This window comes from Arthrobacter sp. NQ4 (assembly GCF_029077345.1).
Classification (GTDB): Bacteria; Actinomycetota; Actinomycetes; order Actinomycetales; family Micrococcaceae; genus Arthrobacter.
This window is the reverse complement of the sequence record NZ_JARETC010000003.1, coordinates 401,150-457,546: the sequence shown is the minus strand read 5'-3', so window position 1 is coordinate 457,546 and position 56,397 is coordinate 401,150. Positions and strand designations below refer to the sequence as shown.

General features: G+C 66.9%; 52 protein-coding genes and 1 pseudogene (2 of these 53 only partly in view). 25 read left to right on the top strand and 28 right to left on the bottom strand.

Annotated elements, in window-relative coordinates:
• The 6 genes from PUN51_RS08470 to PUN51_RS08445 all read left to right on the top strand — a co-directional run.
• Positions 1–223, top strand: partial view of a hypothetical protein gene (locus PUN51_RS08470; RefSeq protein ID WP_275180472.1) — the final stretch only. 263 nt of this gene lie to the left of the window's left edge; 223 of the gene's 486 nt are visible here — the last part of the coding sequence; the start codon falls outside the window, past its left edge; its stop codon occupies positions 221–223.
• A 10-nt stretch (positions 224–233) separates the two neighbouring features.
• The gene (locus tag PUN51_RS08465) at positions 234–1,460 is read left to right on the top strand and encodes an NRAMP family divalent metal transporter (RefSeq protein ID WP_275180471.1); all 1,227 of its coding nucleotides are present in this window, start codon (positions 234–236) and stop codon (positions 1,458–1,460) included.
• On the top strand, positions 1,457–1,867 hold the full coding sequence (locus tag PUN51_RS08460) for a hypothetical protein (RefSeq protein ID WP_275180470.1): 411 nt from the start codon (positions 1,457–1,459) through the stop codon (positions 1,865–1,867). Before PUN51_RS08465 ends, PUN51_RS08460 begins: the two co-directional genes overlap by 4 nt.
• A complete protein-coding gene (locus PUN51_RS08455) occupies positions 1,854–2,201 on the top strand; it encodes a PRC-barrel domain-containing protein (protein WP_275180469.1) in 348 nt (115 codons plus the stop codon). Before PUN51_RS08460 ends, PUN51_RS08455 begins: the two co-directional genes overlap by 14 nt.
• A 203-nt stretch (positions 2,202–2,404) precedes the next feature.
• Positions 2,405–2,608 (top strand): cold-shock protein, encoded by a 204-nt coding sequence (locus PUN51_RS08450; protein WP_015936345.1) that lies wholly within the window; start codon positions 2,405–2,407, stop codon positions 2,606–2,608.
• A 408-nt stretch (positions 2,609–3,016) separates the two neighbouring features.
• A complete protein-coding gene (locus PUN51_RS08445) occupies positions 3,017–3,970 on the top strand; it encodes a plastocyanin/azurin family copper-binding protein (protein ID WP_275180468.1) in 954 nt (317 codons plus the stop codon).
• 66 nt (positions 3,971–4,036) lie between these two features.
• Here the strand turns inward: PUN51_RS08445 and PUN51_RS08440 are convergent, their stop codons facing one another.
• A complete protein-coding gene (locus PUN51_RS08440; RefSeq protein ID WP_159632624.1) occupies positions 4,037–4,771 on the bottom strand; it encodes a FadR/GntR family transcriptional regulator in 735 nt (244 codons plus the stop codon).
• Between the two features lie 190 nt (positions 4,772–4,961).
• Here PUN51_RS08440 and PUN51_RS08435 point away from each other — a divergent pair, with 190 nt between their 5' ends.
• The 3 genes from PUN51_RS08435 to PUN51_RS08425 all read left to right on the top strand — a co-directional run bounded on the left by PUN51_RS08435 (position 4,962) and on the right by PUN51_RS08425 (position 7,891).
• Positions 4,962–5,507, top strand: coding sequence for a gluconokinase (locus tag PUN51_RS08435; protein ID WP_275180467.1), 546 nt, complete (start codon positions 4,962–4,964; stop codon positions 5,505–5,507).
• A 36-nt stretch (positions 5,508–5,543) separates the two neighbouring features.
• The gene (locus PUN51_RS08430; RefSeq protein ID WP_275180466.1) at positions 5,544–6,947 is read left to right on the top strand and encodes a GntP family permease; all 1,404 of its coding nucleotides are present in this window, start codon (positions 5,544–5,546) and stop codon (positions 6,945–6,947) included.
• A 116-nt stretch (positions 6,948–7,063) separates the two neighbouring features.
• Entirely contained in the window at positions 7,064–7,891 is an 828-nt protein-coding gene (locus PUN51_RS08425) for an SDR family NAD(P)-dependent oxidoreductase (protein ID WP_275180465.1), read from the top strand.
• Positions 7,892–7,899: 8 nt separating this feature from the next.
• Here the strand turns inward: PUN51_RS08425 and PUN51_RS08420 are convergent, their stop codons facing one another.
• The 3 genes from PUN51_RS08420 to PUN51_RS08410 form a co-directional block, all read right to left on the bottom strand.
• A complete protein-coding gene (locus PUN51_RS08420) occupies positions 7,900–8,658 on the bottom strand; it encodes a hypothetical protein (RefSeq protein WP_275180464.1) in 759 nt (252 codons plus the stop codon).
• A gap of 189 nt (positions 8,659–8,847) precedes the next feature.
• On the bottom strand, positions 8,848–10,548 hold the full coding sequence (locus tag PUN51_RS08415; protein WP_275180463.1) for a phospholipase C: 1,701 nt from the start codon (positions 10,546–10,548) through the stop codon (positions 8,848–8,850).
• A gap of 72 nt (positions 10,549–10,620) precedes the next feature.
• Positions 10,621–11,640: a DUF6454 family protein gene (locus tag PUN51_RS08410; protein ID WP_275180462.1), complete on the bottom strand. Its 1,020-nt coding sequence runs from the start codon at positions 11,638–11,640 to the stop codon at positions 10,621–10,623.
• Positions 11,641–11,867: 227 nt separating this feature from the next.
• Here PUN51_RS08410 and PUN51_RS08405 point away from each other — a divergent pair.
• Positions 11,868–12,841 (top strand): annotated as a pseudogene (locus PUN51_RS08405) (IS481 family transposase).
• 6 nt (positions 12,842–12,847) lie between these two features.
• On the opposite strand, the gene PUN51_RS08400 reads toward PUN51_RS08405, so the two are convergent.
• Positions 12,848–14,260, bottom strand: coding sequence for an aminotransferase-like domain-containing protein (locus PUN51_RS08400; protein ID WP_275180461.1), 1,413 nt, complete (start codon positions 14,258–14,260; stop codon positions 12,848–12,850).
• Between PUN51_RS08400 and PUN51_RS08395 the strand changes: the two genes are divergently transcribed.
• Together PUN51_RS08395 and PUN51_RS08390 are read left to right on the top strand one after the other, a co-directional pair.
• Positions 14,259–15,182, top strand: a complete 924-nt coding sequence (locus PUN51_RS08395; protein WP_275180460.1) for a DMT family transporter — start codon at positions 14,259–14,261, stop codon at positions 15,180–15,182. The genes PUN51_RS08400 and PUN51_RS08395 overlap by 2 nt on opposite strands.
• Positions 15,183–15,200: 18 nt before the next feature.
• On the top strand, positions 15,201–15,821 hold the full coding sequence (locus PUN51_RS08390; RefSeq protein WP_159632616.1) for an FMN-binding negative transcriptional regulator: 621 nt from the start codon (positions 15,201–15,203) through the stop codon (positions 15,819–15,821).
• 21 nt (positions 15,822–15,842) lie between these two features.
• Here the strand turns inward: PUN51_RS08390 and rlmC are convergent, their stop codons facing one another.
• Entirely contained in the window at positions 15,843–16,970 is a 1,128-nt protein-coding gene (gene rlmC / locus PUN51_RS08385; RefSeq protein WP_275180459.1) for a 23S rRNA (uracil(747)-C(5))-methyltransferase RlmC, read from the bottom strand.
• A 209-nt stretch (positions 16,971–17,179) separates the two neighbouring features.
• Between rlmC and PUN51_RS08380 the strand changes: the two genes are divergently transcribed.
• Together PUN51_RS08380 and PUN51_RS08375 are read left to right on the top strand one after the other, a co-directional pair.
• A complete protein-coding gene (locus PUN51_RS08380; RefSeq protein WP_275180458.1) occupies positions 17,180–18,616 on the top strand; it encodes an amino acid permease in 1,437 nt (478 codons plus the stop codon).
• A gap of 95 nt (positions 18,617–18,711) precedes the next feature.
• Positions 18,712–19,473: an IclR family transcriptional regulator gene (locus tag PUN51_RS08375; RefSeq protein ID WP_275180457.1), complete on the top strand. Its 762-nt coding sequence runs from the start codon at positions 18,712–18,714 to the stop codon at positions 19,471–19,473.
• Positions 19,474–19,476: 3 nt separating this feature from the next.
• Here PUN51_RS08375 and PUN51_RS08370 read toward each other — a convergent pair whose 3' ends face one another.
• Complete coding sequence (locus tag PUN51_RS08370) at positions 19,477–20,238, bottom strand: IclR family transcriptional regulator (RefSeq protein ID WP_275180456.1); 762 nt, start codon at positions 20,236–20,238, stop codon at positions 19,477–19,479.
• A 101-nt stretch (positions 20,239–20,339) separates the two neighbouring features.
• Between PUN51_RS08370 and mmuM the strand changes: the two genes are divergently transcribed.
• Positions 20,340–21,296, top strand: a complete 957-nt coding sequence (gene mmuM / locus PUN51_RS08365) for a homocysteine S-methyltransferase (RefSeq protein WP_275180455.1) — start codon at positions 20,340–20,342, stop codon at positions 21,294–21,296.
• Positions 21,297–21,351: 55 nt separating this feature from the next.
• A complete protein-coding gene (locus tag PUN51_RS08360; RefSeq protein WP_159632610.1) occupies positions 21,352–21,699 on the top strand; it encodes a DUF3846 domain-containing protein in 348 nt (115 codons plus the stop codon).
• On the opposite strand, the gene PUN51_RS08355 is transcribed toward PUN51_RS08360, so the two are convergent.
• A complete protein-coding gene (locus PUN51_RS08355) occupies positions 21,696–22,250 on the bottom strand; it encodes a dihydrofolate reductase family protein (RefSeq protein WP_275180454.1) in 555 nt (184 codons plus the stop codon). The genes PUN51_RS08360 and PUN51_RS08355 overlap by 4 nt on opposite strands.
• Before the next feature lie 223 nt (positions 22,251–22,473).
• Between PUN51_RS08355 and PUN51_RS08350 the strand changes: the two genes are divergently transcribed.
• Positions 22,474–22,884: a hypothetical protein gene (locus PUN51_RS08350; RefSeq protein WP_275180453.1), complete on the top strand. Its 411-nt coding sequence runs from the start codon at positions 22,474–22,476 to the stop codon at positions 22,882–22,884.
• Positions 22,885–22,900: 16 nt separating this feature from the next.
• Here the strand turns inward: PUN51_RS08350 and PUN51_RS08345 are convergent, their stop codons facing one another.
• Together PUN51_RS08345 and PUN51_RS08340 are read right to left on the bottom strand one after the other, a co-directional pair.
• Complete coding sequence (locus PUN51_RS08345) at positions 22,901–25,015, bottom strand: putative bifunctional diguanylate cyclase/phosphodiesterase (RefSeq protein WP_275180452.1); 2,115 nt, start codon at positions 25,013–25,015, stop codon at positions 22,901–22,903.
• A 213-nt stretch (positions 25,016–25,228) separates the two neighbouring features.
• Complete coding sequence (locus PUN51_RS08340; RefSeq protein ID WP_043452229.1) at positions 25,229–25,498, bottom strand: GlsB/YeaQ/YmgE family stress response membrane protein; 270 nt, start codon at positions 25,496–25,498, stop codon at positions 25,229–25,231.
• Positions 25,499–25,697: 199 nt separating this feature from the next.
• Between PUN51_RS08340 and PUN51_RS08335 the strand changes: the two genes are divergently transcribed.
• The gene (locus PUN51_RS08335; RefSeq protein ID WP_275180451.1) at positions 25,698–26,561 is read left to right on the top strand and encodes an HAD family hydrolase; all 864 of its coding nucleotides are present in this window, start codon (positions 25,698–25,700) and stop codon (positions 26,559–26,561) included.
• Between the two features lie 3 nt (positions 26,562–26,564).
• Here the strand turns inward: PUN51_RS08335 and PUN51_RS08330 are convergent, their stop codons facing one another.
• Together PUN51_RS08330 and PUN51_RS08325 are read right to left on the bottom strand one after the other, a co-directional pair.
• Entirely contained in the window at positions 26,565–27,929 is a 1,365-nt protein-coding gene (locus tag PUN51_RS08330) for a UDP-glucose dehydrogenase family protein (protein WP_275180450.1), read from the bottom strand.
• Positions 27,926–29,083 (bottom strand): glycosyltransferase family 4 protein, encoded by a 1,158-nt coding sequence (locus PUN51_RS08325; RefSeq protein ID WP_275180449.1) that lies wholly within the window; start codon positions 29,081–29,083, stop codon positions 27,926–27,928. Before PUN51_RS08325 ends, PUN51_RS08330 begins: the two co-directional genes overlap by 4 nt.
• 261 nt (positions 29,084–29,344) lie before the next feature.
• Here PUN51_RS08325 and PUN51_RS08320 point away from each other — a divergent pair, with 261 nt between their 5' ends.
• Both PUN51_RS08320 and PUN51_RS08315 read left to right on the top strand, forming a co-directional pair.
• On the top strand, positions 29,345–30,202 hold the full coding sequence (locus tag PUN51_RS08320; RefSeq protein WP_159632604.1) for a DUF2382 domain-containing protein: 858 nt from the start codon (positions 29,345–29,347) through the stop codon (positions 30,200–30,202).
• Positions 30,203–30,640: 438 nt separating this feature from the next.
• Complete coding sequence (locus PUN51_RS08315; protein ID WP_159632603.1) at positions 30,641–31,957, top strand: cell division protein PerM; 1,317 nt, start codon at positions 30,641–30,643, stop codon at positions 31,955–31,957.
• Between the two features lie 13 nt (positions 31,958–31,970).
• On the opposite strand, the gene PUN51_RS08310 is transcribed toward PUN51_RS08315, so the two are convergent.
• Positions 31,971–32,402 carry a hypothetical protein gene (locus PUN51_RS08310; RefSeq protein ID WP_224025398.1) on the bottom strand — a complete coding sequence of 144 codons (432 nt, stop codon included), beginning with the start codon at positions 32,400–32,402 and terminating at the stop codon, positions 31,971–31,973.
• Positions 32,403–32,441: 39 nt separating this feature from the next.
• Between PUN51_RS08310 and purN the strand changes: the two genes are divergently transcribed.
• Together purN and PUN51_RS08300 are read left to right on the top strand one after the other, a co-directional pair.
• Positions 32,442–33,032, top strand: coding sequence for a phosphoribosylglycinamide formyltransferase (gene purN / locus PUN51_RS08305; protein WP_159632601.1), 591 nt, complete (start codon positions 32,442–32,444; stop codon positions 33,030–33,032).
• 121 nt (positions 33,033–33,153) lie between these two features.
• The gene (locus PUN51_RS08300; RefSeq protein WP_275180448.1) at positions 33,154–34,092 is read left to right on the top strand and encodes a hypothetical protein; all 939 of its coding nucleotides are present in this window, start codon (positions 33,154–33,156) and stop codon (positions 34,090–34,092) included.
• Positions 34,093–34,160: 68 nt separating this feature from the next.
• On the opposite strand, the gene PUN51_RS08295 is transcribed toward PUN51_RS08300, so the two are convergent.
• Positions 34,161–35,513: an MFS transporter gene (locus tag PUN51_RS08295; protein WP_275180447.1), complete on the bottom strand. Its 1,353-nt coding sequence runs from the start codon at positions 35,511–35,513 to the stop codon at positions 34,161–34,163.
• Between the two features lie 142 nt (positions 35,514–35,655).
• Here PUN51_RS08295 and purH point away from each other — a divergent pair, with 142 nt between their 5' ends.
• The gene (gene purH / locus PUN51_RS08290; protein ID WP_275180446.1) at positions 35,656–37,341 is read left to right on the top strand and encodes a bifunctional phosphoribosylaminoimidazolecarboxamide formyltransferase/IMP cyclohydrolase; all 1,686 of its coding nucleotides are present in this window, start codon (positions 35,656–35,658) and stop codon (positions 37,339–37,341) included.
• Between the two features lie 86 nt (positions 37,342–37,427).
• Here the strand turns inward: purH and PUN51_RS08285 are convergent, their stop codons facing one another.
• The gene (locus PUN51_RS08285; protein WP_275180445.1) at positions 37,428–37,601 is read right to left on the bottom strand and encodes a hypothetical protein; all 174 of its coding nucleotides are present in this window, start codon (positions 37,599–37,601) and stop codon (positions 37,428–37,430) included.
• On the bottom strand, positions 37,585–38,553 hold the full coding sequence (locus tag PUN51_RS08280) for a trypsin-like serine peptidase (protein ID WP_159632598.1): 969 nt from the start codon (positions 38,551–38,553) through the stop codon (positions 37,585–37,587). The genes PUN51_RS08285 and PUN51_RS08280 overlap by 17 nt, the downstream gene beginning before the upstream one ends.
• Positions 38,554–38,881: 328 nt before the next feature.
• Between PUN51_RS08280 and PUN51_RS08275 the strand changes: the two genes are divergently transcribed.
• Positions 38,882–41,101 (top strand): NADP-dependent isocitrate dehydrogenase, encoded by a 2,220-nt coding sequence (locus tag PUN51_RS08275; RefSeq protein ID WP_224025405.1) that lies wholly within the window; start codon positions 38,882–38,884, stop codon positions 41,099–41,101.
• Positions 41,102–41,188: 87 nt separating this feature from the next.
• Here the strand turns inward: PUN51_RS08275 and PUN51_RS08270 are convergent, their stop codons facing one another.
• The 11 genes from PUN51_RS08270 to PUN51_RS08220 form a co-directional block, all read right to left on the bottom strand.
• Positions 41,189–41,692: a hypothetical protein gene (locus PUN51_RS08270; protein WP_224025406.1), complete on the bottom strand. Its 504-nt coding sequence runs from the start codon at positions 41,690–41,692 to the stop codon at positions 41,189–41,191.
• A complete protein-coding gene (locus tag PUN51_RS08265) occupies positions 41,689–42,984 on the bottom strand; it encodes a serine/threonine-protein kinase (protein ID WP_275180444.1) in 1,296 nt (431 codons plus the stop codon). Before PUN51_RS08265 ends, PUN51_RS08270 begins: the two co-directional genes overlap by 4 nt.
• Positions 42,985–43,270: 286 nt before the next feature.
• Positions 43,271–44,473, bottom strand: coding sequence for a hypothetical protein (locus PUN51_RS08260; protein WP_275180443.1), 1,203 nt, complete (start codon positions 44,471–44,473; stop codon positions 43,271–43,273).
• Positions 44,474–44,563: 90 nt separating this feature from the next.
• Positions 44,564–45,523, bottom strand: coding sequence for a hypothetical protein (locus tag PUN51_RS08255; RefSeq protein ID WP_275180442.1), 960 nt, complete (start codon positions 45,521–45,523; stop codon positions 44,564–44,566).
• Positions 45,524–45,729: 206 nt separating this feature from the next.
• Complete coding sequence (locus PUN51_RS08250; protein WP_159632592.1) at positions 45,730–46,800, bottom strand: Gfo/Idh/MocA family protein; 1,071 nt, start codon at positions 46,798–46,800, stop codon at positions 45,730–45,732.
• Between the two features lie 159 nt (positions 46,801–46,959).
• Positions 46,960–47,667 carry an ABC transporter ATP-binding protein gene (locus PUN51_RS08245; protein ID WP_224025411.1) on the bottom strand — a complete coding sequence of 236 codons (708 nt, stop codon included), beginning with the start codon at positions 47,665–47,667 and terminating at the stop codon, positions 46,960–46,962.
• A gap of 2 nt (positions 47,668–47,669) precedes the next feature.
• The gene (locus tag PUN51_RS08240; RefSeq protein WP_224025412.1) at positions 47,670–49,103 is read right to left on the bottom strand and encodes an ABC transporter permease; all 1,434 of its coding nucleotides are present in this window, start codon (positions 49,101–49,103) and stop codon (positions 47,670–47,672) included.
• 199 nt (positions 49,104–49,302) lie between these two features.
• A complete protein-coding gene (locus PUN51_RS08235) occupies positions 49,303–50,397 on the bottom strand; it encodes a substrate-binding domain-containing protein (protein WP_224025413.1) in 1,095 nt (364 codons plus the stop codon).
• Between the two features lie 49 nt (positions 50,398–50,446).
• Positions 50,447–51,730, bottom strand: coding sequence for a multiple monosaccharide ABC transporter permease (mmsB, locus tag PUN51_RS08230; protein ID WP_159632588.1), 1,284 nt, complete (start codon positions 51,728–51,730; stop codon positions 50,447–50,449).
• A 44-nt stretch (positions 51,731–51,774) separates the two neighbouring features.
• Positions 51,775–53,334 carry a multiple monosaccharide ABC transporter ATP-binding protein gene (gene mmsA, locus PUN51_RS08225; protein ID WP_224025415.1) on the bottom strand — a complete coding sequence of 520 codons (1,560 nt, stop codon included), beginning with the start codon at positions 53,332–53,334 and terminating at the stop codon, positions 51,775–51,777.
• 131 nt (positions 53,335–53,465) lie between these two features.
• Positions 53,466–54,656: an ROK family transcriptional regulator gene (locus PUN51_RS08220; protein WP_159632586.1), complete on the bottom strand. Its 1,191-nt coding sequence runs from the start codon at positions 54,654–54,656 to the stop codon at positions 53,466–53,468.
• Positions 54,657–54,891: 235 nt separating this feature from the next.
• On the opposite strand from PUN51_RS08220, the gene PUN51_RS08215 reads away from it, so the two are divergent.
• Positions 54,892–55,752 carry a nitrilase-related carbon-nitrogen hydrolase gene (locus tag PUN51_RS08215; protein WP_224025416.1) on the top strand — a complete coding sequence of 287 codons (861 nt, stop codon included), beginning with the start codon at positions 54,892–54,894 and terminating at the stop codon, positions 55,750–55,752.
• Positions 55,753–55,787: 35 nt separating this feature from the next.
• Here the strand turns inward: PUN51_RS08215 and PUN51_RS08210 are convergent, their stop codons facing one another.
• Positions 55,788–56,397 carry the final stretch of a PucR family transcriptional regulator gene (locus PUN51_RS08210; protein WP_224025417.1) on the bottom strand. Its footprint extends 998 nt past the window's final position, so only the last 610 of its 1,608 coding nucleotides appear in the window; the start codon falls outside the window, past its right edge; its stop codon occupies positions 55,788–55,790.

The window sequence follows — 56,397 nt, the reverse complement described above, 5'->3', positions numbered from 1 at the left end:
CCGGAGCACCGTCCTGAAGCTCTCCCCGGCCACGCAGGAGGAGCGCGAAACCCAGAAGCAGGCGCTGGACGTGCTGGACCAGTGCGCCGCCGGCTTTGCCACGGCACGCGCCGCGTTGGCAGCGAACGACGGCGGCACCCCCTCCGTGTCCGACGGGGACAAGGCGCTCGCCGGCGCGCAGGACGCCCTCAAACAGCTCGAAGGCAAGGTGGGGTCCCCATGAAGGCTGAACCGTGAAGCGGCTCCTCGGCGTCGCGCTCGGGATCCTCACCGCCATCGGCGGGTTTGTGGACATCGGGGACCTGGTGACCAACGCCGTCGTCGGATCCCGCTTTGGCCTGTCCCTGGTGTGGGTAGTGGCTGTGGGCGTGGTGGGGATCTGCCTGTTCGCCAACATGTCCGGCCGGGTGGCCGCTGCTTCCGGCCGGGCTACCTTTGAGGTGATCCGCGAACGGCTGGGCGCGCGGGCCGGGCTGGCCAACCTCGCGGCCTCCTTCCTCATCAACCTGATGACCGTGACGGCCGAGATCGGCGGCGTTGCCCTGGCCCTGCAGCTGGCCAGCAGCGTGTACTACCTGCTGTGGATTCCCGTGGCGGCACTGGCCGTGTGGCTGGTGGTCTGGCGGGTCAGGTTCACCATCATGGAGAACGTCACGGGCCTGCTGGGGCTGACCCTGATCATCTTTGCGGTGGCACTGTTCCTGCTGAAGCCGGACTGGGGCATGCTGGCCGGGCAGCTGGCGCCCGCCGTGCCGGAACAGGAAACGGTGTGGACGTACAGCTATTACGCCATCGCCCTGTTCGGCGCGGCCATGACCCCGTATGAGGTGTTCTTCTTCTCCTCCGGTGCCGTGGAGGAGGGGTGGACGGTAAAGGACCTGCTCCAGGAGCGGATCAACGTCCTGGTGGGATTCCCGCTGGGCGGCCTGCTGTCCGTCGCCATCGCCGCGTGCGCCGCCGTCGTCCTGCTCCCGGCCGGAATCTCGGTGACCTCGCTGTCCCAGGTGGTCCTGCCCGTCGCGGAGGGCGCCGGGAAGATCGGGTTGGCGCTGGTCCTGGTGGGGATCGTGGCGGCGACGTTCGGTGCGGCGCTGGAAACCACGCTCTCCAGCGGCTACACGCTGGCCCAGTTCTTTGGCTGGTCCTGGGGCAAGTTCCGCCGGCCCGCGGAGGCCGCCCGCTTCCACCTGGCCATGATCGTGTGCCTGCTGGTGGGCATCGCGGTCCTGGCTACCGGCGTGGATCCGGTGCTGGTGACCGAATACTCGGTGGTGTTCTCGGCGATCGCCCTGCCCCTGACCTACCTGCCCATCCTCATCGTGGCCAACGACCCCCAGTACATGCGCGAGCATGTCAACGGGAGGGTGGTCAATGTCCTGGGCATGGTCTACCTGGTGATCATCCTGGTGGCCTCCATCGCCGCCATCCCCCTCATGATCGTGACAGGAGCCGGCTCATGACATCCTCGCCCGACCCGCTGCTTCCCGCCCCGCCGGTGGCCGGGCGCGTCCTGGACGCCCAGTTGCACCTGCTGGACCGGCAGGTTCTGGATCACGACGGCGTCCCGGTCACCACCGTCGACGACCTCGAGTTGAGCGGGCCCGCGGTGGACGTGGAGATTGAGCCGGGGACCGCGGCGCCGGTCGTCACTGCATTGCTGACGGGGCCGGTGCTGGGGACGCGCATCTTTGGCGGCAGGCCGCCGTCGTCCCGGCTGATCCGCATCCCGTGGAAGGACGTGGCCGAGGTGGGTGTGGTGCTGCGGCTTGGCATCAGTGGTGAGTCGCTGGACGCGGGCTGGGTGGAGCGGTGGGTCCGGGACAAGATCATTGCGCGCATTCCGGGAGGCCGCCATGATCCTCGGTGACCTGCTGGGCACCCCCGTCCATGATGCCGACGGCGGGAGGCTGGGCCGGGTGGCAGACGTCAGGTTCGTCCTGGACGGCACCCCGCAGCAGCTGATGGCGGAGCCGCGCCTGCTGGGGCTGGTCATCGGCCCGCACAGCACGGCCTCCTTCATGGGCTACGACCGGAACGGCCTCACGCGGCCCCGGCTGGTGGCCAGGATCCTCCGCTGGCGGCACCGCGGGTCCTTCCTGGTGCTGTGGGAGGACATCGCCATGGTGGGCCCGCGCTCGGTCCGGCTCCGGCCTGGGTTCACCCGCTACAGCGCGGCGCTGCAGAAGGCTGCGAACGGTTAGGGCGGAGTTGAAGAGACCCGCAATTAGGCGTGCGGCGGATCTCCTGTAGTGTTGACCCTGTTGTTGTGTTTATGCAGTTGGTAGTTCAGGCAGTACGCACGGTCGAAAGTCCGTGTTCTTCTGAAGTAGCGGTTTTTGAACACCCCACGCCGGAGGGCCCGAAAGTCGGGACGTTCCCTCCACCTTCACGAAGGACAAAAATAATGGCTACTGGTACCGTCAAATGGTTTAACGCTGAAAAGGGCTTCGGCTTCATCTCCCCGGACGACTCCTCGCAGGACGTTTTCGCGCACTACTCCGCGATCAACTCCTCCGGTTTCCGCTCCCTCGAAGAGAACCAGAAGGTTTCCTTCGACACCGAGCAGGGCCCCAAGGGTCCCCAGGCCACCAACATCCAGGCTCTCTAATTTCCTAGGGATCCGGGACCGTTAGGTTTCAAAAGCAGGGCTTGCCGTTTCACGGCAAGCCCTGCTTTGTTGTTAACCCGCGCCTTTCGTGGTCCGCTCCCAGGCCCTCGGTTTTTCCTCCTCGACAAAGTTCAGTTGAAGGAGCAATCTATTAGGTGCGTACGTACGCAGCGTGCCAACCCCACGCCCACGGCGGCGTTTGGAAAACTCCAACCAGCGCGGCACCAGTTGGGGTGGTGCATGTCCGGCACGATGCTCGGCCGGCCCGGCTGCCTGCGCTCCCCGGCATCGGCAGCCGGCACTTTCACTCCGATAATCAGTGGCCGGTTCGGCCCCATGAGCAGTGACTTGAATCGGCCATAGCTGTACACCGGCTGATGGCCGGTTGCCGTTCAAGGAAGCATTGCTATGAAGAGTAGTCGGGGAAGCAATTCCAGATTCAAGATACTGGCGTTTATCGTTGCCTTCGCTGTTTCGCTGCTGGCCTCAATGGCTGCAGCGGGTCCCGCCTCGGCGGGCCAGCCGGGCCACCGGACGTGGGAGGTCCAGGTGGGCTCTGAGTCCCGCAACCAGGCAATCCAGGGCATGCAGTTCCTCCCCTCCGAGATTTTCATCAACGAGCAGGACACCATCACGTGGGAGGCCAACTCCGCGGAGATCCACACAGTGACGTTCCTGGCATCGGGACAGCCGCTGCAGCCGTTCAATCCGTTCAACAACGATGAGCTGTTGAAGCGCGGAGGGGACAGCTACGACGGGCATTCGTATTACAACTCGGGCCTCCTGGCCAACGTTGACGTGCCCGGCTTCCCGGACGCCAGGAGTTACAGCCTGTCGTTCCCGCGCGAAGGCGATTTCACCTACTACTGCCTGGTTCACGGCGCCGTGATGAAGGGGACGGTGCACGTCCGCGAGCAGGGGACTGACTATCCGTACAGCCAGGCCGATTACGACAAGTCATCGCGGGCCGAGGAGCGGTCCATCCTGCGCGACGGACGCGAGCTCACCGCTGACCTGGCGGACCAGGCCAACAGTCACAGGGTGATCGCAGGCGGTGACGACGGCGTTGCGATGGTCATGCGCTTCGTCCGGCCCACCGTGACGGTGCATGTGGGCGATACCGTCGTGTTCGCCAATACCGGCATGGACGCTCCCCATACCGTCACGTTTGGTACCGAACCGGCGAACATTTTCGCCCCGTCCGGCGACCCGACGCATTTCACCGGGGGCAACCTCAACTCGGGAATCATGTGGCCCGGCGCGGAGTTCGCGGTGACCTTCCAGTCACAAGGTACGTTCGAGTACATCTGTGCACTCCATGACTACATGGGCATGGTGGGGAAGGTGAAGGTCGTCGACTGACGCCCGGTTTCCACGCGGTCCGGTTGGGGCGGTTGCCCCGGCCGGACCGTTTGCGTGTCGCCGGTGTCAGTGCAGCCCCATCGCCTCGCGCACTTCATCGAGGATGTGGTGCATGGCCCGTTCCGCCACGGCAGTGTCTCCGCCGGCCACGGCAGCTGCCACATCCTCGTGTGCCTGCAGCGCCTCGGCCCGCGGCTTGAACGGCATAAGCCCTTGCCGGGTGCGGCTGGTCAGGACCTCCGCCACCATGCCCTCCAGCGCCCGGAACATTTCGTTGCCGCAGCTGCGCAGCAGCAGTTGGTGGAAGGCGATGTCGGCGGCCAGGAAAGCCTGCAGGTCCCCGGCTTCCCCCAGCCGGCGGAGGTCCCCGGCCAGGGACACCAGCTGTGCGCGTTCGGCGGCGCTGGCCCGGCGTGCGGCGCCGGCGGCGGCAATGGGCTCGACGGCGATGCGGAGTTCGGTCAGGCTGCTGTACTGCAATTCCCGCCGGTCCGAGGCCAGCCGCCACCGCACCAGCTTCGGGTCAAAGACATTCCACAATGACGGGTCCTGCACCACGATGCCCACCCGGCGCCGGGAGTAGACCAAATTCATGGACTCCAGGACTTTCATGGTGTCCCGCGCGACGGTGCGCGAGATCCCGTAGTCCTGCTGCAGCCCTTCAAGGGTCAGCCTGCTTCCCGGCGCGAGGCGCCCGGAGGCGACAGCGACTCCCACCGCCTCAAGCACCCGTTCGTGCATGGCCGGGGAGGACCCGCCGTCGTGCATCTCATCGCCATCCTGGACTGTCGCCGTCGACATTCTCTCCCCGTTCGCTCACGCGCCGCTGCGCCCTCCAAGAATAGCGGGGATTGGGCCAAAGGTATGACTTGTGACACGCATAGATAGCATCTTTCAGCAGGAAAGGTGATACCTTATCGCTTGGCCCGTTGCAGGCGGGTCCACAGCGAGCTTCTTCGAAAGCCAAAGACGTCTTCTCCGGAGGTATGACATGCAGTATCCAGCCACGCACCTTGTGGTCATGGGCGTTGCCGGTTCCGGCAAATCAACCCTGGCCGCGGCACTTTCCCGCCAACTGGGCTGGGCATGCGCCGAAGCGGACGAATTCCACCCCGCCGCAAACATCGCCAGGATGAGCCAGGGCATCCCCCTCCAGGACGAAGACCGCTGGCCGTGGCTGGAGGAGATCCGTGACTGGATGACCGCCCAGGCTGCCGCAGGCAAGAGCACGGTCCTGACCTGCTCCGCGCTCAAGCGGGGATACCGGGAACTGCTGTCCGGCGCCCAGGGCCGCGTGGTCTTCCTCCACCTTGACGGCGGGGCGGACCTGATCAGCCAGCGCATGCAGGGCCGGGAAGGGCACTTCATGCCGCCCACGCTGCTGCCCAGCCAGCTGGCCACCCTGGAGCCTCTCACCCCGGAAGAGATCGCCGCCGGCAGCCTCCGCCTCGACATCTCGCGCTCACCCGAAGAGCTGGTCGCCGCCGTCGTACAGGCCCTCAACCTCCCCACCGGCCAGGCGCCCGGCGCGTCCTGACCCCCCAAATCCCCAACCCTGTTTCAAAGGAGAACCATGACCATCGAAGGATGGACCCAGACGATGGGCGCAGGTCCACTGCTGCTCATCGCCGCGGCGGCAATTCTCGTGCTGCTGTTCCTGATCATCCGGCTGCGGATGCACGCCCTGATCGCCCTGATCCTCATCAGCCTCGCCACGGCCTTCGCCACGGGGATCCCCGCCAACAAGGTGGTTCCCGTCCTGGTGGACGGCTTCGGCACCACCCTGGGAACCGTGGCCCTGCTCGTTGGCCTGGGCGCGATGCTCGGCCGGATCGTGGAAACCAGCGGCGGCGCCAAGGTCCTGGCCGATTACCTGATCGGCATCTTCGGTGAAAAACGCGCCCCGTTCGCACTGGGCCTGGCCTCACTGATCTTCGGCTTCCCCATCTTCTTCGACGCCGGCCTGGTGGTCATGCTGCCCGTGGTCTTCGCCGTCGCCCACCGCCTGGGCGGGGGAGTGCTCCGCTACGGCCTGCCCGCCGCCGGCGCCTTCTCGGTGATGCACATCTTCCTGCCGCCGCACCCGGGCCCGGTCTCCGCCGCCGCCTTCTTCGACGCGAACATCGGCCTGGTGCTCATCGCCGGCCTCATCACCGCCATCCCCACCTGGTACGTCACCGCCTACCTCTACGGCCTGTACACGGGCAAGAAGCTGGTCCTCCCCGTCCCCGAAATCCTGGGCCACGCCAGCGCCGAGGCCGAGGCGCACCCGCCCCGGTTCCGCACCATCATCGGGCTGCTGCTCCTGCCGCTGGTGCTGATCTTCCTCAACACCGGCCTGAACACCCTGGCGTCCTCCGGTGCGCTGGATGACTCCGTGAAGAAGGAACAGTGGTTCCAGGTCCTGCGCACCATCGGTGAAACCCCGGTGGCCCTGCTCATCGCAGTGCTCGCGGCGCTGTTCGTGCTGGGAATCCGACGGGGCCGCGACGCCGGCGCCCTGGAGAAGCTGCTCGAGTCCTCCCTGGGACCAGTCTGCTCCGTCATCCTGATCACCGGCGCCGGCGGCATGTTCGGCGGCGTCCTGCGCACCTCCGGCATCGGCAAGGCGCTGGCGGACGTGCTGGGCAACGTGGGCATCCCGCTGATCCTGGCCGGGTTCCTGATCTCCGCCATCCTGCGCATTGCCCAGGGCTCCGCTACCGTCGCGCTGACCACCACCGCCGGCCTGATTGCTCCCGCCGTGGCGGGTGGCGGCCTGAACGGCATGCAGATCGCCGCCATGGTCATCGCCGTGGCTGCCGGATCCGTGGTGGTATCCCACGTCAACGACTCAGGGTTCTGGCTGGTGGGCCGCTTCTTCGGTATGGACGTCAAGACCACCCTGAAGACCTGGACCGTCATGGAAACCCTCATCGGCGTGATGGGCTTCGCCGTCGCCGCCGTCATCTTCCTGGTGGCCGGCGCGGTGGGCTGACACCCTCCTGTCCGGGAGCACGGCGGGGCGGCTGGTGGGAACACCGGCCGCCCCGCCGTCGTTGTGCCCCTTGGTGTGCCATGCCGGTGCGCCACCCGCCGACCAAAGGACACCCCTTGACGACTCCCCGCACGATCGTGATCACCGGCGCCAGCGACGGCATTGGAGCGGCAGCCGCAAGGACGCTGGCCCAGGCAGGGGACCAGGTGGTCGTCGTCGGCCGTTCCGCCGGCAAGACCCGCGCCCTGGCCGGGGACATCGGCGCCGACCACTACCTGGCCGACTTCGCCGACCTCGCACAGGTCCGTGACCTCGCGGAGAAACTGAAGGCAAACTACCCGCGCATCGATGTCCTGGCCAACAACGCCGGCGGGATCATGGGCAAGCGGACGCTTACCGTGGACGGCAACGAGACGACGTTCCAGGTCAACCACCTGGCACCGTTCCTGCTCACCACCCTCCTGATGGACACGCTCACCGCCAGCGGCGCCAAGGTGATCAACACCTCCAGCGCCGCCAACAACTTCGGCAAGCTGGACCTCTTCGACCTCAACGCCGAGTACGGGTACAGCACCAACCGCGCCTACGGCACGGGCAAGCTCGCCAACATCCTGTTCACCTCCGAGCTGCACAGGCGCTTCCATGACCAGGGGATTACGACGGCGGCATTCCACCCGGGCGTGGTCCGCACCAACTTCGCGGCGGAGTCCGGAAGCCCGTGGCGGCATGCCTACACCACCCTGCTGAACCGCTTCATGCTCAGCCCGGACCAGGGCGCCGACACGATGCTTTGGCTCATCAACGGCACAGCGGGCATGGACTGGATTTCCGGGGCCTACTACGCCAAGCGCGCCCTGGCCAAGGCCAACGCCCAGGCCTACGACGCCGGACTGGCGCGCGGGCTGTGGGAGAAGAGCGAAGAGCTGGTCAAGGCCTTTGCCTGACCGCTGTGTCACTCACAGCCGACGCCGTCGTGGTCTGCATCGAGTCCGTAGATGTCGCGGCCGATGACCTGGACGGGGCCACGGACGTAAGCCGGTCCGTTGCCGCTTCCACCTGCGCAGTCAACGTCGGAGGCGATGGGAACGCAGCCTGAGTAGTTCGGGTCGCAGCCGGGGTTCGTTCCCGGCACGGGCTGGGGCGCAGGCGCGGGCGCTGGAGGTGCGGCGGCCCTGGCCGCGGCGTCTGCAGCGGCTTTGGCTGCAGCCGCGTCCTGGGCCGCCTTCGCCTCAGCCGCTTGCCGGGCTGCAGCCTCCGCCGCGGCCTTATCGGCGGCGTCCTTTTCTGCGGCCGCCTTTTCAGCAGCAGCCTTCTCAGCTGCAGCTTTCGCTGCAGCTGCCTGTTCGGCTGCGGCCTTGTCGGCGGCCGCTTTCGCGGCAGCGGCCGCAGCCACTTTGTCGGAGACGCGCTTGGACACGGAGGCCTCCAGCCACACCAGCCTGCCTGACTCGTCCTTGGTGCACACATAGCTGCTTCCGCCAAAGACCTGCCGGGCGTCGATGGCCGTGCACGGGGTGTCCGCGATGGGCTTCGCGGCAGGCGTTGCCGTGGCGGATTCGGTGGCGGGGCGGGCAGCAACGGACAGCGAAGCCTGTGTGGAGCAGCCGGTCAGCAGGAGGACCACGGCGGCCGCGGCCCCCGCGCGCAATTTCGGCTGCCGGGGCCCTGCCGCGGCAGGCGTCCCGTCCCCGCGGTACGGGCGAAAAGGCAAAGAAAAGTGTCGACTGGCAGGCATGTTTCCCCCAATGGCGTGCGCTGGATGCGGATGGCACGGCCAGCGTAGCTTCGTCCATCGGGGGGAAGACCGGTTAAGCGCAAATCTTGAGTGTTAAGCGGCAGGAGCGCTGCCGGGCTTATACCGGACAGCGCTCCTGCTGTTCTTGCTGTGCGGAGGGTGGGGTTACTGCCCCGCGGGGTGCCCGTTGTGGGTGATCGAGGCGACGGCTCCGGTCTGTTCGTTGAGCAGGACCTTGTCGTTGCGCTCATGATGGAAGTTGAACATTGCGTCCACTGACCCGGCCTTCGCATCAGCCGAGGAGTCGCCGATCTGGCCGGTGTGCCAGTTGTCCTCAATGAAGCGCAGGATCGAGGCCTGGTCGGTTTCGGTGTGATCAACGAAGTTCTTCTTCGCGAAGGGGGAGATGACCACCAGCGGCTGGCGGGGACCGGGTCCGCAGCGGTCGGCGTAGCCGCCGGCCACGGGGACGCCGTTGGCGGCGGCGTTCAGGCACCATGCGGCGTCGTCGGTGCCGGTGGAGGCGTTCTTCGGCTGCGCGGCGGCGTGGTCGTACCAGCCGTCGGAGTCGTCATAGGCGAGGACGACGGCGGTGTTGTCCCAGTTCCTGGACTGCTGGATCTGGTTGACGGTTTTGGCGATGAAGTTCTGTTCGTCGACCGGATCCGAGTAGGCGGCATGGCCGTCCTGGAACATGCCCGCTTTCAGGAAGGAGACGGCTGGCATGTTATCGCTGTCCACCACCTTGCTGAAGTCCGTCAGGTCGTACTGGTGGTTGGCCTGGCCGTCGTGCCCGATTTCCGCGTCCGATGCCGGTGCCAGGTGGTGCGGGTTGGCGGTGGACGCGTAGTACTGGAAGGGCTGGTGGTGCGGGGAGTAGTCCACCACGGAGGCGCCGGCGGCGTTGGTGTGGCTGGAGAGGCACGACGCCGGCGAGGTGGCCGTCGCGGGGGTGGTGGGCGCGAAGCCGCCCTGGAACCAGCCCCAGGACGTGCCCTGGGCGTTGAGCAGGTCGCCAATGTTCCTGCCGGTCATGCCGGCAAGGTTGTTGGTCTTGGCATGGCTGTTGTTGGAGCAGTCATCGTAGACCGGGTCGGGATCGTTGATCACCGTTCCGACGCCGTTTGCGTCGGGCTGCCGGACCGCGCTGCTTCCCGTGGCCGGCGTGGCGACGGGCTGGCCGGCGGCGGTGTATTCCTTGGCGCCGTGGGTCTGGCCCGAAATCAGGTTCAGCGCGCCGGGGGTGGACGGACCGAAGACGGTGCTGAAGTGGTTGTCGCTCATGGCGTAGTTCTGGGCGTAGTTCCAGATGCCGGTGACGGTGTTGCCGTCGTAGTAGTCCATGGTCAGGCCGGGGCGGCCGTACTGGTTGGTGCCGCAGGCGTCGCGGCTGGTGAACTGGACGAACTTGTCCATGAGGCCGCCGTTGTAGGCGTTCTGCTCGGCCTTGTAGCCGTGGTCCTGGTCGCAGGTGACGGCCTGCATCGGGGAGAGCCGCGCGGGCTGGACGGAGTTGGGGTTGTTCGGCGCCAGCAGGCCGGCGTTGGCCAGGGTATTGATGTCCTTGGGTGTGTCGTCCGCCGCCGTGAAGGAGCCGGCGGGGGAGCCTGATCCTTGAAGCGTCTCACCCGGGGTGTTTGCCGCCTTGGGGTAGGTGGCGAAGTAGTGGTCGAATGACACGTTTTCCTGGAAGAGGACCACGACGTGCTTGATGGGCGTCGCCGTGGCGTCCTGGGTGCCGGCGGCCGTGGCCGGGCCGGCGCTGACGCCGACCAGTCCGGCCGAAACTGCCGAAGCAGCCAGGACGGCCGCGCCGGTGGCCGCAGCAACTCTGTTTCTGGTGAATCTCGGTGCCGTAAAAGGCATGGGGTATCCAATCGTTCCTGCTCAGGGGCGCACCTGCCGCCGGACGGGGCAGGTGCAGGGAGGGTTCTGCTGCTACTTGGCGGGGGTGACGTCGGCCTCGTAGGTGAGGATCTCGGTGCCGTTGCCTTCGTCGCCGTTGTCGGGGGCCACCGTCATGCTCAGGTGGTTGGCGTCGGCGGTCATTTTGAACGGGTTGCGGGTGGCCACGTGCCCGGCAGTGGACCACTGCTGGAACGGGACATCGCGTGTCACCTGATGGGACTTCAGGTCGATCATTGCCATGCCGCCCAGTTCATAGGTGGCCGCTGTCCCGCCGGCGGACGGAGTCTGCGGAAGGTTGGTCACGCCGGCGCAGAGCATCCTGGCATTGGGGACGTACTGGCAGTCCTGGTAGTCGATGAAGTAGTTCGGGTTCTCCCAGGTGGACAGCTCCTTGCCCTGGAGGTCCCATTCGGCGAACCGCCGGGAACCCCAGGTGTTGCCCACGAGGTGGCCGGTCTGCTTGTCCAGGACGATGCCGCCAAAGTGGTCTTTGACTTCAAACTGCTTGTGCACGTCCAGGCTCTGTGCGTCCACCTTGTAGATGATGGCGCTGCTGTCCGGCCGGTACTGGGCTACCGGAACCCACACGTTGGTGCCGTCGAAGTCGATGCCGCCCGGGTGGTACATGTCGCCCTCGCCCAGGATGATGTCCTTTTGCAGGTTGCCGGCCTTGTCCATGACGAACAGGTGGCCGATGCCCTTGCCGGGCGTGCGGTCGTACCCGCCCTGGGGAGTGGGGTACTTGACGGTGGGTTCGAGGATCTGCACGGCCGAGAGGAAGATGTGGTCCTGGCTGTAGGCGATTCCCTCGGTGTGGTACGTGGGGAAGTTCAGCTTCAGCTGGGACGTTTGCTGCCAGGCGGTGTTGCGGGTGACGGAGTCGAACGCGGTGGCCAGGTCGGTGTCCGTGTCATGGTGGGTTCCGGCTGCGGGACTGGTGCCCTGCGCCGGGACGGTGGCCTGTGCTGCGACGGTTCCCCCGGCCGCGCAGGCGGCAACGATGAGGGAGGCGGCCAGTGTCAGGGCACGCCGGTTGGGTTTGGGGCTCATGGTGGGGGGCCTCTTAAGGTTGGGGTCTCAACAGGAGCTCTCAAGTTACTAATGGGTAATGAACCGGGAATGGCGGCCCGGTTAACGACTGCTGGCGCCCCGCTGACCTGTTGGCGCACGGGGCGGGTCCCTAGCTGTACTGAGTCAGGACGTTGGTTACATCGTGAATAGGTGAAGACCTCTTAGGTTGGTGGTTACCACACACAGCCAACGACTAAGAGGTCTTCATGTCCCACCGTAACGCCCGCCTGACTCCGAACGGTAGGCGGATCATTATCGAGCGCGTCCTTGCCGGCCAGCCAGTGGCCCATGTAGCCAAAGAGATGGGCATCTCAAGGACCTGTGCGCACCGCTGGATCAGCACGTACCGCGCGGATGGCTGGGCTGGTTTGGAAGACCGCAGCTCCCGTCCGAGGTCATGCCCGCACGCCACCTCCGCGGAAGTCGTAGCGGATGTTCTCACCCAGCGCGTCGAGCATCGCGAGGGACCAGCGGACCTGGCCGTGCGCTGCGGCACGAGCGCCCGGACGGTCTCCCGGATTCTGGTCCGCGCGGGCATGCCCAGGTTGTGGGACCTGGACCCAGTGACCGGGGCACGAATCCGCGCGTCCCGGGCCACCGACCGCCGCTACGAACGCGACGCCCCAGGCGACATGATCCACATCGACGTCAAGAAACTAGGCCGGATCCCGGACGGCGGCGGTTGGCGGACCGACCCGGCGCAAAGCCGCGCCAACCACCGCAAATCACCTCAGAAAGTCGGTTTTGACTACGTCCACGTGGCCGTCGATGATCATTCCCGCTTCGCCTATGCCGAGGTCCTGCCCGACGAGAAAGGCCCGACCTGCGCCGAATTCCTCACCCGGGCCGCCGCCGCCATGGCCGCCAACGGAGCACCGGTGAAACGGGTCATGACAGACAACGCCTTCGCCTACCGGCTCTCCCGCGACTTCCAGGACGCACTCGCTGCCCTGGGCGCCAAACACATCCTGATCAAACCCCGCCACCCCTGGCAAAACGGCAAAGCAGAACGCTTCAACCGCACATCCAAGAAGGCTGGGCCTACCGCCAACCCTTCACATCCAACCAAGCCCGGACAGACGCCCTGCAGCCCTGGCTAAACTTCTACAACAACCACCGGCCACACAGCAGCCTCGGAGGCAAACCACCCATCAGCAGGTGCAACCAACCTACTGGCTGAGTACACCTAGCGGCTGTTGCGGGCGAGCGCTTCTCCGATGATGCGGGCACCTTCCGGGTAGGCGCCGGGGTTCGGTCCTGAGTAGTTGAGGCGGATGAACGCGCCGGCGGGCTCGGCGGGAAACCACCCGGTGCCGGCGGCGATGATCACGCCGGCGTCCCCGCAGTCACGCACCAGCCGTGGAAGGTCCGTGGTGTCCGGCAGCCGCAGCCACAGGTTCAGTCCGCCCCTTGGCAGGTTGTCGAGGTGTGCCTGCGGAACGTGCTCCCGGATGCTGGTGGCCAGCAGGTCCCGGCGGGCCTGCAGTTGCTGGCGGAGGCTCCGCAGGTGGGTCTGCCATCCGGGTTGCGTCACCACGTCCAACGCCGCTGCCTGCAGGAGTCCGCTGACGTACATCGACTCAGCGGCGCGGTGGCCCAGGATGCGTTCCCGCGCCGGCCCGCGCACGATCACGGCGGCAATGCGGATGGCCGTGGACACGCTCTTGGTCAAGGACCTGATGTAGACCACATGGCCGGAATCATCCTGCGTGGCCAACGGGACGGGGTTCGAGGTGATGCCGAAATCGTGGGCCCAGTCGTCCTCCACCAGGAAGGCACCACGCCGGCGGGCTATGTCGAGGATCTCAGCGCCCCGGCCCGCCGCCCACTGGGCCCCGGTGGGATTCGCATAGTTGGGCTGCACGTAGAACGCCCGGGCCCCGGTCTCGGCAAAGGCGCGGTCCACGTCGGCGGGGTCCGGGCCTTCGGGCCCTGTGGGCACCGGGACCACCCGCACCCCGGTCTGGGCGGCGGCCAGGATGGCACCCCAATACGACGGCGATTCCATGAGCAGAGGCTGTCCCGCGCCCACCAGGGCCCGGAAGATGGAGCTGAGTCCGCTTTGGCTGCCGGGGAGGACGATGACGTCGTTTGGCGTTGGGGGCGTGATCCCCACGGGGGTTGCCGTGCCCAGTTCCTGGGCGAACCACTGCTGCAGTTCGGGCATGCCGGCGGCGGGCGGCCGGGACAGGGCCGCGTCGCCGCGGGCGGCGCGGGCCAGCGCGGACCGGACCAGCCGTTCCGGCAGCAGCTCGCGGTCCGGGTAGCCGGAGTGGAACCAGATGGCGTCGCCGGGGACGTTGCGCATGGTGTCCGACGACGGCGGCAGCGGAGATGACGGCGAACGCAGCGCTGCGGTCTGCCAGCCATAGTCCGACGGGCGTGCGGTGCGGACGGCACGGACAAACGTCCCGACGCCGGGCCGGCTTTCGATCAGGCCCTGCGAGGCCAGCGCCTGCAGGGCCTTCTGGACCGTCACGGGGCTCGCCTGGTACTCGGCCACCAGCGAACGGGTGGACGGCAGCTTGGCTCCGGGCGCCGCTCCCGCAACCCATTGCCGGAGTGCCGCCACGATTCGTGAACTGCTATCGTTATTCATGAAAGAACATAGTAGCGCTACTGTCCTGGACGGCCCAGTGATACTGTCCCGGCCGTCCACCGGGATCTGGTGGGGCCTGCTGGGCATTGCGGCCTTCTCCTTCACCGTTCCCTTCACCCGTTTGGCTGTCGCCGGGTTCCCGCCGTTGTTCATCGGTTCCGGCCGGGCCGTGGTGGCCGCTGTCCTTGCCGCCGCAGCGCTCGCCATCACCCGCCAGCGGCTGCCGCATCCAGGCACCTGGCTGCGCCTGGCGCTCGTGGCCGGTGGCGTCGTCGCAGGCTTTCCGCTGCTGACGTCCTACGCCCTCACCGCCGTGCCGGCCGCCCACGGCGCCGTGGTCATCGCCCTCCTGCCCGCCGCCACGGCCACGGTGGCCGTGCTGCGCACAGGCGAGCGTCCACCGGCCCTCTTCTGGACCGTGGCGGTGCTTGGCTCGCTGGCAGCCATAACCTTTGCCGTCCTGCAGTCCGGGGGAGCGGGACAGCTGCACTGGGCAGACCTCCTGCTGCTTGGCGCCGTTGCCTGTGCCGCGGTGGGGTATGCGGAGGGTGGCCTGCTGGCCCGCGAACTGGGCTCGTGGCAGACCATCGCCTGGGCGCTGGTCCTCGCCGCGCCGGCCATGCTGGTTCTGGCCGTTGTCTCCGTCCAGGGCCAGCCGCCGTCGGCCACCCCCACCCAATGGGCCGCGTTCGGCTATCTGGCCGTGGTCAGCATGTTCCTTGGCTTCTTCGCCTGGTACCGCGGGCTGGCCACCGGCCCCATGGCGCAGGTGAGCCAGATCCAGCTGCTGCAGCCGGTGATGAGCATCTGCTGGGCCGCGCTCCTTTTGGGCGAGGCGCTCACCTGGCCCACGGTGGCCGGCGCCCTCGCCGTCATCCTCTGCGCCGGTGCTGCGGTCCGCGTCCGGCTCAAGACCACCTGACCACCCGAAAGGACTCCCATGTACATTCCAGCCCACTTCGCCGCCCAGCCCGGCGCCATCCGGAACCTCCTGGCACACGCCGGTGCCGCCAATCTCGTCACCATGACCGACGGCGGCCTGCTGGCAACGCTGCTGCCCGTCGCGTTCAACCCTGCGGTGGGGGAGCATGGCGCACTGCAGGCGCACATGGCGCGGAACAACCCGCAATGGTCCAGCACCCCCACCGCGGAGGCGCTCGCCATCATCCAGGGCCCCGATGACTACATCTCGCCGTCGTGGTATCCCGCCAAAGCAGAGCATGGCCGCGTGGTTCCCACCTGGAACTACAGCACCGCGCACGTCTACGGCGAGCTGGTGGTCCATGACGACGCCGGCTGGCTGGCACGCCATGTCCGGCACCTGACCGGCCTGCACGAGGGCGGCCGGCCGGATCCGTGGGCAGTGGACGACGCCCCGGAGAAATTCATCGCCGGGCAGTTGCGCGCGATTGTGGGCGTGGAACTGGTGATCACCAGGATCGAGGCGAAGGAGAAACTCAGCCAGAACCGCTCCGATGCCGACGCCGCAGGGGTGGCGGCGGGACTCCGGGCCATCGGGCGGGAAGCCGGAGCGGCCGCCGTCGAACGCGTCCGCCCCTGACTCCCGGGAAGGCGGCGGGCGCTAGGCCGTCCGCTCCAGGAGCACCATCACCTCGTAGTGCGTGGTCTGCGGGAACATGTCCAGGACCCGTGCCCGCCGGGCAGTAAAGGACGGGAGCGCGGCCAGGTCGCGGGCCAGCGACTGGGCGTTGCAGCTGGAGTACACCACGTGCTGCACGTCAGAGGTTTCCAGCCAGCCGCACAGCTCCTTGCCGATGCCACGCCGGGGCGGGTTCACGATCACCAGCTCCGGCGACTGCTCCGCGGCGAGGGCAAACGCCGTGGCGTCGCCGGCGTGGAATTCCATGCCCGCCAGCCCTGCCTCGTCACTGCTGAGCCGCGCCGAGACGATGGCCTCGCTGCTGGCTTCAATGCCGGTGACCGTGCGGGACGGGGCAGCGCTGTGCAGGGCGAAGCCGCCCACGCCGCAGTACAGGTCCCACACCGAGGCCGGCGCCAGCTCGTTGACCCACTCGCGCCCCTGCCGGTACAGGGCCGCGGCCATGCCGGTGTTGGTCTGGAAGAAGCTCTGCGGCCTCAGGTGCAGGTTGATGTCATTGACCCGCATCTCCAGCGTGGACTGCTCCGTCAGCAGGATCTCGCGGTCGCCTTCGAGGACGGCCTTGTGCTCCGGGAGCAGGTTGACGGAGACCACCTTGACCTGTGGCAGGTCGGCCAGGAGCTCCGGAAGGTGCTTCCGGATCCGCGGCAGCACCTGTTCCGATCGAAGCACCAGGCGGAGCATCACCTCACCTGCCGGGGATTCGGTGATGATGACGTGCTTGAGTTCGCCGGTCCGGCGCGGAACGTCGTAGGGCGTCAGGCGGAGGCGGCGGATGTAGGTGGCCAGCACCGGGAAGACGGCCCGCAGGCCGGGGGAGCAGACGCCGCACTTGCGCAGGTCCACGCCATGGCCGTCGGCGTCAAGGATTCCGATGGTGGGGTTCTGCGCCGTCCCGCCGATCACCATCTTGGCCTTGTTGCGGAAGCCGGACTCCTGGCTCGCCACAGGCTCCAGCCACTCCAGCGAGGCATGGTCGGAGAGGAGGGTCTGGCAGTGCAGCTGCTTGCCCGCCAGCTGTTCGCTGTACGGCCTGCCCATCTGGGTGCAGGAGCGGCAGGTGCCGGCATCAAAGTAGGAACAGCGCATGACTGGTCAAGTTTACCCGGTCGCCTTCCCGGCCGGGACGGGAAGGTACGACGGCGGCACCCGGCCAGGTGCCGCCGTCGTACCTTCCAGCACGGCCGCAAACGTAACCCCGTGCAATATGCGCATGCTTCCATGCTTTTGATGCTGAGAAATTCGGCAGCCGTGCTACTTTCGGCACTGACACCGTGCATTTCTTCGTTTGGAGACCCGTGGAACCCACACCCCCGCTCACCCTCGATCCACGGCCTGCGGCACCGCAGCCCGTGGAGTCCGCCCTCCGCCGTTCCATGGGGCCTCGCCATCTGGTCATGATCGCCATGGGTGGGGTGATCGGCTCCGGCCTCTTCGTCAGCTCGGGCTACACCATCTCCCAGGCCGGCCCGCTTGGCGCCGTCATCGCGTACCTGGTGGGCGCCTTCGTGGTGTACCTGGTCATGGCATGCCTGGGCGAACTGGCCATCGCCTATCCCGTATCCGGCGCCTTCCACATCTACGCCGCCCGCTCCATCGGCCCGGCCACGGGGTTCGCCACCGCCTGGCTGTACTGGCTGTGCTGGGCCGTGGCCATCGGCTCCGAGTTCACCGCGTCCGGGCTCCTCATGCAGCGTTGGTTCCCGGACGTTGAGGTGTGGGTCTGGTGCCTGGTCTTTGCCGCCATCCTCTTTGGCTTCAACGCCGTCTCCTCCCGGTTCTTCGGCGAGGCCGAGTTCTGGTTCGCCATCGTGAAGGTGGCCGCCATCATCGGCCTGATCGTCCTGGGCGGGGCGGCGCTGTTCGGCTTCCACCCGCTCAACAGCGGCGGCAACCACCCGCTCCTGCTCCAGAACTTCGCCACGGAATCGGGCCTCTTCCCCAACGGATTCACCGGCATCCTGGTCACGGTGCTGGCCGTCTTCTATGCCTTCTCCGGGTCGGAACTGATCGGCGTCGCCGCCGGTGAGACCAAGGACCCCGCAACCGCCATTCCCAAGGCCATGCGCACCACCGTGATCCGGCTGCTGATCTTCTTCGTGGGTGCCATCACCGTAATCGCCGCCACCATCCCCTACACCGAAGTGGGGCTGGACGAAAGCCCATTCGTCACTGTCTTCTCCGCCATCGGTGTCCCGTTCGCCGCGGACATCATGAACTTCGTCATCATCACGGCCCTGCTGTCCGCCGGAAACAGCGGCCTCTACTCCTGCGCCCGGATGCTGTATTCGCTCGCCGATGAAGGGCATGCACCCCGCGCCCTGAAGAAGCTGAACCGCCGCGGCATTCCCATGGTGGCCCTCTCCGTGAGCATGGTGGGCGGCCTCGCATCCCTGCTCAGCAGCGTGGTGGCCCCGGAAACTGTCTACCTGGTCCTCGTCTCGGTGGCAGGCTTCGCCGTGGTGGGTGTGTGGATGTCCATCACCGCCTCGCACTACTTCCACCGCCGCGCCTTCGTCCGCGACGGCGGCGACGTCTCCATCCTTGCCTACCGGGCGCCCCTGTTCCCGCTGGTCCCCATCCTCGCGTTCTCCCTCTGCGTCATCTCCCTGGTCGGCATCGCGCTCGACCCCGCCCAGGCGGCCGCGCTCTACTTCGGCATCCCCTTTGTCGCCGCCTGCTACGCCTACTTCCACTTCCGGCACGGACGCAGCGCCGCGCGGGCCGGCCGGTAGCCAGGGCACGGACGACGACGGCAGCGCCCTGGGTGCAACAAGCAGCGCCCGTGGAACAATGGGGCCGTTGTCAGCAGCCAGGAGGGCAGGAAAGCGTGGAATCAACCGCCGAGGCGTCCTCGATGGCGCAGGGACTGCGGATCCTGCGGCACGTGGTGGAACGGGAAAAGCGGAGGCAGGCGCCGCTGGGCGTTTCGCAGCTCGCCGCGGAGCTTGGCATGGAACAAAGCCGGGTGTCGCGCCTGGCCCAGGAGCTGTGCGGCCTGGAACTGCTGGAGCGCTTTGACCGCGGGCCGTTCCGGACAGGCCCCCGCTTCTTCAGCCTTGCCGCCGCCTTGAACACGGGCTGGGTCCGGGAGGCGAAGCCGCTGCTCGAGGAGCTGGCCGCCGGGCTGGGGGTGCGGGCACGGCTTTCGGTCCGCGACGGGTACCGGGTCATCCTGCTCCGCGCCTCGAGCAACGAAGCCGTGCCCGGCAGTTTCGTGGTGCCCGGCATGGTCACGCCCGTCTGGTGCACCGGCGCCGGGAGGGCCCTGCTGTGGGACTTCGACCGGTCCGCCCTGGCCGAACTGCTCGCGGACGTGAATTACATCGGCATCGGCGGACCCGGCGCTGCCCACACCACCGACGGCATCTGGGATCTCATGGTGCGGGACCGCACTGCCGGTTTCATCGCCGCCGAGGAGGAGTTTGAACACGGCGTGGTGGAGCTTGCCGTGCCCGTGCGGGACGCCGGCGGTTCCATCCTGGGGGCGCTCAGCGTGCTGGGCAGCCGCGGAGAGTTCGGAGCTGATTCCGCCGCCGCGGCAGCTGTGCTTTGGGCCGCCGCCACGCGCTTCGGTGCACCCCGGACCTGAGGCTCAGCTCCGGTAGCCGAGCCTTGACTCAAGCCAGGACCCCTGGGCCGCCAGGGCGGCTGCGCATGATGCCCGCCGCGGTTCCAGCCGGTCCTTGATGCCCACGATCTGCAGGGCCGCCACCACGTCGCCCTTGAAGTCGCGGACCGGCACGGCCAGGGAGTACAGCCCGGGCTCGGCTTCTTCATCCACGATCGAGTATCCGCGGGCGCGCGCCGCCTCCCGCCGCGCCAGGAACTCATCTACGCTTGCGGGCGTATTGGGGCCGTGGCGCGTGAACAGGACCTGTGAAAACACGCTCCGGACCTCCTCTTCCGGCGCCTCCCACAGGACCGCCTGGCCGGCGTCACTGCAGTAGGCGGGATAAGGGCGGCCCAGCCAGGAACCCACCAGGTTGCTGCCGGCCGGGACACTCTCACCGATGGTCACCGTGCTGTCACCGCGCAGCACTCCAAGGAAGCACGCCTCGTTGGTCCCTGCGGCCAGGGCGTCCAGGGCGGTGGCGCCGTCGGCCTGGAGCCGGCGTTCGGTCAGCAGTTGCGCGTCCGTGAAGACCGACCAGTCCAGGACATAGGTGCGCGCCGCTGTGCGGGCCAGGAAGCCTTCCTGTCCGCCGGTCCGCAGGCTGCGGGACACCTGGCTCCGGTCCCTGTCCAGATCGGCGGCGACCTCGGCGGCGCTGCCGCCGGGAAACCCCCGTGCGTGGCGTTCCCCCACGGCAAGCACGGCCTGGATTCCGCGGCCCATGCTGGAGGTCTTCGACATAAAAGGGAGTCTAGCGATCCCCAAGGGGCCCTCCGGTGCGGCAGAGTTGCCGGCGCCGGTAACACTCAGTAAAAGCATGAGTCCATGCCTATAGTGAACTTATGCCTCCCCTTTCTTCCCTCTCCGCCGCACTGGAATCCGGCCGCACCCTGATTGCCGACGGCGCCCTGGCCACCGAACTGGAGGCGCGCGGCTGCAACCTGGACGACCCCCTGTGGTCGGCCAAAGTCCTGCTGGAGCAGCCCGGGCTTATCCGGGACGTGCACCGAGACTACTTCGCGGCGGGTGCGAACATCGCCACCACAGCCAGCTACCAGGCAACGCCCCGGGGGTTTGCGGCACGGGGCATGGCAGAGGAGGAAGCCCTGGACCTGGTGGAACTGTCCGTCCGGCTGGCGGATGAAGCACGGCGGGAGCACCTGATGGAGCATCCGGACGCCGGGCCGCTGCTGGTGGGGGGCTCCGTGGGCCCATACGGCGCCTATCTCGCGGACGGCTCGGAATACCGGGGGGACTACAGCCTCGCCCCCGGGGAGTTCGAGGAGTTCCATGCTCCCCGCGTAGCGGCACTGGTCAAGGCCGGCGTGGACTTCCTCGCCTTCGAGACGCTGCCCTCCTTCGCCGAGGCGGAGGCCCTGCTGGCACTCAGCCGGGAACACGGCGTCGACACCTGGTTCTCCTTTTCCCTTCGCGACGGCGGCCACATCAGCGACGGCACGCCCCTGGCCGCTGTGGCACAGCTTGTGGACGGGCAGCCGCGCGTCGCCGCGGTAGGAGTGAACTGCGTGCCCCTTGGCCTGGTACGGCCGGCGCTGGCCGCCCTGCGCCTGCACACGGACATACCCCTGGTGGCCTACCCGAATTCGGGGGAGACCTACGATTCCGCAACCAAGACGTGGAGCCAGGCAAGCGGAGACGAGGGCGGCGCGGCCGGGGGAGGGGCGCCTGCAAGCCTGGCCGCCGGCGCCGGGGAATGGCAGCAAGCGGGCGCGCGCATCCTGGGCGGCTGCTGCCGGACCACTCCCCGGGACATCGCCGCATTGGCCGCGCAGGCGTAGCCTTCCGGGAACACTGCCGCCTCCACGGGTGTTAAACCCAGTGGAGAAGCGAACAATGGACACCAGAACTTACACAGCACTTGTCATACCGGCCGGCAATGCCGAGCCCATCCGCCTGGAACAGGTTGACGCGGACCTGAAGGCCCTTGAAGCCCTGGTGGGCGGCCCGCTGGAATCCGTGATCCGCGGCGACTGGCATGTCTACCTCAACGCGGAAAGCGTCACGAGGCTCCTACCGGTCAACTTCCGCGCGGGGCAGCTGATGCACGAATGCGGCCTGGACCTTGACGGGATCCGCGGCACCGCAGTTTTCCTGGGCCGCGGCGAACACGGCACCGAGGCAGACATCCCCGAGCACCTGGAGCGGCTCGTGGAGGAGCTTTTCGGGGCGTTGGCCGCCTAGTCGCTGGCGCGTACCCCGTAGGTGCTCAGCACGTTGCCCTTGCTGGTTGCCGACTGGTCCTGCAGCACCAGGCGTGTCAGCGGGTCGCCGTCCTCGAACAGCCGGCGGCCGCTGCCGGCGATTACGGGGTGGGTCATCAGCTGCAGCGAGTCCAGCAGCCCGGCGAACAGCAGCTGGCGCACCACGGAGATGCTTCCGCACACGGCGATTTCCCCGCCGTCGCGTTCCTTTAGCGCACCCACGAATTCCGTCAGCGGCGCGTCCATCACCCGCGAGTTCTGCCATTCCAGCGGTCCCGTCAGCGTGCGCGACGCAACGAACTTTTCCACGGGGTTGATGAACGCGGCAAAGTCCTGGTCCTGCGGAGCGGTGGGCCAGTAATCCGCCCACTCCTGGTAGCTCACGCGGCCCAGGATGACGGTGTCCACGGTGTTGATCATCGTGGCCAGGCCCGCACCGAGTTCCTCATCGAAGCTGTCGAACTGGAACTTGAAAGGTTCGGACACCACCCCGTCCACGGAGTGGAACAGGCCGGCAGTGACTTTGCGCATGGGAGCCTCCAGATAATGTGCGGACAGGCCCTACGGTATTCGGCCAGGTCCCTTGCGGGAAGGGTTTTAGGGCGGCCGTTTCGGCCCCCGGATACGGACGACGCCGGAAGCCGCGTTAGCTTCATCACTCGCCGTGTTGTCTTGCGCGGTTTCGAACCCGCCGGGCCCCATACTGGTGAGTGAACGGCTTTCGCCGTCCCCCCGGCCAGGCAGGAGGAAGTGCATGGAAACCCTGAAAAAAGTCGTGACCAACCAGTATTTTCCTGCCGGCGCCGTGCTGACGGCCGTCCTGCTGTTCTGGGTCGTCGCCATGCTCGGCGGCCTGTCGCTGCTCAACAACAACCAGCCGCCGTTGACCACCCTGACCTGGATGCTGTTCGTCTACGCCGCAGCCGTGCTGACGCCACTCGCAGGACTGCTGGCCGCCGTCGACCTGGTGCGCCGCTGGCGCCGCGACCGCGCTGCCGTCCCGGCCGCCTCCACGCCCGCCGGCACGGCCGGCGTTCCTGCCGGTGCCGGAGAACCGGCCCAGCCCGCGCAGCCGCACAATTCCCAGCCGCAGGCTTCCCAGCCCCAGTCTTCCCAGCCCGCGCCGGGCAAGCCGCAGCGCCCGGGCCGCCAGGAAGCAGCCTGATCCCGGAGCCTTCCGGCTACCTGCCCTTCAGCGCGTTGAGGGCTTCTTCCGCGTGGTGCAAAGCCGGGTGCAGCCTGTCACCGGGTTCCGGCAGCGAGAAAAGGTACCCCTGGAGTGAATCGCACTCCAGCGCCGTCAGGTAGTCCGCCTGCGCTGCTGTCTCGATGCCCTCCGCCGTCACGGTCAGGCCCAGGCTGTGCGCCATGTTGATCATGGAGCTGAGGATGGGCAGGCGCTCATTGCCGGTCCGCACCATGGAGACGAAGGTCTTGTCGATCTTGACGGTATCCACGGGCAGGTCCTGCAGCCGGCCCAGCGAGGAATAGCCGGTGCCAAAGTCATCCAGCGCCACCCGGGCGCCCGCGTCCCGCAGCGCGCTGAGCTGCTGGATCAGGCTGCAGTCGGCGTCAAAGAACACGCTCTCGGTAACTTCCACGACCAGCTGGTAGGGCGCCACCCCGCTGGCTTCCGCCAGCCGCAGGACGTTTTCGGCGAAGTCGGGTGCCTGCAGCTGCACGCCGGAGACGTTCACCGCCAGGGACCGTGACGGATCCTCGCTGAGCCACTGGGACAGCTGCACCATTCCGGTGGCCATCACCTCGGCCCCGATCTCGCCGATCAGCCCGGTGCGCTCGGCGAGTGGGATGAAGATCGACGGCGGTATCCGCTCGCCGCCCCGGTCCCACCTGGCCAGCGCCTCCAGTTGGACCACCTGCCCCATGCGGTGCGAGACAATCGGCTGGAAGTCCACGGTGATTTCGCCGCGGGGCACGGCCAGCTGGAGGCCGCTTTCCATGTGCGTCCGCTGTACCAGGGCCTGCATCATGTCCGGGTGGAACCGCAGGAACCGGTTCTTGCCGGCGGCCTTGGCGGCGTACATCGCGATGTCCGCATGCCGCAGCAGTTCGGACGGGCCCACGCTGTCCTGGCCCAGGGAGGCGAGCCCCAGGCTCAGGCTGGGGCGCAGGACGGTGCCGCCGATGGTCACCGGGACGTGCAGGCAGCGCACGATGCACGCGGCGATTGCGTCGGCGTCGGGGCAGGCCGTCAGGAGCACCACAAACTCGTCGCCGCCCAGCCGGGCCACGACGTCGGCCGTGGGAACGCAGCCGCGGAGCCGGCGTGCCACCTCGATGAGCATGTCATCGCCCGCCTGGTGGCCAAGGATATCGTTGACTTCCTTGAAGTCGTCGAGGTCCAGGAGCAGGACATCCACGGTCTTCAGCCGCGGTTCCTGCAGGGATTCGGCCAGGGCATCGTTGAAGACGGCCCGGTTGGCCAGCCCGGTCAGGGGGTCCTGGAAGGCCATGGCGCGCAGCTTCTCAGCCTGCACGGCGAGGTCCATCAGGGCCTGCTGTGCCTGCTCCTGCGCTTTCCGCCGCGGCGTCACGTCGCGGAAGCTCCATACGCGGCCCACGATTTTCTCGCCGACGCGTTGCGGGCGGGAATAGCGTTCCAGGGTCCGGCCGTCGCGGAGTTCCACCACGTCGTGGCTTTCGGCTGCCGGGTCCTCCTGGACTTCGCCCAGCCGCGCGGCGAAGGGCACGGGATCTGCAATCTGCGCCATGACCAGCCTTAGCGCCGGCTCCTCGCTGTCGGCCTCCATCATCTCGGGAGGGATGCCCCACATGGTGAGGAACTGGTCGTTGAATCCGGCCACGCTGCCGTCGGTGGCGATGACCAGGATGCCGTCTGCAGTTGATTCAAGGGTGGCCGTCAACAGGGACATGGCCTCGCGGAGGTTGGCGTCGGCTGTCTTGCGGTGCGCAGTGCCGCGCGCAGAGAGCAGCAGCCGTGCGCCGGCGGGGCCGCTTATGCCGGCGCCGTTTGGTTGGGTGCCGTCCGGGTCCGGCCCGGGGAGGACGGCCACGGCCAGTTCGACGGCGGTCTCGGTGCCATCCCCGCGCAGGGCGCTGATTTCCAGCGGCGGGGGATGCTCTTCCGGGTGGGTGAGGAGCTGGTGCAGCAGATGGGCCACGTCGTCGCGGAAACCCTCGCCGATCAGCAGCCGGTGGTCCAGGCCGGTGAAGGCGTCCCGGTGCAGGGCAAACAGCCGTGCCGCTGCCGCGTTTACGGCCAGGACGGTGCCGTCCGCAGCCAGGGCCAAAAGGGCATCCGGACTTGCGTCCATGACCCCGCCAAAAGTTTGTAATGCCACATTGTTGTCACGGCCCGAAAAACCGGTCATCACACCACCCCTTCGCCATCATAAAGGCCGCAGGGGGAAATTGGGCCGGTACCCGTACTTTCATATTGGTCCAGCACGGACCTGGCCCCGGACGTAAAATGCGCCGGACCCCCCAATGGGGTCCGGCGCCTCTTACTGATGAATAGGGGAAAGCCGCTACACCCGGCGGCCGCTGCGGTTGGTGACGGCGCCGTAGATCAGCAGCACGATGATCGAGCCGAGGATGGCCAGCAGCCAGGTCCTGATGTCAAAGAATTCGGCCAGTCCGCCGCCGAAGATCAGTGATCCGATCCAGCCGCCCAGGATGGCCCCAACAACGCCGAGGACCATGGTGATCACCCAGCCGCCGCCTTGGCGTCCCGGCAGGATGGCCTTTGCAATGGCTCCAGCAATCAGGCCCAAAATGAGAAATCCGATAATGCCCATGTTGCCACTCCTTGTCAGTAAGTTGTGCCGGGCCCCCATTTCCGGTTCCCTCATTCAATCAGCAGGCTTACTACTCTGCAAGGCTTTCAATATCACAGGATGACTATCAGTTTGACCCGAATTCCGCGAACTTTTCTCCGGCGGTAAAGCGGCTGCCGGTAGGATTGGGTGTCCCTGCATCTGATGAAGGAGCTCCGGCATGTCCAGCCACCCCCAGCGGCCGCGTGCCATCTTCCTTGACATCGACGGCACCTACGCTGACCACGGGCTGGCTCCGGAGGCCCACGTGGATGCCGTCCGGACCGCACGGAAGCTGGGCCACCTGGTGTTCGTCTGCACCGGACGTCCCCTGTCCATGGTGCCCGGGCACATCCTTGAAGCAGGATTCGACGGCACCATTACCGGTGCCGGCGCCAGGGTGGAGGTCAGCGGTGAAGTCCTCAAGGACACCCGCTTTGAGCCGGAGCTGGCGGCACGCATCGTCGAAACGCTCGACGCGCACGGTGCGGCCTACATCCTGGAAGCGCCGGAGGCCCTGCACGGCCGGACGGGCGTGGACCGGCGGCTGCGGGAGGTCCTCGGGCCCATCTTTGCCGGCCGGCCGCAGCATGACGGCGTCCTCAGCACGGACGTTGATCCGCTCGAGGACATCCTGGGGCCCATGCAGTACAGCGACGACCTCCGCGCCACGTCCTACGCCAAAATCTCCTGCTTCGACTCGCCGGTGCCGCTGGGCCGCCTGATGGAGACCTTCGGCCCCGGGGTGGGGCTGATTCCCAGCTCGCTGTCGGCGCTGGGCGAGCGTGCCGGGGAGATCTACATGGCGGGCACCCATAAGGCCGTGGGTATCCAGGTGGTGGAGGCCCGGCTCGGCCTGGACCGGGCAGACATCGTGGCCATCGGCGACAGCGCCAACGACGTGGAGATGCTCGAGTACGCGGGCGTGGGCATCGCCGTGGAAGGTGGCCATCCCTCCGTTCTTGCCGTAGCGGACAGGGTTACCGCCGCGCCGGCCGGTGGCGGCGTTGCGCTGGCCTTCGCCGAGCTGGGGCTCCTGGGCTGAACCTCAGTGTGCGGCCGCCGCCAAGGCCCCCGCGGCGGTCCCAAGTCCTCGCACCACCCAGCCCTGTTCCTGCCAGGCGGCAGCATCCAGCACATTGCGCGCATCCAGGACCACCCGGCGTCGTACCTGCTGCCCGGTCGAGGCGGGGCACAGCTGCCGGTACTCGTCCCATTCGGTGAGGAGCAGCACCAGTTCGGCGTCCTGGAGCGCCCGCGCCGCGGAGGACTCGAACCGGAGGCGTGGGTAGCGGCGCCACGCAAGGTTCACCGCTTTGGGGTCCGTGACGGTCACATGGGCACCGGCGGCGGCCAGCCGGTCCGCGACATCCAGTGCCGGGGAGTCGCGGATGTCGTCGGTATCCGGTTTGAAGGATGCACCCAGCACGGTGATGGAACGCCCGGCGAGCGCCCCGCCGCACAGTTCCGCCGCCAGGCGCACCGTGCGTTCCCGCTGGCCCAGGTTCACTGCATCCACCAGCCGCATCCAGTCCTCCACCGCGGGCACGCCCAGGGTGGCTGCCTGGGTTCGGAAGCTGCGGATGTCCTTGGGCAGGCAGCCGCCGCCGAAACCAAGACCCGCGTGCAGGTACCGGCCACCGATCCGCGGATCCAGCCCCATCGCCTCGCTGAGTTCGGTGACATCAGCGCCCGCGGCATCGCACAATCCAGCGACGGCGTTGATGAAGCTGACCTTGGTTGCCAGGTAGGCGTTCGCTGCCGATTTGATGAGCTCTGCCGTGGCGAAATTGCAGACCAGCCGCGGGATGCCGGCAGCCAGCAGCGGCTCATAGACGCCGTCCAGGGCCGCCGTCACCCCCAGGGGTGCGCCGGTGGCGGGATGGAAGGCGGCGGCCCGGCCGCCGTCCACGCCGTAGACCAGCCGGTCCGGAACCAGGGAGTCCTTGACGGCGGTGCCCTGCCGGAGGAACTCGGGATTCCAGCCGAGCAGCACATCAGGCCGTGCGGCCAGGACATCCTGAAGCATGTCCACGGTGCCAACGGGCACCGTGGATTTACCGACGACGACGGCGCCCGCGGCCAGGTGCGGCAGCAAGGCCGCCGCGGCGGAGACCAGGAAGGTGAGGTCGGCGGCGTCGGACGTCTTGTCCTGCGGCGTCCCCACGCACAGAAAGTGCACCTGGGCGTCCCCCGCGTCGGCGGGATCGGTGGAGAAGTGCAGCCGTCCGGTGGCGCGGCCGTGCTCCAGGAGTTCATCCAGTCCAGGTTCGTGGAACGGTGCGGCTCCCCGCGCCAGTTGCGCCACCTTGCCGGGGTCGACGTCGATGCCCACCACGGTGTGGCCCATGGAGGCCAGGGTTGCTGCGTGGACCGCGCCCAGGTAGCCGCAGCCGATCACGGAAGTCTTCACGATGATACTCCTGCCTTTGAAACCTTTTGTGCCGGTGCGGGCGCCCCCGCGATGACGTCCGCGTAGTGCTGCACCAGTTCCGTGCAGAGCGCGGGCCACGTCCTGTCCTGGACCGAGGCGTGTGCTGCGGCCGCAAATGCCCGCCGTTTGGCGTCGTCGCCCACGAGGTCCTCCACCCTGGCCCGCATGGCGGACAGGTCGCCCGGTTCGTAGAGCCACCCGGTGCGCGAGTTCTCCACCAGGTCCAACGGGCCGCCCCGGCCTGTGGCCACCACCGGTACACCCGATGCCATGGCCTCCTGGATGGTCTGGCAGAAGGTTTCGAACTCGCCGGGATGGACGAACAGGTCGAACGATGCCACTGCCCGTGCCAGGTCATCACCGCCCAGGAATCCGGTGAACACCGCCCGGGGGAGTGCCGCCCCAAGGGCTGCCCGCTGCGGGCCGTCGCCCACAACCACCAGCCTGGTGTTGGGAATGCCGGCGAGGGCGGCAAGGTCTTCCACCTGCTTTTCGACCGCCAGCCTGCCCACGTAGCCGATGATCCGTTCCCCGCCCGGAGCCACCGAAGCCCGCCACCCGTCGTCGCGCTTTGCCGGCGAAAACCTCGCGGTGTCCACGCCGCGGCGCCACATGCGCACCCGCGGAATGCCCCGGCCGCGCAACTGGTTCAGCGCGAAGGTTGAGGGCACCAGGGTGCGTGAGGAGAGCAGGTGGATGTTCTCCACCCTGTTCCAGGCCCAGTTTTCCAGGAAGGGAACGCCGTACCGGGCGGCGTAGCTGGGAACTTCGGTCTGGTAGATGGCCACGGTGGGGATGCCCAGCTGGTGCGCAGCCTGTGCGGCACGCCAGCCCAGCACGAACGGCGAGGCAAGGTGGACAACGTCGGGCGCGTACTCGGCAAGGATTCGCTTGACCCGGTACACACCTCCCAGTGCCACCCGCACATTCGTGTAGCCGGCCAGCGGGACCGCGGGCAGCCTGTGCACCTCCGCCCCCTTGACCCGGCCCGCGGCCTCCCCGTCATGTCCGGAAGGCGCGATGACCAGCACCTCGTCGCCGCGCTCCTGGAGGTGGTCCAGGACCCGCAGGATGGAATGGGTGACGCCGTTCATCAGCGGCAAAAAAGATTCGGCAACGATTGCGATCCTCACCCCTCCACCGTGGTTGCCTTCCTTGAAATGACGGGGGAGGAAGCGTTACCTCGAGGAGAAGGCCGGGTGAACAACTGCAGCGGCCCGCCAAAAAAATTACTAAGTAGGCTTTGCATTTGATGCTAAGCATGCTTACGGTAGTGGGGCAGTCAGCGCAGAGCCTCAAGCAGCCGGGGCGGAAGCCGGATGACGGGAGAATGCCCCGGTCCGGAACATCCACTGCTGGCAGACCCAGTGCAAAGACCATCCAAAGGAGACGTCATGCTCAACAGGGAAAACCTTGAAAACCTGCTCACCAAGGGCGGCAACGTCGTCGGTTCCGACGGCACGAAAATCGGTTCGATCGGTCAGCTGTACGCAGACGATGACACGGGCGAGCCCACATGGGTCACCGTGAAGACGGGGCTCTTCGGTACCTCCGAGTCCTTCGTTCCGGTGGAGGGCGCGCACAACCAGGGCGAAGACCTGGTGGTTCCCTTCACCAAGGAGCACGTCAAGGACGCTCCCCGCGTGGATGCGGACGGCCACCTCACCCCGGAGGAAGAGGACCGGCTCTACACGTACTACGACCGCGGTGCCCGGACCTACACCGAGGCCCGTTCCGGCACCGCCGGGGACGTTGACCTGCAGGGCGACGCCGACCTGAACGCAGGCACCCCCACCGCGGGGATCGGTGCAGGCCGCGACACGTATGACCGCGACGAAACCACACGCGGAACCGTTGGCCACGACACCTCCGGCCCCACCACGGACGACGCCATGACGCGGTCCGAGGAGCAGCTGCACGTGGGCAAGGAACGTGAAGCCACCGGCCGGGCACGGCTGCGGAAGTACGTCACCACCGAAAACGTCACCAAGACCATCCCGGTGGAGCGTGAAGAAGTACGCATCGAGCGGGAGCCCATCACGGACGGCAACCGCGGTGCAGCCTTCGACGGGCCTGCCATCAGCGAAGAAGAGCACGAGGTGGTCCTGCATGAGGAACGCCCCGTCGTTGAGAAGGAAGCCGTTCCCGTGGAGCGGGTCCGCCTGGACAAGGAAGTTGTCCGTGACGATGTCACGGTCAATGAGGAAGTCCGCAAGGAAAACATCGAAACAGACGGCGACACCCGTCGCTGATCGGGACCCGGGGCTCCGGCCCCCAGTTCCGCGGGCAGCCCGGATGAATCAGCTGCCCTGACACGGTGAACGGCGCCGGGAGCCTCCAGGAGGCTCCCGGCGCCGCACTGTTTAAAACGCTGGTGCAGCCGCGCCGGAAGCGGTGGCTGCACCAGCCAGTAGGACGAATATCTTCAGAACTTACGGTTCATCTCTCATTCGCGGCTCCTGTTTTCCCGGTTGACGGTATCCGGGTACACGGCTGGCAGTGTCCACGTCCGGCAGCCAGCAGAAATCACACCATGCCCTCAGCGGGGCGGCGGGTTGTGGTTTCTACCAATTTTACGGCGGGGCAGGGCAAAAAGCGCCGCACGCCGGGGCATTTGATTGGTGATCAGTGGCTCCCCGGAGCCTGTCGTTCGCGGGTCCGGCACGCCCGGCGTGACACCATGGAACACGATGAAACTGCGCGCTGATCAGACCGGAGACCGTGGCCTACCCATGCCGTTGTGGCTGCAGGGTGCCCTTGAAGCGGCGCAGGCGGCCATCATTTCGGCCCTGGTGGTCGTGGCGCCCATCGTTGCCGTCTGGGCCACTGCCGGATTCCAGAACGGGCAGTTCGAAGTCCTGGCCCGCCTGGCCGGGCAGTCCTGGCTCCTGGTCCATGGGGTGCCGCTGGAACTTGCCGGCACAGGACCCGGGACTGCCACCCACGGCGGGTCCGGCATCCTGAGCCTGATTCCGCTGGGCCTGACCCTCATCCCTTTCCTTCTGGCCTGGCGGGCAGGCCGGCGGCTGGCCCGCGCCTCCTATACGGACCAGCTGTGGCAGGCGCTGCTTGGCTCGTGGGCAGTGTATGCAGCGTTCGGCGCCGCTACCGGGTTCGTCTGCCGCAGCGCCGACGTCGGCATCAACCTCTGGTTCGCCATGCTGGTTCCCCTTGTCCCGTTCGGGCTGGGAATGGTGGTTGGCGCCCGGAGGGAGGCCGGGTCCTGGAGCCGGCTCATCGGCGTTGACGCGGTGGACTGGATCTCGCGCACCAGCCAGCACTCACGCTGGGCCGGATCGTACTTCGCATCCGCGGCGAAAGCGGGGTCCGTCGCCGTGCTGTCCGCCCTCACCCTCGCCGCAGTCCTGCTGGCGGCAGACCTGTTCATCCACTGGAACCTGGTGGTTTCCGTTTATGAAGCGCTCGACGCCGGCCCGGTGGGAGGTGCCGCCCTCACCATCGCGCAGCTGGGTTTCCTGCCCAACCTTGTGGTGTTCGCCCTCGCCTGGACGTCGGGCGCCGGGTTTGCGATGGGGGCGGGCTCCCAGGCCGGGGCGCTGGGGACGGCCGTCGGGCCGCTTCCGTCCATACCGGTCCTGGCTGCCATCCCGTCGGGGTCCCTGGACTACGCCTTCGTGGCCCTGGTTGTTCCGGTGCTGGCAGGTGTCATGGCGGGATGGTGGTTCCTGCGGGAGGGCGAAAACCACTTCGACGAGTGGCTCGCCATCAAGGTGCATGCCCGCTGGTTCACCGCCACCGTCTCCACGCTGGTGCTCGGCGTGCTCGTGGGCGTGGCGGCGGGCCTGCTGACGGCCTGCCTGGCCTGGATCGCCAGGGGGTCAGCCGGCCTTGGCCGCCTGACGGCCATTGGGCCCGACCCCCTGTGGACCGGCCTGTGGGTGGCTGCCGAGGTAGGCATCGGCGTCGTTGTCGGTTACGCTGCCGGACCGTGGCTGGAGCGGGAGAACACCGGGGCGGCGGAACACGATGCGGAGCTGGTCCACTAGAACCGGGCCGCCTCTAGCGGACCTTGGTGGGCAGGACGTCCTGGAACTGGGCCATGCACGCATGGGTGGCCCGGTCCGTCAGCGCCCGGCCCAGGCACGCCTGGTACTCGCGCACCTGGTCAAACAGGACCATGGTGGTGACGATCAGCAGCACCATGACGGCGGCCACCACCAGTCCGGAAATGGTGCCGAGGAGAACCAGCCTGGATTCCTTGAGGCGGATTGACCGGACCAGCAGGACGACCCCCAGGACCAGGCCCGCGGCGGTCAGCACGGTCGCCAGCCACAGGTAGCCGACGTCCAGCTGGTACACGAAGAACGAACCGAGGACCGAGACCACGAACATCCGGAACAGGGTGCGGGTCTTGGCAAGGGAGGCTTTCGCCGCCTCGCTGAGCGGGGGCCTGACCTGCTGCTGCCCGCTCCGGCCCGGTTCGCTGTTCATGTTTTCCAGCGTACGCGAGCCTGCACCTAAGCTGGACCAATGCGTATCGTCGTCCTCGTTTCCGGAACCGGGTCCAATCTCCAGGCAGTTATCGACGCCGTCAAGGCGGGGGACCTCGACGTGGACATCGCAGCGGTGGGCGCGGACCGCGAGGGAACCTACGGCGTCGAGCGTTCCGCTGCCGCCGGGATCCCCACCTTCGTGGTGGACTTCAAGGCCTACCCGGACCGCGCGGACTGGAACGCAGCGCTGACCCGGGCTGTGGCCGCCTACAAGCCGGACGTGGTGGTTTCTTCCGGGTTCATGCGGATTGTCAGCCCGGAGTTCATCGACGCTTTCCACGGCAAATACCTCAACACGCACCCGGCACTGCTCCCCGCTTTCCCCGGTGCGCACGGCGTCCGGGATGCCATGGCGTACGGCGTGAAGGTCACCGGCTGCACCGTGCACTGGGCAGACGCCGGTGTGGACACCGGCCCCATCATTGCCCAGGAAGCCGTGGCCATCGAGGACACGGACACCGAGGAAACCCTGCACGAGCGCATCAAGGTGGTGGAGCGCCGGCTGCTGGTCTCCACCCTGGCCGCCCTGGCGGCAGACCCTTCATTCGCCGCGCCCCAGCCCAACTAGGTCGCGCCAAGTGTCGTTTTAACCCCCTCAAAACGACAGCTGGCGCTACCTACATTGTTTGAGTGGGCCGAGCCTGTGGATAACGTCCAGCAAGGACAGTTGCGGCTGCCACCATGGGCTGATGAAGGTTCCTCGTCCCAGGCCCGAACAATTTGAGTCGCTGCCGTTCACCTTCCGGGAGGCAGTCGACGCCGGCATCAGCCGCCGCCGGCTGCGTCACCGGGGCTTGCAGCGGCCCAGCAGGGGCGTCCGGGTGCCGGACTCCTGCGGCCGAACGGATTTGGCCGCTTGCCTCCGGCCCTACACCCTGGTGACGGAATTTGCCGCGGCTTCCCACGCATCCGCTTTTCTGTTGTGGCAGTTTCCAGGGTTCCTGCCAGGCTGCAACGAACCGCTGTTGCATGTCTCCCGTCCCGACACGGTGGCCATCATGCGCCGGCCCGGTGTGAGGGGCCACCGGGGACAGTTTTTCGACGACGAGATTGTCAGCCACCAGGGCCTGCTGGTCACGTCGCGGACCCGGACGTGGCTGGATTGCTCCCGCAAGATGGGCATTGAGGAATTGACCGTTGTTGCAGACCATCTGATCCGATACCCGCGCCCGGAATTCGAAGGCAGATTCGAACCCTATGCAACGCTTGAAGATCTGGCGGAGATGCTGGACAGGCACAAAGGAACACCCGGAATACGCAAGGCCCGTCTTGCCCTTGATTTGGCCAGGGTGGGTTCCGACTCCGCACAGGAAACCAGGCTGCGGCTGGCTCTGGAGCATGCTGGCTTGCCCGAACCTCTACTGAACGTGCCCACGCCGCTGGCCCCCGGCGTCGTACGTCAACCCGACCTGAGCTATCCCGAACAGAAGGTGGCGGTGGAATACGACGGTGAGGGACATTCGGCAGCGGGACAGATTGAGCGGGACATTGCCCGCGAAGAGGATTTCGGACGCGGTGGATGGATTCTTGTGCGAATCTCAAAGCGGCACATGGAACAAGACGCGAAGCTGGCGGTGGCAAAAGTGCGGCGGACAATGCTGGCCCGCGGCTGGTTGCCCGGAGGCTAGAACCAGGTAGCGCCAAGTGTCGTATTGAGGCTCCAGAACGACACTTGGCGCTACCTGGTTGGGAAAGGTTACTCCAGGCGGGCCTGGCGGGTTTCGGGGGAGAAGAACGCCATCCACAGCACGGAGGCCAGCACCAGGGCACCGGCCAGGGCGAAGGATGTGGCCAGCCCGAGTTCCGGCCAGAAGTAGTTGGCGAAGATCAGCGGCCCAAAACCCGCACCAAGCCGGGAGAATGTGGACGCCCAGCCGAATCCGGTGCCGCGCAGTTCGGTGGGATAGAGCTCAGAGACATACGCATAGAGCACCGGAATGGCCACCTGCACCACGAACCCGAACACCAGCAGCCAAAACACCGCGGCCGTGGGGATGTCCACCACGAATGCCACGATCACCAGGGTCAGCGCGGACAGCGGACCGGTAATGGCAAGGATCCATTTGCGCCCCACGCGTTCCACCAGGAGCGCCGCCACCACCACGCCCAGGAAGCCGACGGCGGCCATGGACGCCGTCGTGACGAACGCCTTGTACTCGGCGAAACCTGCGCCGATAAGGATCCTCGGCATCCATGTCAGGGACAGGTAGTACACCAGCAGGATGCTGAAGAACAGGGCCCAGGCGGCAGCCGTGATCTTCCAGTTGAACTGCCACACCGAGCGCAGCTGGGTCCAGGCGCTGCCGGCGGAAAGCCGGGGAACGTCCCGGGCGTCGGGAAGGCTGTAGGCGCGGGGTTCCGCCCCGGTGGCTTCCACCAGCCCATCGATGATCTTGGCGGCTTCTTCCCGCCGCCCCTTCCTGATCAGGAACAGCGGGGATTCCGGCACGCTCCGCCGGATCCAGAAGACCAGCAGGGCGGGAAGCACCATCACCAGCATGGTCAGGCGCCAGTCGCCGTAGAGGGCCACCAGTCCGGCGGAGACGAACCCCGCCAGGGCTGCGCCGATGGGCCACCAGCCGTCCATGGCTGTCAGCACCTTGCCGCGCTGCTTCCGGGGGGTGAACTCACCCACCAGGGCGTAATCCACGGGAATGCAGCCGCCCAGGCCAAACCCGGCCATGAACCGGAAGAGGCAGAACCAGATGAAGTCGGGGGCGAACGCGCCCAGGACGGTGAAGACCGAGAACAGCAGCAAGGTGGCGGTGAAGGCCTTCTTGCGGCCCACGGTGTCCGCGATCGTTCCCCAGATGAAGGCACCCAGGGCCATGCCGATCAGGTTTGCGGTACCCACCCAGGCGGCCTCTCCCGCGGAGAGCGACCAGTGCTTGGACAGCAACGGAATCAGGATGCCGTTCAGGGTCACATCCCAGGCGTCGAACATGAAGCCGAGGCCCCCGATCAGGAAGATCCTGCCCTGGACTTTCCATCGCCAGGGCAGTTCCTGGACCACCTGTTCGCCGCTGGGCACAGTGGTGTAAGTGTTCATCGCCGCCTCCTGTTCAAAACTCTAGCCCGCCCCCACGGCGTTCACACTCCGGCTGACACACCGGCCAACCGCGCCTTCGCGATAAACTGGCCCTATCCCCACCAACCGCGGCCCTGTTCCGCGAGATAAGACGGAGACATTTGTGAGCTTCACGCAGCATGAGCGCGTATCCATTGACCGTGTACCCATCCGCCGGGCCCTGATCTCGGTTTACGACAAAACCGGTCTGGAGGAGCTCGCAACGGGCCTGCACGCCGCGGGCGTAAAGCTCGTCTCCACCGGTTCCACGGCCAAGAAGATCGCCGCCGCGGGCATTCCCGTGCAGGAGGTTGAGGAAGTCACCGGTTCGCCCGAGATGCTGGACGGCCGCGTCAAGACGCTGCACCCGCGCGTCCACGGCGGAATCCTGGCGGACCGCCGCGTCCCCGCCCACATGGAAACCCTCGCCAGCATGGACATCGAAGCCTTCGACCTGGTGGTGGTGAATCTCTACCCGTTCGTGGAAACCGTCAAGTCCGGTGCCGCGCAGGATGACGTCGTGGAGCAGATCGACATCGGCGGCCCCGCCATGGTGCGCTCGGCCGCGAAGAACCACGCCGCCGTCGCCATCGTGGTGGATCCGTCCTTCTACGGCCAGGTGGTGGAGGCTGCCGCCGCCGGTGGCTTCGACCTGAAGACGCGCCGCCGCCTCGCTGCCAAGGCATTCGCCCACACCGCTGCCTACGACAACGCGGTGGCCACCTGGACCGCCAGCCAGTTCCTGGACGAGGACGGCGACGGCGTCATCGACTGGCCCGCCTACGCCGGCCTGTCCCTGGAGCGTTCCGAGGTCCTGCGCTACGGCGAGAACCCGCACCAGCAGGCCGCCCTGTACGTGGACAAGGCTGCGCCGATGGGCATCGCCCAGGCGGACCAGCTGCACGGCAAGGCCATGAGCTACAACAACTTCGTTGACGCCGACGCCGCCCTGCGCGCCGCCTACGACTTCGCTGAGCCCGCCGTCGCCATCATCAAGCACGCCAACCCGTGCGGCGTGGCCGTCGGCTCCGCCGATGCCGCGGACCCCATCGCCGATGCCCACGCCAAGGCGCACGCCTGCGATCCGGTCTCGGCGTTCGGTGGCGTCATCGCCGCGAACCGGACCGTGACTGCCGGCATGGCCAACACCGTCAAGGACATCTTCACCGAGGTGGTCATCGCCCCCGGCTTCGAGCCCGAGGCAGTGGAGATCCTCTCCAAGAAGAAGAACATCCGCCTGCTCGCCCTGCCCGAGGGCTACGGCCGCTACCCCACGGAGTTCCGCCAGGTTTCCGGCGGCATGCTGGTCCAGGTCACGGACAAGGTGGACGCTGAAGGCGACAACCCCGCCAACTGGACCCTCGCCGCCGGTGAAGCCGCGGACGACAAGACCCTCGCGGACCTCGCCTTCGCCTGGACCGCCTGCCGGGCCGCGAAGTCCAACGCCATCCTCCTGGCAGAGAACGGCGCCGCAGTGGGCATCGGTATGGGCCAGGTCAACCGCCTGGATTCCTGCCGCCTGGCCGTGGAGCGGGCCAACACCCTGGGTGTCACGGTGGAGTCCGACGTCGAAGGTGCCGGCGGCGCTTCCAACGCGGACGCGAGCGGCGCACCTGAGCGTGCCCGCGGTGCCGTGGCCGCCTCCGACGCGTTCTTCCCCTTCGCTGACGGCCTGCAGATCCTGATCGACGCCGGCGTCCGCGCCGTGGTGCAGCCGGGCGGTTCTGTCCGGGATGAGGAAGTGATTGCGGCGGCGAATGCTTCCGGTATCACGATGTACTTCACCGGAGCCCGCCACTTCTTCCACTGATAGCCACGCTTCATCGCCGGCCCGGATTAACGACGACGGCGCCCGTCCCCTGCGCAGGGGACGGGCGCCGTCGTCGTTGTGCTGGTTCAGTCTTGGTCGTCTTGGCCGGAGCCGGGCTCCGGGAGCTGAATCTCCCGGGGCTTCGCCGCCGCCATCCGCTCCTCTGTCCAGTACTCGAGGACTTCCTCGGGGGACTGGGTCAGGTCCACGTGGCTGACGGGATCCTCCTTCGGATCAGGTGCCTTAGGACTTTGCTGCACTGTTGAAGGTTGCCTGGATGACTTTGCCCCAGTACGGGCCGTACATCACGGCTGAGCCGTTGTAGCCATAGCTGTTGATGGAGTTCTGTACGCCGTCTGAGCCGATGCCGATGAACCACGGGCCACCTGAGGAGCCGCCCGTCATGTCGCACGGGATGCCCTGGGTACCGAACTGGGGGTTGTTCGGGTCATCCGTGGCCGTACCGGTGCAGCTGAACAGTGACGTGCCGTTAAACGGCGAGGCCTGCGGGTAGCCGTACGAGGTGTAGGTCAGGCCCCGTGCCTGGTTGAAGGCTGTGCCAGAGCCGCCGACAACATCGGTGAGCCGGTCACCGTTGCTGTCCGTATTCACGACGGCGAAGCCGGTGTCGTAGGTCATGTCGCCGTTGGAGGCCCACTGGGTGGGGGCGTACAGGGCCCTGGCGGTCCACTTGCCGTAGGGTGCCGCGCCGTTGTCGTAGGCGGGCACGAAGACGAAGTTGGTGGCGTACGCGCCCGGGCCCTCGTTTACGCAGTGACCGGCGGTAGCCACGGTGCTGCCGTTGGTCGAGGCGACGGCGTTGCCCGAGCACACATAGTTGGTGCCGCCCATGGTGAAGAAGACTTTGCCGATGTGGGAGACGGGATTCTCGCTCTGGGCAATGGTGGGCTTGCCCTTGGTCCCCTTGGTGGAGGAAGGCTTGCCCTTCTCGACCAGGGCGGCGCTGGAGCGGTTGCCGCGGCCCAGCGCCTTGCCGGCCAGGGTGTCACCCGAGACGGCGCTCTGCATGCGCTCCGGAGTCCAGTAATCCGCTGCGCCGTCGGCATTGAGCGTGACGCCGGCCACGGACGGGGCTTCATGTCCATCCGATGGTGCGGGCGCGGCTGAGGCCCCGCCGGCCGAGGTGAGTGCCAGCACGGCGGCAGCCGAGAAAGTCAGGAGGCCGGAAGCCAGAGACCTGGTGCGTGTCATTGTTGTCCTGTCTGAACGGGGTTTGGGCCCTGGATCGGGAGTGACTTAGCGAATTTATCGCCACCGGACAAGTTTGTACACAGTAGTGAGATATCAAATACCGGCTTAGGACCCTTTCACTGCCCCGGCCGCCCCTTGGTAGCGACGGCGGCCCCGGCACGCGGGCGTGTCCCGCCGTCGGCCGTTCTCCATCGCTGTAATCCTGCCCACCGCCGGGGTAACGCTGGGACTCCGGTACGGTTCAACGCCATGTCCTCGGGTAAGTTGTACATGGTGAAATAGACCGAATTTTTCACAATCAAGCCGACCCACAGGGAGACGCCCGCGCATGTCCAAGATTATCTACACCCACACCGACGAAGCGCCGATGCTGGCTACCTATTCGTTCCTGCCCATCATCGAGGCGTTCGCTTCGACTGCAGGTGTGGAGGTGGAGACCCGCGACATTTCGCTCGCCGGCCGCATCATTGCTGTGTTCGGTGACTACCTCACCCCGGAGCAGCAGATCGGTGACGCCCTTGCTGAACTCGGTGAGCTGGCGAAGACGCCGGAAGCCAACATCATCAAGCTGCCCAACATCAGCGCCTCCATCCCGCAGCTGAAGGCGGCCATCGCCGAGCTGCAGGGCCAGGGCTACGCCCTGCCGGATTACCCGGACAACCCCTCCTCCGACGAGGAAACCGCCATCCGCTCGCGCTACGACAAGATCAAGGGCTCCGCCGTGAACCCGGTCCTGCGTGAAGGCAACTCGGACCGCCGCGCGCCGCTGTCCGTCAAGAACTACGCACGCCAGAACCCCCACTCCATGGGCGCCTGGACCTCCGACTCCAAGACCAACGTGGCCACCATGGGCCAGGACGACTTCCGTTCCAACGAGAAGTCCGTGGTCATCGAGTCAGACGGCACCATCGCCATCCAGCTGGTCCGTGAAGACGGGTCCGTGAAGGTCCTGAAGAAGGCTTTCCCGGTCCTGGCCGGTGAGGTCATCGACGGCACCGTGATGCGCGCCGCCGCCCTGGACGAGTTTTTGAAGGCCCAGGTTGCCCGCGCCAAGGAAGAAGGCGTGCTGTTCTCCGCGCACCTGAAGGCCACCATGATGAAGGTCTCGGACCCCATCATCTTCGGCCACGTGGTCAAGGCCTACTTCTCGGAACTGTTCCAGACTTACGGCAAGCAGCTCTCCGCCGCCGGCATCAGCCCCAACAACGGCCTTGCCGCCATCCTCAGCAGCCTCGAGGACCTGCCGGAAGACGTCCGCGACGGCGTGCAGAACCTGATCAAGAAGGGCCTGGAAGACGGTCCCGCCCTGGCCATGGTGGACTCTGACAAGGGCATCACCACCCTGAACGTCCCCAGCGACGTCATCGTGGACGCCTCCATGCCCGCCATGATCCGCAGCTCGGGCCACATGTGGGGCCCGGACGGCAAGGAAGCGGACACCCTGGCCGTGCTGCCGGACAGCTCCTACGCCGGCATCTACCAGGTGGTCATCGATGACTGCCGCGCCAACGGCGCCTACGACCCCACCACCATGGGCACCGTGCCCAACGTCGGCCTCATGGCACAGGCGGCCGAGGAATACGGCAGCCACGACAAGACGTTCGAGATCCAGGAAGCCGGCAAGGTACAGGTCGTTGACGGCTCCGGCAACGTCCTGATCGAGCACGAAGTCTCCGAGGGCGACATCTGGCGCGCCTGCCAGACCAAGGACGCCCCCATCCGAGACTGGGTCAAGCTGGCCGTCACCCGCGCCCGCGCCTCCCAGACCCCCGCCGTGTTCTGGCTGGACGAGGAACGTGCCCACGACGCCAACCTGATCGCCAAGGTCAACGAATACCTGAAGGACCACGACACCGAGGGCCTGGACATCCAGATCATGGCCCCGGTCAAGGCCACTGCCTTCACCCTGGAGCGCATCCGCAAGGGCCAGGACACCATCTCCGTCACGGGCAACGTGCTCCGCGACTACCTGACGGACCTGTTCCCCATCCTGGAACTGGGCACCAGCGCCAAGATGCTCTCCGTGGTCCCGCTGATGAACGGCGGCGGACTCTTCGAGACCGGCGCCGGCGGCTCGGCCCCGAAGCACGTCCAGCAGCTGCTCAAGGAAAACCACCTCCGCTGGGACAGCCTGGGTGAGTTCCTGGCCCTGGCCGTGAGTTTCGAACACCTGGCCACCACCACGGGCAACGCCCGCGCCCAGGTCCTGGCCGACACGCTGGACCGCGCCACCGGCACCTTCCTGCTGGAGAACAAGTCCCCGAGCCGCCGTGCCGGCGAACTGGACAACCGTGGCAGCCACTACTTCCTGGCCCGCTACTGGGCCGAGGAACTGGCCAAGCAGACGGACGACGCCGACCTGGCCGCCGCGTTCAGCTCGGTCGCCAACGAGCTTTCCTCCAAGGAGGAAACGATCGTGGGCGAGCTGGCCGAGGTCCAGGGCTCACCTGTGGACATCGGGGGCTACTACCGCCCGGATGACGCCAAGGCTTCGTCCGTGATGCGTCCTTCCGCCACCCTGAACAAGGTCATCGCCAGCCTGGCCTAGTACCGGCTGGTAAGGCAGAGAGAAGCGGTGCCCCGGTTTCCACCGGAGCACCGCTTCTTTTGCTTTGTCACCTAGCCTGGGCGCGGTTCAGTTCTTGCCTTTGCCCTTGTCGCCGTTGTTCTTGCCGCCGTCCGCTCCGTTGCCGGCGGCACTGCCCTGTGCCGGGGCCGGTGCGGGAGCTGCCTGCGACGCAGGTGCGGGGGAGGGATCCTGGGCTGCCTGGGCGGCGGCAACGCGGGCGTCTTCGGCAGCCTTCGCGGCCGCCGCCTGAGCGGCAACTGCTTCAGTGAGGTCTGCCCGGACGGCGGTGGCCACGGTGGTGATGCTGCGGCGCCGCTCTTCGGAGACCTGGCCCTTCGCCTGGGCAGCCGAAAGGTCCGCTTCGAGGCCCTCCAGTGCCTTGAGCGCGGCTGCGGGATCGTTTTGGGAGGAAGCCTGGGTCACCTCAAGGACCCGCGCCTGGAGCTGTGTTGCCGCTTCGCGCTGCAGCCCGCTCCCGGGGGCGGCACAGGCGTTGAGGAAGGTGGCCGCCAGCAGGGCCGCCGCGCAGGCCAGCAGCAGCCGGCCCGGCACGGCCTGCCGAAGGGTCACGGCGCCACGCTCTTTTGAAGTTCCTGCAGGTGGTCGCCCAGGACACCGGTTACCGTGGGGTAGGGGACGACGTCGGCGGGCCGGGCGGAGATGCTCATCATCACCGCGGCAGCGGCTGCGGCAATCACCAGGGCAGCGAGCACCACGGCAAGCCAGATCCGCTGGTTCCGTGAGAGGCGGGGCTTGCCGGCAGCCTTGGCCGGGGAGGGTGTGGCTGCCGTCCCGGAACCGGATTGCCGGACAGGATCAGATTCATGCACAGGATCAGATGCGGTCGCAGGAGCCTGGGCCGACGGATCGTCAGAGGACCCCGTCGCTCCGGTGGCCCCGGCTGCCTCCCGGACGTCATCCGCCGACTCTTCGGCAGTGATGGTCGGAGGGTGGAAGGGCATGGCCGGCAGTACCCGCGTGGTCTCCGGCACCAGTTCTCCGGGCGTTGAGGCCGGGGAAACCAACGCCTGGCGGAGGGCGGTCTCGATGTCGGCGGCCGATGGCCGCTCCAGCGGCTCGATGGTGGTCATGGAACGGATGAGGTCGGCCCACTCCGCGGGGACGTCGTCGGAAATTTCCGGGGCGCGGTGAAGCCGGGCAACCGCGGATTCCACCGCGCTGCCGGGGTATTCCACGGTGCCCTTGATGCATTCCAGCAGCACCAGCCCGAAGGAGTAGATGTCCGTGGCTGACGACAGCGGCTTGCCCAGGGCCTGTTCCGGGCTGAGGTAGGCGGCGGTGCCCACCATGGTGCCCGTGGCAGTGAGCCGGGTGGAATCCACGATCCTGGCGATGCCAAAGTCCGTGAGCTTGGGCCGCAGCGGCTCGCCGGGCCGGATCTGGACCAGGAGGATGTTGCCCGGTTTGATGTCGCGGTGAATGATGCCCAGGCCGTGCACATAGGCCAGCGCGTCCGCGATGCCCGCGCCGATGACGCTCAGCTCTTCAAGGGGTACCCTGCTGTGCCGGATACGGGCACGCAGGTCCTGGCCCTCCACGAGCTCCATGGTCAGAAACGGCCGGGGCTCATCCGGAATGCGGTCATCGATACCAGCGTCGAAGAGGGTTACCAGGCCGGGGTGGTTGAGTGTGGCGAGGAGCTGGATCTCCGCTTCCTGGCGCTTGAGTTCATCCGCGTCCGGTGCCTGCGGGGCGAAGAGCTTCAACGCCACATCGCGGCCCAGGTTTTCGTCCCGCGCACAGTACACCGATGACATTCCGCCGCGGCCGATGACATCACCCAACCGGTAGCGACCGCCGACAACTTCATTCTTGATGGAGCTAGGCGATTCCGCCACCATGACCGTTCCTCCCGGTGCGCTGCGGCACTGTCGTACCTCAAATTATACGGGCGGTGAGGTGGAAGCAGCGATTGACCAGGCTTTCCCGTTCCGGCACGCCGACGGCCCGGCGGCGATTTTACGAACCTTCGCCGCCGGACCACCGGCTTCAAGGACATGTGTGCTGACGACATGTTTCTTGTGCTGTTGTTGTGTTTCGGGGCTGCTGTCCTCCTTCCGTCAGCCCGCCGGGTGCTGCCGCTTCAGGCGCACAGGCGCGGGCGGTTACTGTTCTGCCGTGGGGCGGCTAGGACACCTTGCGCTTGCGGAGCGCCAGGAGTCCTGCGGCCAGGAGCAGCAGGGCCAGGGGGACCAGCGATCCGTCCCAGCCGGTCTTGGCGAGGCCGGTGTGGGCAGCGCCTCCGTTGGCAAGGGCGGCATTACCGGCGACCGTGGTGCCGCGGGGGACCGTTACGGTACCGATTGCCCCGCTCACCGCGGTTGAGCCGGCCGGTGCTGCCGCGAAGCCCTCTGTTCCTGTATCACCGGCGCCACCGCTGGAGTCGCCGCCCGTGATGTCCGAGCCCGGGGTGCTGGTGCCGGGATCCATCGTTCCGGGATCAGCTGTTCCCGGGTCAAGGGTTCCGGGGTCAAGGGTTCCGGTGTCGCCCGTGGTTCCGTCACCCGGGGTGGTGCCGGGATCGGAAGTTCCCGGCGTGCCTGTGGTGTTGTCGCCGATGAGCCCGATGCCGAGGTCGATGCCAAGGTCGACCACAGCATCCAGGCCGCTGCCGTCTGCTGTCCCGGCGCCCACAGCAGCACCAAGGTCTGCGCCTGCATCGATGACACCTGCCGTGTCACCGTCCGTGACAGCCCCGAGGGTGATGTCGAAGGCTGCGTCCACCGTGCTGCCGGCACCGGTGGCGTCACCATCGGTGAGGCCGCCCAGGCCCAGGCCTGCGGCTGCATCGACCGCGAGGTCTGCCACGGTGCCGTCCGTAGTCCCGGTGCCGGTGGTGCCGAGGCCGAGGTTGACGTCTGCCGCGGCTGCCAGGTCGGTGGTGCCGGTGGTTGCGGGGTCGGTGGTGGTCACTGTGCCGAGGCCGAGGTTGACGTCTGCTGCGGCTGCCAGGTCGGTGGTGCCGGTGGTTGCGGGGTCGGTGGTGGTCACTGTGCCGAGGCCGAGGTCCACGGCGGCGCCGACGGCGAGGTTCGCCGTGGTGCCGTCCGTCATGCCGGTGCCGGTGCCGGCGGGATCGGTGGTCGCCACAGTCCCCAGCCCGAGGTTGACGTCCACTGCGGCGGCGACACCTGTTGATCCGGCCGGCGTTGGGTCACCCAGCAGGCCCAACGACGTCGAGTCAGCGGGTGCCGCCGCCGAGATAAGGGCGGAGGCGGAAAGGTCCGTCCCGCTGGTGGTGTCCGCCGCGTTGGCGGTGGCGCAGCCGAAGGCCAGGAGGCCGCCGGCAAAGAGGGTGCTCAGCAACCCCCTGCGAAGGGTGCAGTTCATGGTGTTTACTCCTGAAATAGTTGAGTGTCCGGGCGCTGGACAGCTGCCCGTAAAGCCGCGTGCTGCCCTCGGGAGGGCAGAGGGCCTCAACTAGTCAGGGGAAGAGCCGGGGTCGAACGACACCGGCGCAGGGGCATGCTCGGAGGACCGGTCGGCGCGAACACTTCCGGCCCGGTCAAAATCAAAGTCGAAAGGGTCGAGCCACGCAGCGGCAGGGGACGCTCCGCCCGCTGATCCTCCGCTGCCCGTGCCGGACGCCGGGGCTGCCGGAGCCTGGGCAGGCAGGGGCAACGGGTCCGGCAGGGGCTGCTCCTGGACGGCGCCAGCCATCACGGATTCCCCGGACTGCGGCGCCGCCGTATGGGCCAGGATGCCCGCGCCCGCGGCTTCCATGCTCGCGCCGGGGTGGGCTGCTGGTGCCGCGGATGAGACTTCAACAGCCTGGTCAGATTCCGGGGCCGTGTTCATGGCACCCGGCGCATCGTCCACGGCTCCAGGCTGATCCTGCGCGGGAGCAGGGACCACCTCGGCGGGAACATCCACTTGCACGGCATCCAAGGGCGGGACGGGCAACGGAGCAGCTCCCGTCAAAAGATCTGAAACCGGTTGGAGCACCGGCTCCAGGATAGGAACCGCCTCGGCTGCGGGGGCTGCGACTTCCTGGGCTACACCGGCAGCCACGGTATCGGCCAGCTCAGCAAGGGGAGCCGAGACCTCTGAAACCGTTCCGGCCGGAACCACCTGGTCCACCACGGGAACGGCGGCAATAAGGTTGTCCGCGAGGCCGGCAACCGGCGTTACGACAGGCTGCAGCAGCCCGGGGGACGCTGCTGGTCCAGCCGCCGACCCGGCAGGGACCGGTGAAACCGCAGCTGCAAGATCCTGGCTCAGGGAAGACACCGAACTGGTGGCGCCGCCGAGCAGTGAAGTGGAATCGGTCCCGGCATCGGCAGTTGCAGCCGTTGATGAAAGAGTCAACCAGGTGGCCGCGGCTGCTCCTGCCAGGAGCAGCGGGCGCAGGGCATGCCATGGCGAACTACTACGAGCCATGCGTACCACCCCCCAGTGACCGGCGCAATCGATGCTTTCTAAATGCTAAGACTGCTTATCGCCTGAAGTCCAGCATTCACTAAAGGGAATTTACAAATGCCGGAAACGGGTGCAGAAACTGTCAAGGCAGAATCGGGCAGTCACAGTGGCGTGACCAGCGGGCAAAAGCTGCCCGCCGCCGTCGAACGCAGCCTTTGATGATCCTGCTAGTGGCTGTCGTTGGGGTAGGTCACGCCGAGCTGTGCGCGCACACCGTCGAAGAGGCGCATGGTGTTCAGGGTGTCCTCAAGCGGCATGACCGGACTCTCAGTCAGCCCCTGCTGGACACACCTCATCACCTCGCGCAGCTCGTAGGCGTAGCCCTTTCCCACGACGTCGAAGGTCTCCGTCCGGCGGTCCTCCCACCCCTTCGCGATGACCAGTTCGCGGGGGTTGTTGATGGAGCCCACGCTTTGCAGGAAGCCCAGGCTGCCGGCCACCGTGGCAGTGCGGGGTCCGTGGGCCAGCAGGGAGGAGGTGAGCTGGACCTGGGCGGCGTGGCCGTAGCCAAGGCTCAGGGCGTTCTGCGCATCGACGCCGTCGTCGTTGACGAAGCCCGTGGCGCTGACGGTCTGCGGGAAGCCAAGCGTGCCGAGCGCCCACAGGAGCGGGTACACGGACAGATCCAGCAGTGCGCCCCCGCCGTCCTTCCGGGCCCACAGCCTGGCGGTGGGGGAGTACGGTGCCGGGAACCCAAGGTCAGCGGTCACCCAATGGATGTCGCCCAGCTCTCCGGAAGCAGCGATGTCGAAGGCACGCTGCATCGAGGGCAGGAACCGGCTCCAGACCGCCTCCATGAGGAAGAGCTTCCGGCTGCGCGCCACCTCGATGAGTTCCGCCGCTTCCCGGGCGTTGATGGTGAAAGCCTTCTCGCACAGCACGTGCTTGCCGGCGTTGAGGGCGGCGAGAACCATCTCGTGGTGCTGCGCGTGCGGGGTCGCGACGTACACAACATCCACGGCGTCATCGGCCAGCAGCCGCTGGTAGCCGGGCACCCCGCCGTCGTCCCCGTACGCCTTGGAAAAGTCGTACGCCACGGCGAACGCGTCCGCGGTGTCCTGCGCCCTGGAACTGACCGCATACAGCTCGGCGTCATCAAGCAGCGCGAGATCCTGCGAGACGGCGCGGGCAATGCTGCCCGTGGCGATGATTCCCCAGCGCAGGGGAGCCCCGGTGGCGGACCGGGGATCCTGGTTGGGCTGGCTGGAAAGCCACGGCTTTGCGATCGGAGCAGTCATAGCTGCAATCCTGTCACAGGGCCGCCGGACGGCCCCGGAATTCCGCGCCCCGTGCGGTGGCTGGCAGCGGAAAGAGGCCGACGGCGGGAGGACGCTTTGGGCGCTCCCCCCGCCGACGGCCCTGCCGGGCCCGGTTTCTCTGGGTCAGGTTTCTCCGGGTCAGGCCGTGGCGGCGACGGCGCTCCGTCCCCGGACCGGCTCTTCCGTCAGCTTGCCCTGCTGCAGGCGGAACCGGCGGTCGGTCTTGTTCGCCAGGACCCTGTCGTGGGTGACCACCAGGATGGTGGTGTTGTGGTCGCGGCTCAGCGAGCTGAGGAGCTCGATGATGTGGTCGCCGGTCTGCTCATCCAGGTTGCCCGTGGGCTCGTCCGCCAGGATCAGTTTCGGCTCATTGGCCAGGGCGCGGGCAATGGCCACGCGCTGCTGCTCGCCGCCGGAGAGCCTGTTGATCCGCCGGTCGTGCTTGGACGGATCAAGCTGGACCTGTTCCAGCAAGTCCTTGGCGCGCTGCAGCCGCGCGGCCTTGCGGACCCCCGCGAACTCCATGGGCAGCATGACGTTGTCCACGGCGGACAGGTTGGGGATCAGGTTGAACTGCTGGAACACGAAGCCGATGTCCCGGCGCCGGTATTCCGTCAGCTTGGTGTCCGGCAGGCTTGCCAGGCTCACGCCGTCCACCACGACGTCCCCGCTGGTGGGTTTGTCCAGCGCACCCAGCAGGGACAGCAGGGTGCTCTTGCCGCTGCCGCTCTTGCCCACGATGGAGGCCAGGGTGCCCTGCTCCAGGACAAAGCTGACATCGTTGACCGGCTTGATGGTGCGGTCACCGGAGTTGAAGGTGCGGACCAGGTTCTTGACTTCAATCATGGCTATTCTCCTCGCAGGACTTCGATGGGACGGATGCGCGCGGTAAGCAGCGCGGGGACCAGGGCGCCGATAATGGCCACGCCGAACACGGCGGCGATGCCACCGGCGATCACGCCCGGCGATGCGCTCGCGGTGACCGAGTTCAGGAGCTGGGAGGCGCCGCCGAAGGGGCCGCCCTGGCCGCCCGGGAAGCCGCCCGCCCCGCCGGGGCCGCGGCCCGTGCTGGCAGTGGTTGTGGTGGTGTTGCTGCTGATCAGGGCGGACGCGATGCCGCCGCTGGCGAAGGATGCTATGGCTGCGCCCACTGCGCTGCCCAGGGCCGCGAGGACCAGGGCTTCGAGGACGAACTGCAGGCCGATGGTGCGGTTGGGGGCGCCGATGGCTTTCAGGACCCCGATTTCGCGGCGGCGCTCGCGGACCAGCATCACCATGATGAGCAGGATGATCAGGCCAGCGGTTCCGAGGGCGGCAATGAAGGCGATGAAGGAGATGTTCTTGACGCTGTCCAGGGAGCTGACGGCGGTCTGCAGGTTCTGCCCCTGGGTGACGTCGGCCTTGCCACTGCCCAGGGCGGCCTGCAGGGCCGTCTTGGTGGTGGCGACGTTGTCCATGGAATTGACCGTGACGATCATGCTGGACAGTTCGCCCGGTGTCCCGGCGAGCGACTGGGCGGTGGGGAGCGTGAGGTAGGCGGCGTTGTTCCCGAACGCCGTACCGGCGTCGAACAATCCGGTCACCGTGTAGGTCTGGTCGTTGATGGTGAAGGTGGACCCAACGGTGAGGCTGTTTTTCTCCGCCAGCGTGGTGCCCAGCAGTGCTCCCGTGGACACTGCCGAGTAGTCGCCCAGTCCGGTGCCCTGCGTAATGTTCAGTGCCTTGCCCGTGGTGTCCACTTCAGCGCCGATACCCGTGGCGGTGATCGGCAGGGACCGGACCGGCTGCTGCGTGCTTCCGGTGGATCCGGTGGTTCCGTTGGCCTGCTGGTTGCGGTTGCCCAGGGTGCCTGCATCCACCGCGGCGGTGAGGCTTGTGGTCAGGGGCGCTGCGGCCTGGCCGCCGGGGCCTCCCTGCCCGGTTTGGCCGCCCGGTGCGGTTTGTCCAGCCTGCGCCGTTTGTGCCGCGGCAGCCGCCGCGTTCCGCAACCGCAGGGATGAGGTCCCGACGACGGCGCTGACGTTGGGGACGCCGGCGGCGGTGGCTGCCTGGGCGGCTGTGAGCGGCTCTCCGCCGCCTTCGAAGCCTTGGCCGCCGGCGGGGTTGACGGTCAGGACGGTGCCGACGGAGGCGTTGAGCTCCTGCACTTTCGCCCCGACTGCCTGGTTCGCCACCAGCATGGCCAGTGCCAGGCCAATGGCGACGGCCAGCACCGCAACAACAGCTGCGGTGCGGACCTTGTTTCTGAAGGCATTGCCTACGCTTCGGGCAAGGACGCTCACGTTACTCCTATGGCTCAGGTGCCGGCGCGGGAGGCCGGCTTCCCATCAACCCTCGCCGGGCATCCTGTGCCGCAATCCGGCCGGACCTGTGTTTGGCCTGTGAAGGATGTTGCTGTTGAGGCAGGACGCAGGAAAGCCCGGTCCTGTTGAAGGACCGGGCTTTCCGCTTGCCGGGGTTTACCCGGCGTTACCGACTGTGTTACTTGGTGATCGGGCCGAGTACGGGATCGTCCGTGTAGGCCGTCTTGACGTTGGCCGAGGTCACGATGACCGGCTCCAGCAGGTAGGCGGGAACAACCTTGTTGCCATTGTTGTAGGACTTGTCGTCGTTGACCTCAGGCTTCTTGCCGGCCTGCAGGTCCTTGACCATGGTGATGGCGTGCTCAACGAGCTTGCGGGTGTCCTTGTTGATGGTGGAGTACTGCTCGCCTGCGATGATCGACTTGACCGACTCAACCTCGGAGTCCTGGCCGGTGACAACCGGGATCGGCTTGCCGGCAGCCTTGACCGAGGTCAGGATTGCGCGGGCCAGGGTGTCGTTGGGGGAGAGGACGCCGTCCACGTTGGCGCTGGTGTAGCTGCCGCTGAGCAGGGTGTCCATGCGGCGCTGGGCGTTTTCAGCCTTCCAGCCCTGGGTCACGGCCTGCTCGAAGCTGTTCTGCCCGGAGACGACCTTCAGGGTGCCGTCGTCGATCTTGGGCTTCAGGACGCTCATGGCACCGTTGAAGAACACCTTGGCGTTGGCATCGTCCGGGGAACCGGCGAACAGTTCGATGTTGTACGGACCAGTGGGCTTCTTCGCCTTCATGCCGTCCAGCAGGGCCTGGCCCTGGAGCACGCCGACCTTGAAGTTGTCATAGGCCACGTAGTAGTCCACGTTGTCCGTGTTCAGCAGGAGGCGGTCGTACGCGATGATCGTGGCGCCGGCGTCCTTGGCCTGCTTGAGCTGGGTACCCAGCTGGGAGCCGTCGATGGCGCCCACGATAATGACCTTGGCACCCTTGGTGACCATGGCGCTGATCTGGTTCTGCTGCTCCGACACGCCGCCGTTGGCGAACTGGACGTCAGCCTTGAACCCGGCACCGTTGAGGCCGTCGTTGAACAGCTTTTCGGCCAGGACCCAGTTTTCACTGGTCTTCTGGGGGAGGGCAACGCCGATGGAGGACTTCTGGTCGAATCCCGCGGCACCGGTGCTGGACCCGCCGGACGGCTCCGAGCGGCCGCAGCCCGTCAGCGCCAGTGCTGCGATGGCAGCTACCGCTGCGGCCTTTCCTGCTTTACCAAACATTCGCATTGTTGGTTCTCTTTCTTTGAGTGATGGAACGGTATTCAGGCTGCAAACTTCAGGCTTCCCTGGCGATCGCTTCCTTGGTGGAGGTGGTTTCGTCGGGCTGGATGGGGCTGCTGGGTCCGCCGGAGGGACGGTTCATGTTCCGGGTCAGCATGCCGATGATGGAGCGTTTGCCCTGGGACTTGTTGTAGACGTCGAAGGCGACGGCGATCAGGAGCACCAGGCCCTTGATGATCTGGGTGAGGTCGGCGCCGACGCCGAGGAGCTGCAGGCCGTTGTTGAGCACTGCCATGACCAGGCCACCAATGATGGAGCCGACCACGGTACCCACACCGCCGGTCACTGCCGCGCCGCCAATGAAGACGGCGGCGATGGCGTCCAGCTCCCAGCCCACGCCGTCGAAGGGTCCTGATGCGGTGGAGCGGCCCACGAAGATCATGCCGGCCAGGCCGGCCAGGATGGACATGTTCATCATGACCAGGAAGTTGACCTTCTTGGACTGGACGCCGGAGAGTTCGGCCGCATGCCGGTTGCCGCCGACGGCGTAGACGTGGCGGCCCAGGATGGTGCGGGAGGAGATGAAGCCGTAGATCAGTACCAGCACGGCCAGGATCAGGCCGGGGATGGGGAACGAGGTGCCGGGACGGCCGGTGGCGAAGAGGTACGTGGCGTAGAGGATGGCGGCGCAGATGAGCACCAGCTTCAGCACGGTGACCCACATTTCGGGGACCTCGGCGCCGAGCGCCTTGGCCCGGGCCCGGGAGCGGAGTTCGCCCACCACGACGAAGACCGCGACTGCGACACCCATCAGGATCGTGAGGTTGTTGTAGCCGGTGTCCGGACCCACCTCGGGCAGGTAGCCGGAGCCGATGTACTGGAAGTCGTTGGGTACGGGAATGGTGTTGGACTTGCCCACGAACTGGTTGAAGCCGCGGAAGAGGAGCATGCCGGCCAGCGTCACGATGAAGGCGGGGATGCCCACATACGCGGTCCACCAGCCTTGCCAGGCGCCGATGACCGCACCCAGCACCAGGCCCAGCAGGACGCCTGCCCACCACGGGATGCCCCAGTCGCGGATGGCGAGGGCGACGGTGACGCCGACGAACGCGGCGACGGAGCCGACCGAGAGGTCGATGTGGCCTGCGATGATCACCAGCACCATGCCGATGGCCAGGATCAGGATGTAGGAGTTGCCGTTGAAGAGGTTGATGACGTTGCCGGGGGTCAGCGTCCGGCCTTCGGTGGCGAACTGGAAGAAAATGATCAGGGCCACGAGGGCAAAGATCATGCCGAATTGGCGGGTGTTGCCGCCAAACAGCTTTTTGAGGGCGTTCATGGTGTCAGTCCTTGTGTCCGGAAGGTTCTGGATGGGCCAGAGGGTCAGGCGGCTTTTCGGGTGGCGGAGGTCATCAGCTTCATCAGGCTTTCCTGGCTGGCCTCGTCTTTGTTCAGGACACCTGTGATGGCGCCTTCGAAGATGGTGTAGATGCGGTCGGACAAGCCCAGGAGCTCGGGCAGTTCGGAAGAGATGACGATGACTCCCTTGCCCTGGTTGGCCAGCTGCTGGATGATCCCGTAGATCTCGTATTTGGCTCCGACATCGATGCCGCGGGTGGGTTCATCCAGGATCAGCAGGTCCGGGTCGGTGAACATCCACTTGGCCAGGACCACCTTCTGCTGGTTGCCGCCGGACAGCTTGGCCACGCCTTCCTCCACGGAGGGCGTCTTGGTGCGCAGTGACTTGCGGTACTGCTCGGCCACCGTGAACTCCTGGTTGGGGTCAACCACCGAGTTGTGGCTGATCTTCTTCAGGGCGGCTGCCACGGTGGTGGTCTTGATGTCATCGAGGAGGTTCAGGCCCAGGGTCTTGCGGTCCTCGGTGACGTATCCCAGCCCGGCGTCGATCGCCTGGCGGACGTTCTTGAGGACCACTTCCTTGCCGTCCTTGTAGATGTGGCCGTCAATGAAACGGCCGTAGGAGCGGCCGAAGACGGAGCGGGCCAGTTCGGTGCGTCCGGCGCCCATGAGGCCGGCGAACCCTACGATTTCTCCGCGGCGGACGTAGAAGCTGGAGTTCTTGCAGATCAGGCGGTCCTGGACGTTGGGGTGGCCCACGGTCCAGTTCTTGACCTCGAAGAACACCTCTCCGATCTTGGGGGTGTGGTCCGGGAACCGGGATTCGAGGGTGCGGCCCACCATGCCCTTGATGATGCGGTCCTCATCCACGCCGTCCTTCTTGACGTCGAGCGTCTCGATGGATTTGCCGTCGCGGATGATGGTGATGGAATCGGCGATCTGCTCGATCTCGTTGAGCTTGTGGGAGATGATGATCGACGTGATGCCCTTGGCCTTCAGGCCCAGCATCAGGTCCAGCAGGTGCTGTGAATCCGATTCGTTCAGGGCTGCGGTGGGCTCGTCCAGGATGAGGATCTTCACGGACTTGTTCAGGGCCTTGGCAATTTCCACCAGCTGCTGCTTGCCGACGCCGATTTCCTTGATGGGGGTATCGGGGTCGTCCCGCAGGCCGACCCTGGCCAGGAGGTCCAGGGACCGCAGGCGGGCCTCGCCCCAGTCGATGATGCCGCGCTTGGTGGGCTCGTTGCCCAGGAAGATGTTCTCCATGATGGACAGTTCGGGGATCAGCGCCAGTTCCTGGTGGATGATCACGATGCCGGCGTGCTCGCTGGCCCTGATGTCCCGGAACTGCTGGACCTGCCCCTGGTAGACGATGTCGCCGTCGTAGCTTCCGTACGGGTACACGCCGGACAGGACCTTCATGAGGGTGGATTTGCCGGCGCCGTTTTCGCCGCAGATGGCGTGGATTTCGCCTGCCTTCACCCGGAGGCTCACGTTCGACAAGGCTTTAACGCCGGGAAATTCCTTGGTGATGGACCGCATCTCGAGAATGACCGGGTCCGCGTGCGTGGTCTGGGACGTCATGAGCCCTAACCCTCCAATGCAATGACTTCTTTGTCCGGCCGGCAAAGCGCAGGGCCGTCTGAACCAAAAGTAAACTGGATCACAGCTATTGTCGTCAAGTCTTTAACGCAATTGCTGGATAACGAAATGGTCTACGCCTTGCGGATCCCGGCGTGCTGGAACACCAGGGCGGCGGCGCCAAGCGCCTCCGCCCGGTCCCCGAGCGAGGACATGGTGAGGGTTGTCGTCTCGCCGATCACGGGCACTGCATGGCGGATCAATCCTCTGCGGATGGGGTCCAGCAGGATGTCGCCCAGGCCCGCCAGGGGCCCTCCCACCACGATGACCTCAGGGTTGATCAGGTTGGCCACATTGCCCAGTGCGCGGCCCACGGCCAGTCCGGCATCGTCCACGACCCTAAGGGTGGCGGAGTCGCGGTTCAGGGCCTTGCGGACAATGTCGGCCGGAGTCATCGGCGGGTCTTCGCCGCGGCTGAGGAGCTCGATCATGGTGGTGGTGGAGGCGATGGTTTCCAGGCAGCCGCGGTTGCCGCAACGGCACACCAGGCCCTGCTCATGGATGGTCGCGTGCCCTATTTCGCCGGTGATTCCCACGTTGCCGTAGTAGGGGGCGCCGTTGAGGATCAGGCCGGCACCGATGCCCGATCCGATCTTCATGAACATCAGGTTGCTGACCCCGGAGTGCTGCCCCCACGTCACCTCGGACCAGGCGCCGAGGTTGGCGTCATTGTCAACAAAGACGGGGATTCTCAAGGTTTCCTCAAGGTGCTGGAGGATGTTGATGCCTACCCATTCGGGAAGGATTGCGCCCTGGGCCACCGTCCCTGTCCGGCGGTCGATGGGGCCCGGAATTCCGACGCCGGCGCCCACGACCGAGGAGCGCTCCACCCCGCTTTCCCGCAACAGTTTCTCCAGGAGCGCCACCGCGGCCTGGATGCCGTCATCCGCCTGGTGGCCCAGGGGGAGCATTATCGATTCTTCGGCGATGACGTGGTAGCTGAGCGAGGCGAGGACCACCCGCAGGTGCCGCCGGCCGAAGTCGATGCCCACGGCCACGGCGCCGTTGCTGTTCAGCCGCACGTTCAGTGCCCGCCGCCCGGAGCTGGTGATCGGCTCGGTGGATGCCAGACCGGAATCGAGCATGATCTTGACGATGTTGGAGACGGTGGCGGTGGACAGCCCCGTCTGCCGGGCCAGTTCCGCCTGGGTGGACGGGCCGCCCATCAGGGTCTCGATAATCCGCTGCTGGTTCAGCTGCCGCAGGGCGGACTGCGATCCGGGATTTTTAGGTTTGCTCCTCGTTGAGCGCGTAGTTGCGGACATGCTAAGAAGATTGCCCTACCGCTGCGCTTGTAGTCAAGAAGTTAACGCATGGCTGCGTCGAATGCAGTTGGGAACGGTACGCAGGGCCCAGGCCGGATCCCCGTGCATTCCGTCCCGGCATGCCTGCGGGTGGGTCCAAACGACCCGTCATCCGCCGCCTGCGGCTGGCTAGGCTGGTAGGCGGAAACAATCCAGCCCAGCCCTGTTCCCGTGGCCGGGCATGAAGAAGGTGGTAATGATGCTGCTCTCCGTCCTGCAGGCGAATGCGGTGGTCCTGGATATTGGGGCCAACCTGCGCACCGTGGACGATGCCGCCCGCCGGGCCGCGCAGGCCGGTGCCGACGTGCTGCTCACGCCGGAACTGTTTCCCGTGGGCTATGCCCCGCTGCGGCTGCGCAGCGAACTGGATCCGGCGGCCCTCCCCGCCATCCGCGCCCGCCTGGCGGACACCGCGCGCCGGCACAGGATCGCGCTCGTCTACAGCCTGCCCGTCCCGGTGCGCACTGAACCACCATCCGCCGGTGCGGCCGGATGGCACATTTCAGCCACCCTGGTGGACGCCCACGGCATGGAAATCCTCAACTACGCCAAGGTGCACCTCTTTGGCAACGAGGAACGCGAGGCATTTGTCGCAGCCGCGGAACCTCCCGCCGTCGTGGATTTCCACGGCATCCCTACCTCACTGCTGATCTGCTACGACATCGAGTTCCCCGAGGCCGCACGGGCGGCTGCTGCCCGGGGTGCCGAGCTGCTCCTGGTGCCCACCGCATTGTCGGCCGGCTTCGAGGCAGTACCGCAGGTGCTTGTCCGCGCCCGTGCGCTGGAAAGCCAGCTCACTGTGGCGTACGCCAACCACTGCGGAAGCGAGGACGCCTACGCTTTTGGGGGCGGAAGCGTGGTGGCGGGGCCCGACGGGACGCTCCTCGCCGAGGCCGGCGATGCCCCGGCGCTGCTGTTTGCCGAGGTGGGCACGGAGGCCGTCCGGGCAGCACGCAATGCAGTCCCGTACCTGCGGGAACGCCGGCCCAGGCTGTACCGGGAGTGGGAGGCAGCCCTGCTGCGGGAACCGGGCCACCCTGGGGGCATCGGCGCCTAGCCGCTGCCCGTCAGCCCGTCAGCCAGTCCCGTCCCTCAGTCAGCCCTGCCCGCCAAGCTGTCTGCGTACTGCAGCGCAATCCACAGCTCTGCCCGCACCTGTGCCTGATTCAGGTCCATCTGGAGCAGCTCGCCAAGGACGCCGATCTGCCGCCGAACGCTGTTCCGGTGCAGGCCCAGCAGTTTGGCGGACGCGTCCCAGCTGCCGTTCTCGCTGAGCCAGCCGCGGAGGACAGACAGCAGCGGATGGCGCCGGTCCGGCTCCAGCGCCAGGACCGGCTGCAGGAGGCGTTCGGCCAGCAAAGTCCCGGCCTCACGGCCCAGCAGTCCGGTGACGGACCAAGACACCTCATCGGCCCGGATGCTCTGCCCGCTTCTCTGGACCTGGCCGCGCAGGGAGGTGGCCCGCTGGTAGGCGGCGGACAAGCCGGCGAGCTCGGTCGGTTCGCCCACCACCAGGCGCCACCCGAGCTTCTCCACATCGGCAAGCAGGGCATCATCCACCCTGAGCCGGGTCACGGCGGCGAAGCCGTAGTCAGTGATCTCCACCAGTTTTGTGTCGAGCATCCGGCGCCACTGCAGCAGTTCCCGGACGGGGCCGTCTCCTGCCGGCCACTGGGGCGCTTCCACGTTGATGCCCTGCACA

Coding starts and splice junctions, on each gene's coding strand:
- PUN51_RS08310 (WP_224025398.1), bottom strand. CDS start 32,402: ATGAACAGCGAACCGGGCCGGAGCGGGCAGCAGCAGGTCAGGCCCCCG.
- PUN51_RS08255 (WP_275180442.1), bottom strand. CDS start 45,523: ATGGCTCGTAGTAGTTCGCCATGGCATGCCCTGCGCCCGCTGCTCCTG.
- PUN51_RS08400 (WP_275180461.1), bottom strand. CDS start 14,260: ATGAATAACGATAGCAGTTCACGAATCGTGGCGGCACTCCGGCAATGG.
- PUN51_RS08245 (WP_224025411.1), bottom strand. CDS start 47,667: ATGATTGAAGTCAAGAACCTGGTCCGCACCTTCAACTCCGGTGACCGC.
- PUN51_RS08345 (WP_275180452.1), bottom strand. CDS start 25,015: ATGGACGCAAGTCCGGATGCCCTTTTGGCCCTGGCTGCGGACGGCACC.
- PUN51_RS08315 (WP_159632603.1), top strand. CDS start 30,641: ATGAAACTGCGCGCTGATCAGACCGGAGACCGTGGCCTACCCATGCCG.
- PUN51_RS08265 (WP_275180444.1), bottom strand. CDS start 42,984: ATGGTGGCGGAATCGCCTAGCTCCATCAAGAATGAAGTTGTCGGCGGT.
- PUN51_RS08220 (WP_159632586.1), bottom strand. CDS start 54,656: ATGTCCGCAACTACGCGCTCAACGAGGAGCAAACCTAAAAATCCCGGA.
- mmsA (WP_224025415.1), bottom strand. CDS start 53,334: ATGACGTCCCAGACCACGCACGCGGACCCGGTCATTCTCGAGATGCGG.
- PUN51_RS08235 (WP_224025413.1), bottom strand. CDS start 50,397: ATGCGAATGTTTGGTAAAGCAGGAAAGGCCGCAGCGGTAGCTGCCATC.
- PUN51_RS08300 (WP_275180448.1), top strand. CDS start 33,154: ATGAAGGTTCCTCGTCCCAGGCCCGAACAATTTGAGTCGCTGCCGTTC.
- PUN51_RS08335 (WP_275180451.1), top strand. CDS start 25,698: ATGTCCAGCCACCCCCAGCGGCCGCGTGCCATCTTCCTTGACATCGAC.
- PUN51_RS08260 (WP_275180443.1), bottom strand. CDS start 44,473: ATGAACTGCACCCTTCGCAGGGGGTTGCTGAGCACCCTCTTTGCCGGC.
- PUN51_RS08275 (WP_224025405.1), top strand. CDS start 38,882: ATGTCCAAGATTATCTACACCCACACCGACGAAGCGCCGATGCTGGCT.
- PUN51_RS08390 (WP_159632616.1), top strand. CDS start 15,201: ATGTACATTCCAGCCCACTTCGCCGCCCAGCCCGGCGCCATCCGGAAC.
- purN (WP_159632601.1), top strand. CDS start 32,442: ATGCGTATCGTCGTCCTCGTTTCCGGAACCGGGTCCAATCTCCAGGCA.
- PUN51_RS08340 (WP_043452229.1), bottom strand. CDS start 25,498: ATGGGCATTATCGGATTTCTCATTTTGGGCCTGATTGCTGGAGCCATT.
- PUN51_RS08350 (WP_275180453.1), top strand. CDS start 22,474: ATGGAAACCCTGAAAAAAGTCGTGACCAACCAGTATTTTCCTGCCGGC.
- PUN51_RS08430 (WP_275180466.1), top strand. CDS start 5,544: ATGACCATCGAAGGATGGACCCAGACGATGGGCGCAGGTCCACTGCTG.
- PUN51_RS08320 (WP_159632604.1), top strand. CDS start 29,345: ATGCTCAACAGGGAAAACCTTGAAAACCTGCTCACCAAGGGCGGCAAC.
- mmsB (WP_159632588.1), bottom strand. CDS start 51,730: ATGAACGCCCTCAAAAAGCTGTTTGGCGGCAACACCCGCCAATTCGGC.
- rlmC (WP_275180459.1), bottom strand. CDS start 16,970: ATGCGCTGTTCCTACTTTGATGCCGGCACCTGCCGCTCCTGCACCCAG.
- mmuM (WP_275180455.1), top strand. CDS start 20,340: ATGCCTCCCCTTTCTTCCCTCTCCGCCGCACTGGAATCCGGCCGCACC.
- PUN51_RS08455 (WP_275180469.1), top strand. CDS start 1,854: ATGATCCTCGGTGACCTGCTGGGCACCCCCGTCCATGATGCCGACGGC.
- PUN51_RS08355 (WP_275180454.1), bottom strand. CDS start 22,250: ATGCGCAAAGTCACTGCCGGCCTGTTCCACTCCGTGGACGGGGTGGTG.
- PUN51_RS08450 (WP_015936345.1), top strand. CDS start 2,405: ATGGCTACTGGTACCGTCAAATGGTTTAACGCTGAAAAGGGCTTCGGC.
- PUN51_RS08250 (WP_159632592.1), bottom strand. CDS start 46,800: ATGACTGCTCCGATCGCAAAGCCGTGGCTTTCCAGCCAGCCCAACCAG.
- PUN51_RS08295 (WP_275180447.1), bottom strand. CDS start 35,513: ATGAACACTTACACCACTGTGCCCAGCGGCGAACAGGTGGTCCAGGAA.
- PUN51_RS08280 (WP_159632598.1), bottom strand. CDS start 38,553: ATGACACGCACCAGGTCTCTGGCTTCCGGCCTCCTGACTTTCTCGGCT.
- PUN51_RS08440 (WP_159632624.1), bottom strand. CDS start 4,771: ATGTCGACGGCGACAGTCCAGGATGGCGATGAGATGCACGACGGCGGG.
- PUN51_RS08215 (WP_224025416.1), top strand. CDS start 54,892: ATGATGCTGCTCTCCGTCCTGCAGGCGAATGCGGTGGTCCTGGATATT.
- PUN51_RS08460 (WP_275180470.1), top strand. CDS start 1,457: ATGACATCCTCGCCCGACCCGCTGCTTCCCGCCCCGCCGGTGGCCGGG.
- PUN51_RS08360 (WP_159632610.1), top strand. CDS start 21,352: ATGGACACCAGAACTTACACAGCACTTGTCATACCGGCCGGCAATGCC.
- PUN51_RS08435 (WP_275180467.1), top strand. CDS start 4,962: ATGCAGTATCCAGCCACGCACCTTGTGGTCATGGGCGTTGCCGGTTCC.
- PUN51_RS08395 (WP_275180460.1), top strand. CDS start 14,259: ATGAAAGAACATAGTAGCGCTACTGTCCTGGACGGCCCAGTGATACTG.
- PUN51_RS08415 (WP_275180463.1), bottom strand. CDS start 10,548: ATGCCTTTTACGGCACCGAGATTCACCAGAAACAGAGTTGCTGCGGCC.
- PUN51_RS08410 (WP_275180462.1), bottom strand. CDS start 11,640: ATGAGCCCCAAACCCAACCGGCGTGCCCTGACACTGGCCGCCTCCCTC.
- PUN51_RS08370 (WP_275180456.1), bottom strand. CDS start 20,238: ATGTCGAAGACCTCCAGCATGGGCCGCGGAATCCAGGCCGTGCTTGCC.
- PUN51_RS08445 (WP_275180468.1), top strand. CDS start 3,017: ATGAAGAGTAGTCGGGGAAGCAATTCCAGATTCAAGATACTGGCGTTT.